The organism is Rhodococcus globerulus (genome assembly GCF_019334125.1).
Classification (GTDB): Bacteria; Actinomycetota; Actinomycetes; order Mycobacteriales; family Mycobacteriaceae; genus Rhodococcus_F; species Rhodococcus_F globerula.
Genome location: NZ_CP079698.1, coordinates 3,087,565 through 3,144,034 on the forward strand (window position 1 = coordinate 3,087,565; position 56,470 = coordinate 3,144,034).

Below are 56,470 nucleotides of genomic sequence, written 5' to 3' on the forward strand. Positions count from 1 at the left end.
CGGATCACCTTCGTCGAACTCGCTGATCGGGTCCGCCGGGCCGCTGGTGCTCTGGCCTCGATCGGCGTGGACAAGGGCGATCGAGTGGCGATCTGGGCGCCCAACTCCGCCGAATGGATCATCGCCGCATTCGGCATCTTGACCGCCGGCGGAGTGCTGGTTCCCGTCAACACGCGGTACAAGGCCGACGAGGCCGCCGACATCATCCGACGGAGCGGCGCCAAAGCCGTACTCGTCCAGAAGGGGTTCTTGGGCCTCGAGTACAGTGCACCCGATGACGTACCGGTGATCGACTTGAAGTCGGATTTCCTTTCCAGCGGTGCACCTTTCGAATGCGAGATCAGCGGCGACGACATCGCCGACATCATGTACACGTCGGGAACGACCGGCCGCCCCAAGGGCGTCATGATGAACCATCACCAGACACTGCGAATGTTCTCGGAGTGGTGCGATCTCGCAGACCTGAGGGAAGGCGATCGCTACCTGGTCGTCAACCCGTTCTTCCACATGTTCGGCTACAAAGCAGGCGTTGTCGCGTCGTTGATTCGCGGCGCCACCATCCTGCCCGTAGCCGTTCTCGACGTGGATCAGGTACTGGAACTGGTCGAGACCGAGAAGATCACCATGCTCCCGGGACCGCCGACGCTCTACCAGTCACTGCTGTCCGCTCCCAACACCCGAGATCTGTCGTCACTACGTGCTGCGGTCACCGGATCGGCGGACATTCCGGTAGAACTCATCCGCCGGGTCGCAAAGGAACTTCCGTTCCAGACCATCATGACGGGTTACGGCTTGAGCGAAGGGGGAACGGCAACCGCGTCGCGCCCCGGCGACTCGTTCGAGCAGATAGCAACTACCGTCGGTACACCATGTGACGGAATCGAATTGCGAATCGCAGATGATTCCGAGGTACTGATTCGCGGATACAACGTCATGCAGGGATACCTTGACGATCCGCAGGCAACCGCCGAAGCGATCGACACGGACGGTTGGCTGCACACCGGCGATCTCGGAAAGCTTGACGACGAGGGACGGCTCAGTATCGTCGGCCGCAAGAAGGACATGTTCATCGTCGGCGGGTTCAACGCATATCCAGCCGAGATCGAAGGTTTCCTCCTCGAACACCCGGCAGTCGATCAGGTTGCCGTGATCGGCGTTCCCGACGAACGAATGGGGCAGGTCGGCAAAGCGTTTGTGGTCACCAAACATACAGTGACAGAACAAGACCTACTGTCCTGGAGCCGCGAGCGGATGGCCGGGTTCAAAGCTCCTCGCACTGTCGAGTTCCTCGACGCACTGCCACTCAATGCGACTGGCAAAGTCATGAAAGACCAATTGAGATAACCGAACTCACGTTTGAATTGAGGAGGCGTGTAATGAACGACCATGATGCGATATTGACGTTCGCCCTGAAGTGGCGACATTGGAACGGCGGACCCGCCGAAGACATTTTTGTCCAATTCGGGATCACGCCTGATCAATTCTTCCGTCGCCTCCACAGCATCCTGGAGGTCGGAGAGCAGAGCGACCTCTCACCCGAGATCGCGGCAGAACTCGCGTACATCTGCGATCTGCGACTGAACCCCGTTGAACTCAGGCTGGCCGGTTGAGCACCCAGAGTGGTTTGGACCAGACTGATTTCACCACCTTCGACGATATCCGAGCCGCTGTCGGGACAACGATCGGCACCAGTGATTGGATCACGATCGATCAGAAACGGATCGATCTCTTCGCGGCAGCCACCGACGACGACCAGTGGATACATGTTGATACGGACCGTGCTGCAGACGGACCGTACGGCGCCACCATCGCACATGGATTCCTGACACTGTCGTTGCTGGCACCGATAGTTCAGCAAGTCATGGCAGTCAGCTGTGCGCGCATGGCACTCAACTACGGACTGGGGAAAGTGCGGTTCATCAGCCCGGTCTTGGTGGACAGCCGGGTGCGGGGAACAGTGGAGGTCACATCCGTCACCGACATCGACGGCGGAATCCAGGTGGAGCGCACCGTCACGATCACCGCCGAAGGCTCCGAGCGGCCCGCCTCTGTCGCACAAAATCTGGTTCGATACTTGAGCTGACATCTGTCGGTGTGCACGTACATCATGCGACGTCGACGCCGGTGCTACCGGCGTCGACGTCGCATCGTTGTGCGCGATCAGCAACCGGGAACCGGCGCCCCGCCGCCCTGAATCGCCAACAACGTGCAGAACGTCGCGGCCGACACCTTCCACACACCGGCCTGCTCTAGCGCTTCACCGGACTGGTCCGGCAGAACCGGAGCCCCGTTCATCAGAAGCGTCCACTTGACGGCAGCGTTCGTGCCGGTGGCCTCGACACCTTGCACCGTTGCCGTGGTTGCCGTGGCCTGCGGATTGGCCGTCAGCGCTTCGAGAGTCGGCAGGAACACGTCACCGTTTTCGACCAGAGCGGCACGATCCGCGGGCGGAGTAGTTCCGTTGAAGAAGGTGACAAAGACGTCCGTGATCTCCTTTGTCGTCGCGTCGTCGGCCGCAGCTGCCGCGGTGGTCCCCGCAGACGATGTGCTCGAAGCCTTCGACGCCGCTGCCGAAGTTGTTGTGGTGTCAGCGGTGTCGCTGTCGGAATCACTGCTGCAGCCTGTGACGGTGGCGGCCACGACGGCAACAAAACCGGCGGCGGCCACGACTCGACGAATTACCGAATTGCGCATGACGGATCCTCTCCGATGGGCGGACGGGTTCCACCCACCATGGGCTTTCCACCACGATGTTTCGGAACACCGTGGTTGCAAAAAACTTTCACCAGCACACGGACGCACCCGTCCGCAGGCGAACTACCGCGAGGAGCAACGGCAGCTACTGCTGTCAGGGTTGAATATCGCGCTCGGAGAGTCGATCTCCCACCAGGCTCAGGTCGTAGGACTGCCTGGCCATCCAGAACCTGAGGAATCCGGTAATGGAATAGCGGATGTACAGTGCCGACCCGCTCACGCCGAGTGAAATCCCGACGAGGGCAAGAATGATCGCGTCGCGCTGCACCAAGGGATCGGAAGTATTGTGCGAGAGAAAGTACGACGCGATACCCAAGGCCGGACCGATCACCATCAGCGCCAGTCCCAACCTGAGCCAAAGGGCGGATCGGCCGGCGGAGGGATCGGGAATCTTCTGTTCGGCCAACTCGCGAGTGAAGCGGTCGGCGCGGGTTTCAGTCGCGGTCATGTGACACTCCCAAGGTAGAGGGCAGCTAATTCGGAACGCAGTGCGCCATCGGGGCTGCCCTGCTTCTGGATCCGGCCACGCACCAGAACCGCTGCGTGATCGGCAAATTCGAGCAGGGTGTTCGCGAACTGCTCGACCACCAGTACGGCGACACCCGCTCTGGCAATCAGGGCGACCTGCTCGTAGAGTTGGCCGACGATCAACGGCGCGAGCCCCATCGACAACTCGTCGAGGAGAAGTACGGCAGGGTCCGTCGCGAGTCCGCGGGCCAGCGCGAGCATCTGCTGCTCACCGCCCGACAATGTGCCTGCCGTCTGCGATGCGCGCTGGGCGAGGATCGGAAACCGAGCAAACGCGATCTCCTCGATTTCCTCGCGCGTGCGACCCGTGAACGTCATCATGAGCAAGTTGTCCCGAACGCTCAGGTTGGGAAACACACCACGGCCTTCCGGGATCAGACAGACACCGGATCTGGCCAGATCCCGAGGACGAATCCCACTGACATCGCGTCCGCCAACCATCAGTTGCCCCGAGGCGATCGGATGAACTCCGGCAGCGACTCGAAGAGTCGTCGTCTTCCCGGCACCGTTGGGCCCTAGCAAGGCAGTTATCTGACCAGGCGCCACACTGAGGTCGATCCCGTGCAGAACCGTGATCTCGTCGTAACGCGCTCGCACACCGCGCAATTCGAGGATCGGATTCATGATCCCCCCAGATACGCTGCCAGAACCGCGTCGTCGCGCCGGATCAGCTCAGGCGCGCCGACGGAGATGATCTTCCCAAGATCGAGCACGTACACCTGGTCGCACACGTTCATCACCAATTCCATGTCATGTTCGACAAGCAGGACAGCCATCCCCTCCTCCGCCAGAGAGCGCAGAATCACCGAGAACCGCTCTGTTTCTTCGCGGTCCTGACCGGCGGCGGGCTCGTCGAGCAGAAGGATGGTCGGATTCACAGCCATCGCTCTGGCCACCTCGACGAGGCGACCCATGCCGGTGGACAAAGCGTCCGCAGTGGTCGTAGCAACCCGATCCAATCCGAGTCGATCGATGATGTCGTCGGCGACGGATCCAGCCTTACGTCGCTGCGGTCCCAGTTCCGCGGCAACCAGGAGGTTGTCACGGACGCTGAGTCGGCCGAAGAGTTCCAGTCGTTGAAACGTCCGCGCCAGACCGTGTTTCGCACGCCGGGACGGCCCGGCTCCGGTCACGTCGCGGCCACCGAGAAACACCTTTCCCGTGGCCGGCTTGCGGAGCCCGGAAATGACGTCGAACAGCGTGCTCTTGCCTGCCCCGTTCGGTCCGATCAGTCCGGTCACGTGACCACGCTCCGCCTTCAGTGAGACCCCGGAGAGCGCGCGTTGACCACCGAACATCACCGTGATGTCCTCAACTTCGAGCTGCGACTTCACGACTGAGCACCTCCCCGTCTTCGGCGGTCCATGGGCGCGATATGCCCCACAACTCCACCGGAATTTCCGGCTCCGCCGGAACCTGACGATGCCGCGCTTCGGCCCAACTGCGGGCGGCCAATGCCCCGATCACTACGCCCACCACGAGTACGTACCCGTTGACGACGTCACTGACACGCAAAACCCACAGCGCTGCAATCCAACCCAGCAAGACCGCCATCACAAGGCGGTCCCGGAGAGCCGATTCCCAGCGCCGGCGCAAGCTCGGCACAACTCCGTCGTCGACCGCTCCGGAACTGTAAGCGAGGCCGGCAGCAGCGGGCAGCGTCTGCACGAGGTTGGCGGCCGCCGGCCACAATGCCACGATCGCGTTCAACGGGCCGGCAATCATCGTGCCCGTGAAGAGCCCGTTACCCACAACTCCCAGGCCACCCACGACAGCGATCAGGAAAATACCCAGCCCGGCAACAAAACTGAACTGTTCGGCGGTGACCGACATCAGTTGCATTCCGTACAGCGCCCCACCAAGACCCGCAATACCAGCGGCAAGCGCAAACACCAGCATCTTGGTCAACAGCAGACTGCCCCCGAGGGTCGCGAAGGCAGCCTCACTGTCGCGCAGCGCAATCAACCGGCGGCCGAGTCGCCCGCGGCGCAACGCGGCCACGGCGATCGTGACGAGGGCAAGACAGATCGCGGAGAACACCGTCAGTTCTGCCGGAGTATTCACGTCTAATCCGAACAGTCGTGGGCCGACCAAATCCACTGAGCCCTGGTCGAACAGCACGATCTCGACTCCGAACACCTCGAAGGACGGGATCGTGAATATCCACCGGTCGAAGACGGCCGCAATGGCCGCCGTCCCGAGTGCCAGGTAGACACCATTGAGCCGGAGCGCGGGGATCGCGATGACCGCTCCGACAATGCCCGCGATGACCATCACCGCCAAAAGTGCCCACCACTGCCCATTTCCGCCCAAGCGTGCACAGACAATTGCACCCACCCCCGCCATGGTCAACTGCGCAAGTGATATCTGACCGGCGTAACCGACAAGTGGAACGAAGGACAACGCGATCACGCCGAACGCGAAGATCTGTCCGTAGGTGATCAGATCACCTTCACCCAGCACTGTGGCCAAGACGAGACCGAACGCGACGATCACCCCGGCAAAGGCAAACGTCCCCCGAACGCTCGGTAGCGGAACCGCACTGAGGTTACGGTCGCGTCCCCGAAGTCGCCCGTGTGGAAAGAGCAGCAGCGCGAGCAACAGCAATATCGCCGGCGCCGCCAGCCGCAGACCTGGGAGGTACGGATTCTGCGGGAGGTAGCCGGTGAGATATGCCTCCATGCAGCCCACGACAATTGCACCGACAAATGTCATGGGCAGGCTCTTCAACCGACCGAATATCGCTGCGGCATAAGCACTGACGATGACCAGCGACAGTTGGGTCGCGTCGAGCGCAACCATCGGAGCGATGAGGATACCGCCGATTGCGGCCAACACGGTTCCCAGAATCCAGGCAACCCGGTTGGCCCGTACCGGATCTGCCCCGGTAAGTCCCACCAAGGCACGGTCATCGACGGTCGCTCGCATTTCCGTTCCGGTTCGGGTGCGCAGCATCAGTATTCGCAGAGACACCGCAACGGCGATCGCCACCACCAGTGTCAAGGCTTGATGCCAACTGATTGTTGCTGACCCGATGTGAAAAGAGTTCTGCTCGGCAAAGAACCTGGGAAGCGAGCGAGCTTTGTTCGGATTCCAGACCCATCGGGCGAGCGCAATCAGACCGCTCAGCAACGCGATCGTCATCACCAGCTTCTCAGCCTCGCCGAGAGCCTGAACCGGCCGCACCAACAGTTCGACGAGAAGCCCGAAAGCCGGTGCAAGAACCAGAAGTACGGTGGCTACCGACAACCACACCGGCAAGCCCCACCCGACACTGAGCTGCCAGTAGGAGAATGCCGCCATCATGCCGGTCGCGCCGTGTGCGAAGTTGAACACTCCAGTGGTGGTGTAGGTGACCACTAAGCCGCTGCCGATGATCGCGTAGATCGCGGCCGTGCTCAGACCGACGATCCCGAAGGTGACGAATTGTTCCATTACTCGAAATCGCCCATGCTCATACCGACGTCTGCCAGTGTCATCGGCGTGCCGAAGTCGGCGACCAACTTGCGAGCCGGGATATCGCAGCGGTAGAGACCGTTGTCGGGATTGAAGTCTGCTGCCTGCCAACCGTCCGACGTGGCCTGTTCGACATTGAAGCACGGCTGCGGTGGAATCGGATTCGCCAAATCGTTTGCAGCATGCAAACCGCCTCCGGTCCAAGCAGTCTCGGCCGTCGCTGCCTTGTAGAGGCAAGCACGGGTAAGTTCGTCGCCACAACTGGCAGCCGACTTCGCGAACAGCAGCCACGATGACATCGCCCGCATCGCCGGGAGTGTGATCTGCGCATTCGGTGCGTACTTCTCGTACAGAGCCTCGAGCTCCGCCACCGCAGGCTCGTCACTTTCCAACGGCGCCACACCACTGAGATCTACGAGGTTGTTCTGGAAGTCAGCGGACTTCCCCAGCAGTTCGATGAACGACGCGTTGTAGGCGTTATTGTTGGCATCGATCCAGTCGAGCTTGTAGTCCATGTTGGTGAGGACCTCTTCGAGCTTGGCCAACTGACCGAACTCACCCATGAAGATCAACCCTTTGACGCCCTTGCTCTTGATTGCTTGCGCGTACGGAGTCCAGTCCGACACACCCATCGCCGGATACAGCTCGTTGTAGACCAGCGTGGCACCGGCGGCCTCGAGGGTCTCAGCGGTAACGCCCGCAATCGCTTTGGTGACAGCGGAATCGCCGTTGATCATCCCCACCGCACCCTTCGAATCCGGATACGCCTCGTTCACCACCCAGGTTCGGAAACCGTTGTAATTGTCATAGCCCGGGATCTTTGCGGGAGATGCACTGACTTCGAGATCAGCTCCGGCAGAACGCTCTTGGACGGCCTGAGCTGGGAAACTCGGCAACATACACGTCAGCCGGTCCTTGACGCCGAGAGCATCCAAGGCGGCGCCACCACCGACGAGCGCAAAGTCGTCACGACAGGCTTCGACCATTCGCTGACGAACCTCCATCAGCTTCGCATCGCGGGTGGTAGCGACCACTTTACGACCGTTGATACCTCCGGCGTCGTTACACCAGGATGTGAAAACTGTTGCGGCTTCCTCGAATTCGGCATTCTTGGTGAATCCCATATCCGAGAAAACTCCAATATCGATCTCGTCGGCAGTGACACCTTGAGCAGTGCTGCCTTGGGCATCCCCAGACTGACAGACGTCCTGGAGATCACCGAAGTCGCCAGATGCAGACTGTGCGGTAGCCCCCTCACCACCGCCTTCGATGTTCTCGCTGCCGCCGCTCTCGCGGCCACTACATCCGCTGACAAGAAGTGCTGTCGCCGCGACGGCAACAAGTATTCGCTGTAGTTTCAACCGTTCCTCCTCGTTACTTGGCCCCACGGGCCGACCGATACAGGCTGAAGAGACCGGCGGACGCCGGCGGCGTGAGTGCCAAGGCCACGGGTGGGAGAGGCAGCGCGCCTAAATGGATTCGGACCGAACCCCGTGGCCGGTGGATCACCGACGAGCGAGGGTCGAGTAAGTCGAAATCTGAACGGAATCGTACTGTGCCACTGGAAAAGAAACCAGGAAACGGACAATTTACATATACCAACCTCCGTTGACACCGATGAGCTGTCCCGTGATGAAGCCCGCGTTGTCTGTACAGAGGAACGCACACGCCGCAGCCACATCACTGGGCAATCCGGCACGACGGACCGGCGTCATACTCGCGATAACGTCGACGCCGGGAAAATCTCCGTCCGCTTCGGACTTACGAGCCATCGGGGTATCGATGATCGACGGCGGGATCGAGTTGACGGTAATCCCCTGCGGCGCAAGCTCGAAGGACAGTGCCTTAGTAAGTGCGATGACCCCACCTTTGGACGCTACGTAGTGGGCCATGTTCGGCGCGCCCGACTGAGCGCTCGACGACGAGATGGTGACGATTCGACCCCACCCGGCTTCGATCATGTCGGGAACAACTGCCTGAATGGAGGTGAAGGTTCCGGTGAGGTTGACCGCGACGATATGGTCCCACTCCTCCGCACTGATCTCGGTTACCGGTGTGAACGTCTCGACACCCGCGCTGGTGACGATGATCGAGATCGGGCCGAGTTCACCGCGTACCGCGTCCATGGCAGCCCTGACACCAACACGATCGGTGACATCCACTTGGTATGCCATGGCCTCGGTGCCGTCCGCACTCAACTTCTCGGCAACACGTTGCGCTTCGTCGATATTTCTGTCCAACAATGCAACTCGGTGACCCTGCTCCGAAAGAGCCTGAGCCACAGACAGCCCGATACCCGATCCAGCGCCGGTCACGACCGCTACACGGTCGTTCGCGGAGGTCCCCTGCGTGGATGAAGTCATGTTGTTCTCCTTGTTCGTCAACGAGTTTCAGTCAACGGGTGCTAGTTAGTGGGTGCTAGTCAGTGGGTGCTAGTCAGTGGGTTTCAGTCATCACGGATTCCGCCGACGAGGATTCCGTCGCGGGGGTGTAGTCGAGATGCAGCGCCTTGAGGCCCCGCAGAATGTATGTCGGTTCGTATTCGTACGTCCGCGAGTCAGCTGGTCCGTGCTCGGCCTCGGAAATCCGAATGTCCTTCAGTCGATCCAGAAGTCGAGTGATGCTGACACGTGATTCGACGCGGGCCAGCGGACCACCCGGGCACGCGTGGATTCCTCGACCGAAAGCTATGTGCTCGCGCGCATTCTGCCGTTCGATGTCGAACGTGTCGGGATCTTCGAACCTTTCCGGATCACGGTTCACCGCACTGTTCAAGATCATGACGATGGTCCCGGCCGGAACATCCATGTCGCCAACAGTTGTCGGGTTCTTCGCAAGCCTGAAGTCGCTCTTGACCGGACCCTCCATCCGAAGTGTCTCCTCGACGAAATTGGGTATACGTTCCGGTTCGTCGCGAAGCAGTTGCTGCAGTTCGGGATTCTCGGCGATGAATCGGAAGGACGCGGTCAACAACCGCGCCGTCGTGTCCTGGCCGGCAGCGAACAAGAAGCACGCGACGTGCACGAGATCGACGACCTCCGGAGTCGAGCCGTCGGGATACTTGGCTGTGGCGATGGCCGTCAGAACATCGTCGCGCGGTTCCCGTCGACGGTCCTCGATGTACGACGTGAATCGCTCTGCCAGGAACTCGAGCGGATTGCTCGTGAAGGCCTCGGACTCGTCGATCGAGCCCGCCTGTTGCGCGCCGAGCGTCACGCGAAATACCTGATGGTCCTCTTCCGGTACACCGAGCAGATCAGCAATGACAAGCAGCGCAAACGGTTGCGCATAGTCGCTCATGAGGTTGCACGAGCCCCGGGCGATGAACTCGTCGATCTGGCGATCCGCGAGCCGCCACATGAACTCTTCGTTCTCCGCCAAACGCCTGGGCGTCAGCAGTCGCTTCAACAACGACCGGTGCGCCGCGTGCTGCGGCATGTCCATGGTCACCAGATGCTCGTGCAGCGGGAAATGATCGCGGTACTGCTCGATCAGAGCGCCGAGGTCGTCACCCTCGGGTTCGAACGGCAACCCGGGGAAGGGGCCCGTTGCCGAAACACACGACGAGAACACCTCGGAGTCGCGGTACACAGCAGTCGCCGCGTCGTACCCCGTCACGGCAACAACACCGTGGTGTGGCTCTCTCACGACGGGACACTGCGCGCGTAGGGATTCGAAGTACGGGTACGGATCATCCACGATCGACGGATCGGTGAAGAAGTCGACCTGATCGATTTCAGTCATTACGGGTCTCCTGTGTCGGAAAGCAGGGCATTGACGTCTTTGGGGCTAGGCACGTGTGTCGGAAGGCAGCGCACCCTCGGGACGGGCGGGGTCGACGGGCATCTAGGCGAGCCGAATTGTCGACGTCGCCTGGCAAATGCTGATCAGTCGATCAACATATTGCTGAGCATATGCGTAGCTTAGGGTGTAGGCAATGGTCTAGCGGAGTTTTCTTCGCATTAGGCTGTAGCGAGAACCGTTCACATGACCAGCCTTTGACGCTTAGGGAGCCACGGATGACTTCGCCACGCAGAATCGGCGCACCTGATGCAAAAAATCGAGCACTCCTCCTCGACGCCGCAGAACAAGTCATGCTGGAAGAGGGGTATGCGGCGGTCAGCTCTCGCCGCATCGCAAAGAAGGCCGGGCTGAAGCCGCCGCTCGTGTACTACTACTTCCGCACGATGGACGATCTGTTTCTCGAACTGTTTCGTCGCCGCGCGGTAGAAGGTCTCGAGCGTCAGGCCGAACTACTGAAATCGCCACAACCCCTGAGAGCACTGTGGGAGTTCAGCATCGCAGCGGAGGGCACCGCCTTCACTATGGAGTTTGTCGCCCTCGCCAATCATCGGAAAGTCATCCGGGCGGAAATCGCCGACTACTCCGAGCGATTCCGCGCAGCTCAACTCGAAATAATGGGAAATGTGTTGCAGGAGTATGGTATCGATCCGAAAACATGCCCGCCTGCCGCAGCGCTGGTATTGATCACAAGCTTGTCACGCGTACTCGTGATGGAAGAGTCACTCGGCGTTTTCGGTGGGCACGCGGAGACCTTCGCCTTGGTCGAGGAGTATTTGGTTCGACTCGAAGGCGAACGACTCGAAGACACGAATTAGACACAGCCCTAACCCTTTTGGGGCTTGCAATCTCTTCTGCGAAGGTACAGTATCCAAGGTGGTGGATGACTTTACATTCACGCGGGTATGCGTTCCGATCCGCTGGAACCAATTTCGTTCGCGCACTCAGTGCAACACGGCATGGATTCGAGCCGTGAACTTGATCAGGGAGGACTCCGAATGCGCGTCGTCGTCGACAAGAATCTGTGTGAGGCAAATGCACTCTGCGTGGAAAACGCGCCGGAAGTATTTGCCCTCGACATCAACGAGGAATTGGAAGTAACTGCCGGCCAGGTACCGCACGACGCCGAAGACCGAGTTCGCACGTCGATTGCACAATGTCCCAGAGCGGCTCTCTCCGAACGTGAATGAGTGCGGAGCGGGGCCGTCCAAGTGGCATCCCCGCTCCCCGCTCGCGGTGTCACGGTAGATCCACCTTGCCGGCGAGCCAGCGACCGTCCACCAGGTTCATCGTCATCACGACTCGACTGCGGTCGATCCGCGGATCAGGTGCGACGGTATTGCTGACGGTCTGGTCGATGAACAACAGGACCTCGACTTCCGTAGCGGTCGCCGATTTGATCCCGGCATCGATCACAACTCCCTGAGCTGCGGCCTTGTTGTCGACCAGCAGTTGCTTCAACTGTTCACTGGACTGGGAATACATGTCCTTGAATTCCCCGGTGGCTCCGTCGAGTACGGCCGCAAAGTTCTGATCGAGCGAATCCGAACTCACACTTGTCAGAGTCACCGCGTACTGGCGCGCCGCATCGAGTGCGGCGGCCGCTGCCGAGTCGACAGCGCGCGCTTCGTGTAGCTTCCAACCGAAAACTGCTGCCATGGACAGTGATATGGCCACCACGGCTGCAATCACAGAGATTCCGACTACTCTCCCCCATCGGCGAACGCGAACCTCCGGCTCCGTGTCGCTCGACCCCACATCACTCATGCCATCCGCTGCGGATTCGTCTACTTCCGGGTCCAGATCTGCAGCCTTGTCGATTGTTGTCGTCGAACCGCGTTCGCTCATTTTTCCTTCTCCTCTGCTGCGATGTTCCTGTTTCAACTGCTCTTCCGCGTTCACCCCGGTGGACTCTGTTCGAGATCAGGACCTCCATAGGGAAGTGGAATCGATTGAGGCCCAATCGGTGTCGGCGACGCTCGTGTGTCGGGTGCAACACCGGCAGGCGGGCCGGCGGTGTCGTCACCTGGTTGACGTGGCGCATTCCGAGCGCCGCGGACAAGCACCGACGGGTCCTCGTTGTCGCAATACGTGTACAGGTACGGTTCCGGGAAATCCGGAACCGTCGCCGGTAGACGTGGCAAGTCGTAGTCACACGAATAGCGCGGGTAGATGTTGACAAACGCCCAGATTCCCCCGTCGTGAAAAACAGATGTGAGTGCTTCGAGTGTGGAGCCTTGACGGTATGTCGGGACGAAGAACTCTTGCAGCGCAGGTACGTTCAAGTAGGCCATCTGGGCTACCGTCGTCAGATTGCCGAGGAGCTGAACCATTGTCGGCGAGTTGTCGGCGATGAGCGCGTCAATCGACTTCAGAGTCGACGGCGTACCGTCGAGGAACTCACGAAGCCCCGTGTCCTTCGCTTCGACGCCGAGCAGAAGTTCCGACAGATTGCTCGCAGTACTGCGCAGCCCAGGGCCGCTGTCACCAAGTGTGCCGAGCAAAACCTTGCTGCTGCGCAGAAGGGTTGCCGTCTGCGGTAATACCGAATCGAGCGTCGAGACGAGGAAGGCGCCGCCGTCGAGTATCGCCGACAGTTTCTTCGGCCCTTCCGGTCCGACGCCGAGTTCCGCGACGATCATCTCGAGTTCGGCAGGATCGATTTGGGCCAGCATGCCGTCAAGGTTTCCCAACATGGACGCCAGCGGCACCGGGGTCGACGTTTCGTCGGAAGAGATTTCCGATCCGTCGACAAGATACGGACCACTGTCGGTGGTAGGCCTGAAGTCCAGATACTGTTCGCCTGCCATCGACAGTCCCGCCACACGCACTTCACCGCCCAGTGGAATCTCGACACCCCCGTCGATCTCCGCGACGGCAACTACACCACTGTCGGTCAACTCGACCGAATTCACCTTTCCCACAGGAACTCCGCGGAGCATCACCTCCTGCTGCGGCAGCAGCCCGCCGGATATCGAAAAATGCACGCGCACGGTAATCTTCGAGCTGATCGGGCTCAGGTGAAAGACCCCGAAGGTCAGGTACACCACGCCGACAACCAGGGTTGCGGCGAGTGCAACCACCGACATTGTGAGTCGGTGAGCGCTACTGAAGCGGACGGCGCTGACGAGAGCTGCCGCGGGGACTTCCGACAGCCGCGCAACCGGGCCCATCTCACCCTCACCGTCAGGGATCTGCTTGTTCATCGGCCGGTCCCCAGCACTCTGCCCTGCAACCGCATCAGCGTGTAGGTAATCGTTCCCACCAGCGCATCCCAGTCGCTCGAATCCGGAAGTCGGCTGCCAGGGTCAGCGGGATGGTTCGGATCCGCAATCGCCCCGATAGCGAGCTGTTCCAGGTCGGCATTGACATGGGCGGACGTCGAGTTGGTGATCTTGAGGAGTGGCGGCAAAAGCCTGTTGACGGCTGCGAGGCTCGCGTTGGGATCGGTTGCCGCGTCGTTGAGTTCTGCAGCGATTGTGTTGATGTCGGCGACCATCCCGCCTGCGCCGGTACCGCTCACCGACGGGAACTTTCCCACTTGACTACTTACCTGCGCCACCTGTGCGAGCAGATCAAGCATTTGCGCAGTGTTGGCGTTCAGAGTGCCGAGCGCGGGACCGGCTGCCGAAATCGCGTCGTCGATCGACGATTGCTGCTCCGACACCGTCACGAGAAGCTGATTGGTCGACGCAAGCGTCTCACGAATCTCGTTGCTCCGGCTCGACAGTGTCCCGATCAGAGCGGTCGATTCACCGATCAGGTCCGCCATTTCCTCACCTCGTCCGCCGACAGCTTCTCCGAGCCCGTTGACAACCTTCGTCAGGTTGCGCAGGACGCCTCCGTTGATCAAGAACGACGATGTGGTGAGGAGTTCTTCGATCGTCGCCGCAGACGAAGTCGACGCAATCGGGATGCTGTCTCCGTCGGACAGAAGAGCACCGTTCGACGCAGGTCCAGGCGGGGGTTCCACTGCGACAAACACGTCTCCCAGCGGTGTCGCCGACCGCAATTCCGCGCCCGCCCCGACCGGCAGGCTGATTCCATCCTTGATCCGCATCGTGACTATCGCTTCGTAGTTCTGCACTCTCATCGCTTCGACCTCGCCGATGTCTGCACCTTGGAGTTTCACCTTCGCTTGGGCGGGCAGATTGAGTGCATTGTCGAAGACCGCGTACAGCGTGTAGTAGTCCCCGGAAACTCCAGGTGCCGGCAACGGGAGACTCTCGAGCCCCACACCACACGCTGCCGTGGACAGCATCAGACCGGCGCATGCCCCGGCGGAAACAACCCGCCACCCTCCGGGCGTCATCGCGGCAACCCCGCCAAGCCCTCGAGCATCCCGGAGATCCCGAAGTCCGGGCCGAAATCTTCGAGTGTTCCCGTACTGCAGCCAAGCTGACGCAGACCGAGGACATTGCAGATCTCCTTGACCAACTGCCCGTCGAGAAAGACCTTTTCCAGCTGAGCGTGCACCCTCGCACCGCCGTTCTCCTGATCGATTGCGTTGTAAGCGTTGTCCATCAAAAGTGGGGTGACAGTAAGAAATTCAGAAAGTTCACGCCGATAGTCGGCCAATGCGGTCACCACGGTGTTTGCGTTGGTCACTGTCGATTGCAGAGTTCCCTGGTTGGCCGCGAGAAGTTTATCTGCCTCGACAAGGATTTCGTTGAGCTTGGTACCGGTGTCCCCCGAGCCCAAGTCCGCCTCACCGAGCAGATCACTCACTTGCGCCAGGGCTGAACCGAATTCACGAATGTCCTGATCATTGTTCGCGGCAACGGAAGTCAAGACTGCAAGATTGTCCACAACAGTCGTGATGGCATTCTGTGTTTGCGCGCCGCCGTCGCTACCCAGTTGCAGCGCCGACGCCAACTGGCTCAGTGACGACTTGATGGCTTGCCCGTTCCCGTCGACCATCGCGCTGCCGATCCCGAGTAGGTCAGCGACCGGGCCGGAACCCTCTCCATCGCCCTGCAACTCGATCGCCATCTTGTCCGCCATGGCGATCAGTCGATCGAATTCGACGGGAGTCTTTGTTCGGTCCATCGGGATGATGTCGCCGTCCGTCATCACCGGGCCGTCCCGGTATGGCGGAGTGATTTCGACATGACGGTCGGTCAACACCGACGTCGACACAGTTACTGCCTGCGCAGTTTCCGGGATCTTGACTCCGCTGTCGAGGCTCATCGTTACTTCCACCACGGTGCCGCGGGGGACGATGCTGGTCACCGAACCGATCGGAACGCCGAGAACCGAGACGGAGTTCCCTTCGTACAGTCCTGCGCCACTGTCGAATTGCGCCGTGACGGTGATCGTATTGTCCATCGAGGTTGCGCTGCGAATACCCGAACAACCGGCAGTAGCGAGAACAACTACCAACGCGACCTTCGCTATCGATACGAGAGATCTCATTTGCAGTCCTTCAGATAGGGCGGCAAGTTCATCTCGTTTGCATGGCCGCTGACAGCGCACATCCACGAGTCGATGAAAGGCCCAGCGGGGGCCGTGAAATCGACTTCGTTGGCGGTCCCGGAGGTATTGGCGAAGTTGCGCAACGGAACCGGCAGGATCTCCAATGTGTTGCGCAGCAGATCGTCATTGTTGCTCAGGCTTTGGAGCAGGCCATTCAGATTGTTGATCAGTTCGTCGATTGCCGGACTGTCATTGACAACGACGTTGTGCAGTTGGTCTACGAGTGCGGTGGTCGATACGAGTAGTTGGTCGACCACTTCCCGTCTGGCATTGATTTCCGCCAACACGTCACGGCCGTTGCGCACCAACTCACCCAGACTGTTCTGCTGCCCGCGGATTACAGTTGTCACCTCACTTGTACTGGTCAGCAGCGAACCGATCTGTCCGCGCCGTTCGGCCAGCACCGAAGACAAGTTCTCGATATTCGCGAGTACCTGCGGTACGAGCGCAGGTGTGCCCTCCAGTTGATCGGACAACGTGGTAAGTGTTTGCCCGATCTTCTCCGCGTCAACCTGCTCGAATGTGGTGGTCGCATTATCCAGTGTCTGCTGCAGATCGTAGGGAACTTCGGTGTTGGCCAACCCGATCCGATGATCGGCAATGTCACCGTCACCGCCGGGACGGATCTCGACGTATCGCGATCCCAACAACGTCGTCAACTTGATGGAAGCTGCGGTACCGGCTCCCAGTGAGACACCCTCGTCGATCTGCATGGTCACGACAACGTGATCTCCTGCGAGTCGAACACCATCGACGGTTCCCACTGGAACACCCGCGATGGTGACCGCGTCCCCCGCGCTGACTCCGGCGGCCTGAGTGAATTCGGCGTCGTAGCTGACCTTGCCGATTCCCGCGGATGTAACCCAGAGGGCAACGACCATCGCGATGGCAAGACCTGCCACCGTCAAGACCCCGATCCCCAGTGCACTGCGATCCTCGAGGGGCTTACGCAGTCTCCGAGCGTAATTCGATGTGGCTTCTCTGATCATCTTTCGCTTACCTGCAAATCTTCGACTGGGTAATCTGACCACCGGGCGTCGACTGCGCAACGATCGCGGGGATCACGGCACTGATCGCCGGGACGAGGGTGACATTGAGATTGCACAGGTACGTGTTGATGTAACTTCCGTCCTGGCTCGCTCGCGCAAGCCCTTTCAACATCGGCGGTAAGTTGAAACCGAAGTATCCGAAGGTGTCCTTGTTGTCCAGGAAGTGCTGGGCGAAACCCGGTTCTCGAGTGAGGAACTCACTCAGGTCTGGGGCGACGTCGCTCGACAGTGTCGCTACTTGATCGGCAACGAGCGCGATCGAATCCAACGAGTCGACCATTTCGCCGCGCCTGGCTGCCAGCTGTTCGAAGATCGTCCGTGCCTGCGTGATCATCGTGTCGACGTTGGTGCTCTGCAGTGCGAGGCTGTGAACGATGCCGTCCAGATTGACGATGATGTCGCCCAGAATCTTGTCCGGGCCGGCAAACGACTCGGCAAGGGTCGACGTCTCGGATACCAATGTGGTGATCGATCCGGAATCACCTTGCAGTGCACTGACAATCGCGGTTGTGACATTGTCGATCTGCTGCGGATCGAGCACGCTGAACAGCGGTTCGAAACCATTGAGAAGAATCGAGATGTCGAAGGATGGTTCCGTGTTCTCCACCGGAATCTCGTCCCCACTCACCAAAACTCGAGGTTCCCCCTGCTCACCGAGGGACAACCCGAGATAGCGCTGCCCGATGATGTTCTGATACGTGATCGCGGCTTTGGTGTTGCCGTACAGCGCTTGGTCCGATTCGATCCGAAAAGCCACCCGCGCGAGCGTTCCGTCGAGACTGACCGAATCGACGCGCCCCACCCGAACCCCAGCCATCCGCACGTCGTCGCCGGCGCGTAATCCCGATACGTCGGTGAAGACCGCGGTAAAGGATTTAGTCTCGCCCTGAACACCGCGCTGCAGTGTGACGAACACCGTCCATGTGAGGCCACAGGAGATCAGCAGGAACACGGCGATTCCGATCAAGGGTTTTCGATAGCTCATCGGATCCCCTGCTCGAGTTCGAGTGGCACGTCGGGTTCGGGTGTCACCTGCACGGTGTTGCCCCGGGCCAACGGTCCGAGGATGAACTCGTCGGCAGGGGTCGATTCGCCTCCCAGAAGATCGCCCAGAAGTTCCTTCTCCTGGGCACTTCCGACCGGACCGACATTCCCTCCGGACGTCGGGGCAAAGTCGAATTGACGGGCAACGCCGTCAGCTACCACAGGTGGCGCGGCGGTCTCCGGCGCAGTCGCGCAACTCGGACCGGCCAACTCACCGTAGCGGGGACAATCGGCGCGGGTGTACATCTTGTGCGGTGTGAATTGGAACAGGAATTTTCCCGTCGCGTTCTGCTGACCCACCGGCCAGAACTCGCTGAACCACTTGTCGGATATGACTTTCATCCGCGTGACGATGGGCGCGAATTCCGTACTGCCGTCGGCAACTACGCTGAGAACCGGTGAAAGTTGTGTGGTGATAGCGACGATCTTGTCCGTGTTGTTGTCGAGAACGGAACCGACTTCCGACAGTGTTGTCGAACCGGCAGTCAGCAGCGCGGTCAACGCGGCATCCTTCTGCGCCAAGGTCCGCATGGGTACGACGGAATGGTGTACGGCATCAAGAAGGTCGGGTGCAGCTTCTTGGAGACCGCGGATGGCAGAGGACAACGCACCCAAGCTGGAAGGTTCACCGTTCGGTGTGGTCAACTCACCGAGTTCGGCGGCAATTCGGCGGAGTTGCTCACCCGCAGTGACGATATCGGCGCCCCGACGGTCTGTTGCCGCCGCAACGGCCGCGAGCATTCCGAGTGTGCGATCCGTCCCGATACGTGCTGTAGCAGAGACGATTTCACGGAGTTTTGTCAACGCGGTCTGCAACTGTACCGTCGACAGACTTTCGTCTTGCGGGATTTCCGCGCCGGGCGACAGCGGGGGGCCGCTCCCGTTGTCGACCAACTGAACGGACGACACGGCAAAGACGTTGCTGGGCACAACACGAGCCGTCACGGTTGCCGGAATCCCGGCCGCGTACTCCGGTTTCAGAGCGATGTCGACATACTTCGACTCGCCGCCGCTCGATGTATCCACACTGTTCACCACTCCGACCAGCACGCCCCGAAATTTCACATCCGAACGCGCAGGCAATCCGTCACCGACATCGGCAAGAACCGCTGTAACCTCGAATGCCTTGTCGAAGACGCCGTTCATTTTCGCGATCAGCCCGGTGATCAGCAGCGCCACGACCATCAGCGCGCCAACACCGTGCAGGAGAAGTGTTGTCGCAGAGGGGCCTCGGCCGTCGGCTTCGAACAGTATCGGCATCAGCTACCCACCGAGCCTTGCCCCGGACCCGATGCCCCAGAACGCTACTGTCAGTAGCAGATTGACGACAATCATCGCGGAGATGCTGGCGCGCATCGCTCGGCCGGCGGCAGTCCCTACCCCTTGTGGGCCACCGGACGCGAAGAAACCGTAGTAGCACTGAATGGTAGAGGTAATAATCACGAAGACAACAGCTTTCACCAACGAGTAACCGATGTCCGTCGCGCTGAGAACCAGGCGGAAGTAGTGCTCGTAGGTACCTGTCGACACCCCACCCGACAGCCCGATGACTACCTTCACCGCAACGTAGTTCAAGGCGAGGCAGAGTAGATACAGCGGCACCACCGCAACCACGGATGCCATTAGCCTCGTTGTCACGAGATACGGGATAGGACGGATCGCCAGCGCTTCCATCGCGTCGATCTCCTCCGAGATCCGCATCGCACCCAGTTGCGCTGTGAAGCGGCATCCTGCTTGCGCGGCAAAAGCCAACGACGCCATGATGGGTGCCAGTTCCCTCGTTGTTGCGGTCGACGCGATCATCCCGGTCGCCGGCTCCAAACCGAGCAGATGCAACGCGTTGTAGCCTTCGATTCCCACGATCGCCCCCGCCGCGGCACCCAGAACGATGATCACACCCGCCGTTCCGCCGCCAACTACGATCGAACCGTTGCCCCATGTGACATCGGCAAGAATCCGCAGAAATTCCTTCCGGTAATGCCTCAAGGTCCAGGGAACTGCGGCCAGTGCCCGGCCCAGAAAGGTGACCATGTGACCCAGACGCATGACAACTGTTGCCTGCGCCGAGACCACCTTGACCGCTGACCTCATACCCGGCGGGTAATACCGCGATGCCATCTAGAAACCCGTCCGCGGGAACATCAACACGTACAACTGTGTCAGGACCACGTTCACGACCATGAGGAGCAAGATCGAAGCCACCACTGTGGCATTGACCGAGTTGGCAACGCCGGCGGGTCCACCGCGAGTGGTAAGTCCCTTGTGGCAGGCGACGATTGCCACGATCGCGCCGTAGAGCACTGCCTTGATCATCGTCAGGAAGAAATCACCGACGGTGGCAAAGGATGCAAATGTCGACACGAAACTGCCGGGAGTGCCGTTCTGGACAAAGGTGTTGAACAGGTAGCCGGAAAAGAATCCCACAAAACAGACGAGCCCCGTCAGTGCAACACCAACCGTAATCGCCGCTACAAGCCTGGGCACCACAAGCCTGCGGATCACCGAAATCCCCATGACCTCCAACGCATCGATCTCGTCGCGGATCTTGCGAGATCCGAGGTCAGCGCATATCGCCGATCCCGCTGCCGATGCCATGAGTAATGCAGCGACCATCGGAGCGCCCTGTCTGATCACCGCGAGGCCACTGGCAGCGCCCGCCAGGGATGTCGCACCGACCTGTCCGGCGAGCAAGCCGAATTGAATCGACAATGTCACGCCGATCGGTATAGCGACAAACAGAGTCGGAACGGCGGATGCCGACGCCATGAAGGCCGTCTGACGCACGAACTCCGCTACTGGAAAGCGGAATGTCGCGATGTCGATCACCAAGTACTGGATCGCACGAAGCCCGAGAACGCATTGTCCACCAACCGTTTCCAGTGCGGCAACGGGATGCCGTCGCGTATACCCGTGCATCCAACTCGTGATTTCACTTGATGCAGAACGCTTCTGGCCAAAACTTCGATCTGGGATCTCCATGGATCTTCCACTTTCCGTTCGCCCACAAGTTCAGTCCGCCGCCGCATACGAGAGTGGGCACGCATTGCGTCGAACCTGCCGTCACCGCTACCGAGTGATCTTCCACCTTCCGAACTGAGCATTGCCCCCGAAAGATGATGACCACCTGTGCGGATCTCAGCTTTCACACTAAAATGCTGAGCACCTTCTTAGCACGAGTTGCCGAATGAGGTCAAGATCACAGTGCGTACCGAACCTTCGTCGCCGAGTGCGCATTACAGTATTTCCCCCGTCGAACACACTGAAACACCGACTCTCACAAGGCGAATCGACACCAGGAGCGCGACCCCACCTCGATCACTGCAATGAATCAGTGTCTATTGCAAGGCAATCGGTAAAATCGGCGCCCGCCGCCGGCCCAGCAAAAATTCCGTCACGTCACCCACGGACACTGCTACCCCCTCGAGAAATGCGCGGAACGGAGATCAACCCACCCGGGCTCGGCTTGCAACGGCAAACCCTGCCGCAGTAAATCTGGCTGAGCGGCACCTGGCTGAGCGATCATAAAACTAGACACTATTGCGCAAAGTGTCAAGGAAAATGGTTCTGCGCAGGTCCGCACGTCGATGAATGCCCACGTCACCGGAATCGAGTACCCAGGAAGGAAGAAACACACAGACGATTATCGAGATCTTCGGCGCCACTGGTGAAAACGCCCGACACGGGCCACGACAACAAGACCAGCCGCCTGGCGTGTGAACACAGGCGGCTACGGCAAATCTCGAGCTATCGACACAGTCGATCAGCTTTCAGTTGCACTGCAAAAGAGCACCATTGACGACGCGCTCACACACCATGTCGGTGATTCGCGCGTCGCCTTCTGGGCAGCAGTGAGTGAGCGTCGCTCGACGCTCGCCCACTGCCTGAAGTTCTCGGTACTTATTACTGTCAGACGTTCGGCCCCTCCAAAATGGTCACTGCTGCAACGGCTGTCGGTCCACCGACGTTGTGTGCCAAACCGATCCGGGCACCGTCAACTTGATTGACGGCATCACCGCGTAGCTGTTCGAACAACTCGACGCACTGCGCGACACCCGTTGCTCCCGGCGGGTGCCCCTTGGCGATCAGACCTCCACTCGGATTCACCGGAATGGAGCCGCCGATTCCGGTAGCTCCCGATTCGATGAGTTTGAACCCCTCGAACCGGTCGGCGAAGCCGAGATCCTCGTAACTGATCAACTCGATGCCGGTGAAGAAGTCGTGTACCTCTGCGACATCCACGTCGGAAGGGGTCATGCCGGCCATCGAAAAGGCTTGCTTCGCAGCGCGAACCGTGGCGGGGAACGACGTCATGTCACGCTTGTGCTGGTGCATGACGGAATCCAGGCCCAAGCCGACGCCGCGGATCCAGACCGGACGATCGGTGTATCTCTCCACGACGTCTTCTGCCGCCAGCACCAACGCTGCCGCGCCGTCGCTCTGCGGTGCGCAATCGTAGGCACTGAACGGCGTCACGATGGTCGGTGCGTTCAGAGCTTCCTCGATGGTGATCTCGAACCGCTTGCAGGCCTTCGGGTTATTGACGCCGTGAAGATGATTCTTGACGGCCACCATGGCCATATGCTCCCGGGTGGCAGGAGATTCGTGCAGGTAGCGACGCACGTGCAAGGCGAAGCCGGCCGGAGCCACCAGACCGAGCGGGTAATCCCACGCCATGTCGCGGGCCATAGCTTCCCACTCCCACAGCATGTCTTTGGACGCACTCTCGCGGAGTTTGTCCGCTCCTACGACCACTGCGACGTCGAAGGCACCGGACGCGATTCCGAACAGCGCGTTGCGCACGGCATCATGGCCTGTTGCACAGGAGTTTTCGATGCGTGTTACGGGGATGTCGGCCAGGCCGAGAGTGTCCGCGAGAATGCCGGACGGAAAGCCGTCTGGAGTTCCCATCGCACCGAACCAGGCCGCCTGCAGATCGGACTTGTCCAAGCCCTTGTCGATACTGGCGGCGCATTCGGAGAACGCCATGGGCAACAGGTCTTTGATACCCAGGGTGAAATGCTCGGCAAAGGGTGTCATCCCCGCGCCGACTATCGCCACGTTTCTCATACCGCCTCCTGCTCGATCAGAAATGCTGTTTCCGGTTCGAATGCGTATCCGTAGTCCGGCACCCCGGAGCGGATCGCCACCCGGCGTAGAACCATCCGGCCACGATCGCCGAGATCAACAGTTCCCGGTTCGACGCCGGTCACCTTTACGAGCGCTCGAACGTCGACGTCGTCGAGTTCCACGATCACCAAGGAGTAGGGAGTCTTCAGTCCGGGAACCGGAACATGCACGGTTACTTCGGTATACACCGACCCGGTACGTGGTAGTGGCACAAACGTGTAGTCCGTCTGCAGCGTGCCGTCGTTGTCGACCCGATAGCGAGGGGGAAAGTCCAGGTCGTCGCTGTCCTCGTATTTTCCCGCTTCCCACCGGACTTTTGCGTCGAAGGCACGCTCGTAGGCTGCCAGCGAAATCGGAATATCGGCGCCCGGCACGAACTGGCCTTCCACTTTGGGACGCGGCGCGGGCTCCCGGCGGTGTACCTCAGCAGTGCCGTCCGCGACCCGGACTCCCGAGAGGCTGGCCTGCTCGACACCGACGAGCGATCCGGTGCTTCCCGAATCGACCATGGCAGCAAGGGCAAACAGACCCGAACTCGCGCCGAGTGTCGGTAGCCGAACCGGCTCTGCCGCGCACAACGTCGTGGCCTGCTTGTGCTCGACACCGGCTACCGCAACCGGTGCATCCACCCACGCAGCTGACAGCGATGCCACAAATCCGCGTTCCTTGAGCAACCGCGGATCGCCGTAATCATGTACAACGCCAATGGAGTTACGAGTACGCACCGGAAGGCTGCGCGACACCCGAGCAGCGGTGCGGACTCGCAGTCCGTGGTCCGACGTCAGTACGGCGGCTGCCCCTGCCGGTTCAAGGTCGACGCCGATGATCAGTGTCCGCGGCCGAGCATTACTGACGGCATCGAGCGTTGCGGGTGCGCCGCCGAGGCGCTCGACCACCTCCAGCTCTGGATCGAGTCCGAGTCCGGCCAGCAGAACCGCGGCATTACTACTTTCCAGCAGCGGCAGATCCCGGCTCACCAGAATGACGTGTTCTACGGAGGTGCTGGTGCTACACGCCGCTCTGCCGGCCTCGACCGCGAGAGTAATCGCGTCCTCGTCGTCACCCGGCACGCGGGAATCCGACGTTCCCCAGCACGGTAGGTACGTCCCTATCGAAGCGATGTATGACATGCCAGTCTCCCCGTAATCGTGAAAATCGCTCAGAACTTCAAGCGAGAGCAGGTACGCGGTAAATCAGGAGGTCACTCCTGATATCCATCGAGTGCATCTCGCCTCCCTCTGATTTGAATACGTCATTCTCACAAATGAGAATACTGCATTCTCGCTCCGGGAATTGTAGCAATCAGACAGACTCTCGCATAGCCCCACAGGAACGAACCGCGTTCCCCGATCGCCGGACTTCCACCCGAGTGATCTGCCCTTCTTCGACTCTTGCGGGCATCATGAAGGCGAGAGTATGGTTCTCATAAATTGAAGGGAGATTCTTCTGATGGAGACTAAGGCGCTCAGCCCGGCATTGGGCGTAGAGGTCATCGGTATCGACAGCTTGGACGACGAGGCTGTAGTTGCGAGATGCCTGGAGGCATTGAAGTGGCGCGGGGTGCTGCTCATCCGCGGTTTGCACCTCGACGACGAGGCTCAGGTCGCATTCAGCCGCAAGCTCGGACCGGTATTGGCCCCCGCGGGCAAGGAAATTTTCAAGGTCACGCTCGACCCGGCCAAGAACCCGTCGGCCGAATACCTTCGGGGCACGTTCAATTGGCACATCGACGACACCACCAACGACGTGCCGGCCAAGGCGACAATGCTGACGGCACGGCACGTGGCCATGACTGGCGGTGGCACCGAATTCGCCAGCACCTACGCGGCTTACGAGAACCTGCCGGAGCAGGAACGTAAGCGTTACGACGATCTTCGCGTCGTACACAGCTTCGAAGCTGCGCAGCGACTTATCGAGCCGAACCCCACGGACGAGCAACTTGCATCCTGGCGCCGTCTGCCCACCCATGAATCATCCTTGGTCTGGGAACACCGCGACGGACGCAAGTCACTCGTCCTCGGCGCAACGGCTGACCACGTCGTCGGAATGCAGCCCGACGAAAGCCGGGCGCTCCTCGACGAACTGCTCGCATGGACCACTCAGGAGCGCTTCTCCTACAGCCATACGTGGGAAGTCGACGACGTAGTCATCTGGGACAACACCGGAATGCTGCACCGCGCACTTCCCTACGACCCCAAGTCGGAGCGAACGATGCACCGCACCACCATCCTCGGCAATGAGCCGTGGGCATGAGCGAATCCGCGAACGGAGAAAACGTGAGTACTCAGATCACGCGAACTGCAGTTGTCACCGGTGGCAGTTCGGGTATCGGCCGCGCTGTCGCAGAACGCCTGCGCGCCGACGGTTACAACGTTGCCACGATCGACCTCACACCCTCGGACGAAAAGTATTCGTACACAGCTAATGTCACGGACCGCGCGCGGTTGGACGAGGTTCTGGCGGAGATCCGCACCGAGTTGGGTCCCGTCACCATTCTGGTGAACGCAGCCGGCCTCGACGGATTCCAGCGATTCACGAAACTGTCGTTCGACGATTGGAAGCGCGTCCTCGACGTCAACCTCGACGGCGTATTCCACTGCTGCCAGGCGGCGCTCCCCGACATGCTCGAAGCCGGCTGGGGACGCATCGTCAATATTTCGTCGTCCAGCGCGCATTCCGGGCAGCCGTTCATGACTCACTACGTCGCATCCAAGTCCGCGGTCAACGGACTCACCAAGTCCTTGGCGCTGGAACTCGGTCCCGAAGGAATCACCGTCAACGCCGTGCCACCGGGATTCATCGACACCCCGATGCTGCGTACGGCCGAAGGCAAGCGTCTCCTGGGCGGCACCGTCGAAGACCACATTGCCAAGACACCGGTTCGGCGCGTCGGCCGACCGGAAGACATCGCCGCAGCCTGCGCGTTCCTCATCTCCGAAGAGGCCGGCTACATCACCGGTCAGATCCTCGGCGTCAACGGCGGCCGCAACACCTAAGTCCTTCCGCTGCACGCGTGGCAAATAACACTGTTGCGCAACCAGTTTGAACAACCCAACACATCAAACGAAGGGATTCACCATGGGACGCGTTGAAGGCAAGGTTGCGTTCATCACCGGCGCAGCACGAGGTCAGGGCCGAAGCCATGCGGTTCGTTTGGCCGAAGAGGGCGCCGACATCATCGCCGTCGACATCTGCGCCGACTTCGATTCCATCACCTACCCGATGGCCACTCCTGAGGATCTCGAGGAGACCGCTCGTCTCGTCGAGAAGCACGGTCGCCGCATCGTCACTGCCAAGGCCGACGTCCGTAAGGTCGACGAACTGCGTGCGGCACTAGAGCGCGGCGTTGCCGAGTTGGGTCACCTCGACATCGTTGTCGCGCAGGCAGGCGTCGCCGGAATGCGCGGCGAACCGGATATCGCGGCCTGGTCCGACACCGTCGACACCAACCTCGTCGGCACCATCAATGCCATCCAGGCAGCGCTGCCCTACCTGGGCAAGGGCGCCTCGATCATCGCCACCGGTTCGACGGCGTCCATGATCGACACCAGCAAGGTCGATGTACCAGGTAAGGACCTCGGCGGAGTTGCCTACGTGTTCTCCAAGCGTGCACTCTCCCACTACGTACACGAGCTGGCGACGCACCTCGCACCTCGCGGAATTCGCGCAAACGTTGTGCACCCCACCAACTGCAACACCGACATGCTGCACAACGAATCGATGTACAAGTCATTCCGCCCCGACCTCGAGAACCCGGGCCGTGAAGACGCTGTGCTGTCCTTTCCGGTTCAGCAGGCAATGCAGATCCCGTGGGTCGAGCCCGAGGACATCAGCGAAACCGTCCTCTTCCTCGCGTCGGAGCAAGCTCGTTACGTCACCGGCATGCAGATGCGCGTCGACGGCGGCGGCTACCTGAAGTCGTACGACTACCACATCTGATTCGAGACTTCGCCTTCACGAAACGCATTCGTGAAGGCGAAGTTTCAATGCTCACCCTGCTCGCTATTTTTCAGGACGGATACATGAGCACCACGAATACCGTAGTAGCCAGTTCGGCTGGCACGACCGCTTCAGGCCCCGTTCCCGTACACCGGATCGTCGATGTCGACGGTATTCCCATGTCCGCGTTGCTGATCGAGGTTCCAGAACCGCGCGCGGTCATTCTCGCTGTGCATGGCGGAGCAACAAACTCTGCGTACTTCGACTGCCCCGGGCACCCCCGCCTGTCGCTGTTGCACACCGCAGCAGCCCTCGGATTCACCGTGCTGGCGCTCGACCGGCCGGGTTACGGCAGCTCGAATCCCCATGCGACCGAATTGGTCGATCCCGATGTTCGCGTCGACGTAACGTATGCGGCGCTCGAGCGTCACCTCGAGGGAATCGACCGCGGCGCAGGAATATTCGTATTGGCTCACTCCATCGGCTGCGAATTGGCCACCAGGTTGGCCGCGGACGATCGCGGAGACGCCTTCCTCGGAATCGAACTCTCCGGCACCGGCCGAGAGCAACAGCCCCTTGCCCAGGAAATCCTGGGCGTCACCGCCCGCAACGCCGATCCGATCGCCGTGCGCGAGTTGCTGTGGCAGCCGAGTCGGCTGTACCCGGAAGAACTGTTCGGCGGTCTTCCGATCGCATCCCGGACACCGAAGTACGAAGGTGACGTGGTGCGAAGTTGGCCCTGCGAGAACTTTCCGAATCTTGCTGCACGCGTGAATATTCCCGTCCATTTCACTGCAGGCGAATACGAGCACGTGTGGCGTAACGATCCCGAGGCGTTGCTCACCGTCGCCGAGTTGTTCACCGCTGCGCCGAGAGTAGTCGTGGACAAGCAGTTCGACGGTGGACACAACCTCAGCCTTGGCTACACCGCGACTGCATATCACCTCCGCGCCTTGGCGTTTGTCGAGGAATGCATCGCCGGCCGATCCGAATTCGCAGACCTGACAACAGACGACAGCACGGCCGCGCACGCGAGCCACGGAAGGTGACCCCATGAATTCCGCAGATGTTGCACTTCTACTGATCCGATTGGCCGTGGGCTCGACCATGATTGCTCACGGAGTCAATCACTGGGTCGGCGGCGGAAAGATCGAGGGCACGGCTCGCTGGTTCAGCGGACTGGGACTACGCAACGGCACATTCCAGGCCTGGATGAGCGTGGTCACCGAAGTCGGTGCCGGTGTCTTGCTGATCGTCGGATTCCTGAATCCGTTTGCCTGTGCGGCCGTCATCTCGGTCATGCTGGTTGCCGGGATACTGGCACACCGCCCCAACGGATTCTTCATCTTTCGTGACGGCTACGAGTATGTGATGGTGCTCGCGCTTGTAGCGCTCGCCGCAGCCATGCTCGGGCCAGGCAGCATATCGCTCGACGGCGCACTGAACATCGAACTCTCCGGGTGGGCAGGTGGCGGTATCGCCCTCGGAGTGGGCGCGGTCGGCACCGCCGTACTTCTCGGCTTGTTCTGGCGGCCACAGCTACAGGAGGTTTCATGATCACTCTAGGAGGACCCGCGATGCACGTAGGATTCATCGGACTCGGTAGCCAAGGCGCGCCGATGGCACGGCGAATCGTCCACTCCGGCTACGAAACCACGCTGTGGGCACGACGTCCCGAAGCCCGCGTTCCCTTTGCCGACACCGCAGCCAAGTTCGCCGAATCTGCGGCGGAACTAGGCGCGGCAAGCGATCTCGTGTGCATCTGCGTCGGCAGCGACGCCGATGTTCTCGACGTTGTCACGGGTGAGGACGGCGTCCTCGCGGGCATGAAGCCAGGTGGAATCATTGCCGTGCACAGCACGGTTCACCCGGATACCTGTCGCGAACTCGGGGAAATAGCGGCTACTCGAGGAATCTCCGTCGTTGACGCTCCCGTCAGTGGCGGTGGCATCGCCGCAACCGAGGGCCGCCTTCTGGTGATGGTGGGCGGCAGCGACGAAGACTTCGAACGCGTCCGTCCCGTATTCTCGATGTACGCGAATCCTGTTGTTCACCTTGGACCTTTGGGGTCCGGTCAGATCACGAAGCTGCTCAACAATCTCCTCTTCACGGCAAATTTGGCTACAGCCGCGAACACGCTTGCGCTCGGCCAGTCGCTCGGTGTTGATCCCAACCGCCTCGGAGACGTGATCTCACACGGCACGGCAAACAGCTTCGCGCTGAGCCGGATCGTCTCTGCCGGTGGAACGCTCGAGCGTATCGCCCAGCACGCGGGCACATTGCTGCAGAAGGACGTCGGGCTGATTGCAGATCTCGCGACAACAGCCCAAGCACCCACCGGAGTCGTCCTGACCGCAGCTGACGCCACCCTCGAACTCATGGATCACCGCCGATGACACGCGTCGGGTTCATCGGCGCCGGGCGGATGGGCGGACCGATGGTCAGCCGTCTCGTCGAAGCCGGTCACGAGGTTCGCGGGCTTGCACGCTCCGCCGCAACAAAAACTGCGCTGGAAGCCTCCGGTGCGCAGGCCGTGTCCACCTTCGCAGAGGTCGGCGGCGATACCGACCTCGTGATCATCTGCGTTTTCACGGACGAGCAGGTTCGCGAGATATGTCTCGGCAGCGACTTGCTCGCGTCGATGCCTCGCGGATCCACCCTGGTGTTGCATACAACGGGAAGCCCGCGCACAGCTGAAGCCGTAACCGAGCACGCAGCACAGTTTGGTGTCGCAGTCGTGGACTCACCGGTCAGCGGTGGACCGCACGATATCGCCGCAGGTAGGTTGACCCTCTTTGTCGGCGGCGATGCCAACACCCTGGCACGCATCCAGCCGACCCTGGAAAGCTACGCAGATCCAGTTCTCTATGTCGGCCCCACTGGCAACGGACAGCGGGTCAAGCTAGTCAACAATGCTCTGTTCGCCGCTCAGATCGGCCTTCTCACCGAAGCTGTCGCACTGGGAACACAACTCGGCATCGACGAGGGCGATCTGCTCGCGGCCCTGCCATACGGCAGTTCCAACAGCCGTGCACTGACCAGTGTTTCAGCCAAGGGCTCAGTGTCCGCATTCGCAGATTCGGTCGGAGATTTCCTGAGCAAGGACGTGGGCGTCGTCCGAAAGATCGTCACCGAGCTGGACGGCAATCTCGGACTGCTCGACGACGCAGTCAACGCCGCTCTACCGAATCGCGTCTGACTCACGCCGGTTCTTCCGAATGGGATAGCGTTGCCGATGACACTATCGGCAGTCAATCGACCATGATCTGGGAGAACAAGATGGGCGGGTCAGTCCTGTCGGGCAGTACCGATCTACCGGGGTACCGGCGCCTGGCTCTGACGCTCGCCGAAGCGGTCGCTGCCGGCAGGTACGACAAGGACACTCCGCTGCCCACCGATACCGAACTGATGACCGAGTACAGCCTCGGACGACAAACGGTGCGGCGAGCGTTTCAGGAGCTTGTGGCGGACGGACTGGTATATCGCGTCCGCGGTCGGGGAACATTTCCGACGGATCAGCCCAGCACCGGCCGCTCCGTCCGCTCCACCGATTCGATCGAACAACTCGAGGAGTGGCCGGGCACCGAGATGGAAGTCATCTCGCCTCTCGAGCTCAAACGCGACCGTGTCCACGCCGAGAAGCTCGAACTCGACAGTCTTGTTGTGGCGCAGTTGAAGGTTCGGCGATGGATCGACAACCAGCCGTATGCGGTCAACACGATCATTCTTCCGCCCGACGTCGCCGAAACACTGATATCGGAGAACCTGATCCCGACAGTCCGTACTCCCGGGACCATCCTTGCCTCGGTCGGTAGCGTCGCGGGTCCTGTTGCCGGAGCTGAAGAAACTGTCACCGCGATTCTCGTATCCGACGACATCGCCGAAATTCTGCACACCCCGCCGGGCAGACCCGCCCTGCACATCGAGCGGGTCTACCGGAACGGCAATGGAGTTCCGGTCGAGATCTCGTTGACGGTGCATGCGTCGGAACGGTACGAGCATCGACTCTCGATTCAGCGCGCCGGTCGTCACGGCTCCTGAAACCACTTCGGCTTTGGTCAAAGATTCTGGCTACAAATATCATTCGGCCGAAATGTGCCCGAAATGTCTCTTGATTCGAATGTCTGTTCGACTATAATTGGGTCAGGGTGGGGAGGCCTTGATGACTACGGTGAGCGATTTTGTTTCGGTGGAGGATGTTGTAGCCGGTCCGGCTGCGGGTGTGCGCGGCAGGTTGTGGCGGCTACGACCGGCCGAGGTTCGAGACGTTGCAGTCTGTGTATCGGCGGAAATTCTTCGGTTGGAAGCGATTCGGGTTGCCGCAGTCGACGAGTTGTCACTCAATCCGGACGAGCAGGTGCTCTGCTACCGCGGTGTGGGGCGCTGGTTGGCGGCGAACACGATGCTGCAGAACGCGGCGGGTAACAAGATCGCCGCTCTCGGTGCCGCGCTGCGAGGGTTTCCGGACATTAATGCTCAATTCGAGGCGGGTGACCTCTCGTTCGATCATGCGGCGATAATCGTGGCATTCTGCGAATCGCCACCAAAAGGTATGCCTGAGAACGCGTTACCGTCCTGCATGGCAACCCTTCTCGCTGCCGCGTCGGGTGTCGAGGCGACCACCATCAAACTGCGGTATGCGATTGCGGTTCTCGAGCGGATATTCGAATCCGACGACACCCCACCCGGTGAGGACGACGACCTCAATGTCTTGCGGATTTCGCCGACGTTGAACGGTCGGGTCGCGATCAAGGGCGATTTCGACGCGTTGACCGGCGAAATGTTGTTGTCGGCTCTCTCGGGTCTGTCGATGCCGAAACCGGCTGCCGACGGAACCCCGGATCAGCGGTCGGCAGCCAAACGAACCGCCGACGCCTTCACCGAACTGATCCGTCGGTACCTCGACAATGCCATGACCGGTGTTGACGGTGGTCAGCGTCCGCACGTGAACGTGCACATCACCGCGAAAGACCTTGCCGAGCATCGGGAATGCGCCACCACGCGCAGCGATACCGCATCAGGTAGCGATGCCGAGTTCTACGGCAGTGCATTCGATGACGACGAGCCTGATTTCGAAGATCTTGACGTCGGATACATGCCCTGGATGGGACCACTCAGCGTTAGCCTCACCCGGATGCTCGCCTGCGATTGCATGCTCTCGACCGTGTCGATGGACGGCAATGGCGCACCGTTGGATGCGACTCCACATAAGCGTCTCGTCACAGCAGAACAACGAACGGCGCTGATCGCCCGGGACAAAGGTTGCGCCTTCCCGAACTGCGATGCGGTACCCGCCTGGTGCGACGCCCACCACATAAATCCGTGGTCAACCGGAGGCTTGACGGTGATGGACAACCTCGCCCTCCTCTGCCGGAATCATCACCGATTGATCCACAGCACCAGTGGGTTCCGCGGCATCTGGGAAATCAAAATGGGCGATGATCACAAACCATGGTTCATCCCACCAGTTGCGATCGACCCGAAACAACGACCCCGCCGCTCCACCACCCGCCAAGGACCAGTCCACCGAGACTGAACCCGACTCTGCCAGAACCATATACGGCGTGCAAGCTTCGCATCACCAGTCAAGACGATGCGAAGCCCACACGCATGTCATAGTCGCAAATAGTGTTCACGGACTCGGCCAATCCTCAACCACCACAGACCCTAACCACGACAGACAGATTCCTCCCCCGCCAAGGTCGTGCGGTGCATGAGACGCTGAGACGAGGGCTCGAACTCCGTCGCTCGATGCAGCATTCCGGTGTTGTCCCAGATGACCAGGTCACCTTTGCGCCACACCTGGCGCAATACGTATTCGGGGCGTGTGGACCACTCGAGCAGTCGATCCAACAACGCACGACTTCGCTCGATCGGCCAACCTACAACTTCGGACGCGGTAGCGCCCAGCAACAGCGACTTCCGTCCATTCTTTCTGGTCCATACCAACGGATGAACCTGCGCTGGTACCCGTGCCCAGGCTCGCCTGGTTGCTTCGTCGGGATCCGGGTTCGCCAGCGACTGTGCATGCCCAAACGTGTGCACAACCTCGAGAGACTCGAACTCGGCCTTCTCCTCGTCGCTCAAGCCGTCATAGGCCGCGTACGTACTGGCGAACTCGGTGTCGCCCCCGGCTGGATCGACCTCACGAGCGCTCAGGAGCGTCGCCTGCTGCGGAATGACTTGTGTGGCACCGTCGATGTGCCAGTGGAAGTTTCCCGCTCGATACGACGCGAGAATTGCATTCGTCTTGGACGGATCCATGGTGATGGTCTGAATCTCCGGGAGGCGGTGCTCGCCGGTGGATTGGACTACGACGGTGCCCAGTGCACGACTGAGAGCCAACAGGGCGTCGTCGTCGATGTTGATCTCGCGGTACACCAGGACCCCATGCCGGTCCAGGAGTTGCCGAATCTCTCGGGCAGAATCCGACTTCATGAGATCGTCGGCAGTCAGACCTGTGACCTCCAGTCCGACGGTCGACGTGATGGGACGTATGGAAGCAGACAAGAAGAACTCCTCGATCGGCACGTTTCTCGAAAAATACTGGGAAGAGGTACTTTTGGCGCTCGGTAAGCAGTCTGAGGTCAAGCGAGCTCGCGCACTACAGGACAGTACCGCACTTGCTATACAGTCGTACCAATTTTCGAAAAAAGCCGCGATCCGTTTCTTACGTCCGCGGTCGCTTGGTGCGCGCAGTCTGCGTGATGCGAGGCTCCACCGAATCGATGTAGCCCTCGAGTGCTTCCACCACTTCGGCATGCGCAGTGTCGACGCCGATACCCGATTCCAGATTGAGGAACTTGGGAATCCCGGTGATCAGCAACACCATTGCGCCGAGAGACAGCCGGCCGTCCGGTCGAGCACCCGGCCCGAACTTGCGAGCCACGGCCTCCATCTGCAGTTGCCGGACCCGTTCGGTGACTTCGGCGATTTCAGCACGGATTGACTCACGGTGATTGCCGAGAGCCATGAACTCCGTCATCAGAGCACTTGTGGCTTCATCCCAGCTGTACTCCCACAACACATGCAGCGGATCTTCGGCTCGTTTCTGCAGCGCAGATTGCAGTACCGCGAGGTTGCGTTCGGTGTACCTCGCAATTGCGGCGCGGAAGATGTCGTCAAGAGTGGGAAAGTAATACTGGACCAGGCTCGCGGTCACACCGGCCTCTGCTGCCAAAGATCGATAGGTCACGCTGGCGTAGCCGGTGTCCAGCATCATCTTCTCGACACTGTCCAGCAGAACATCTCGCGTCTTCGACTTCTCGGCACCCACGCGCCGCGGCGATGAAGCCATGACCACCTCACTCCGCTGAATTCGAAACCCCGTTGGATTCGAATCATCTTCGCATCCGACGGGGTGTCGTGGAATGAGGGGTACGCGCCTCGCATCACCTACACGGAGCTAATCGTGAAGCGACACCTGCGCAAGCTCCTCGAGGTATCGCACAACCTCGGTTTGGTCTGCTCCTGGAGCCAAGCCGTCGACAGCGGTTTCCCAGATCTTGCCGAGCGTGTCGCCGAGAACAGTGGATACGTCCTGAGAACGAGCCAAATCCAAAGCGATTCCGATGTCCTTGCGCATCAGAGTTGCGGCGAATCCTGAGTCGAATGTTCCTGACAGAACAAACTTTTCGTACTTCGTCTCCGTTGCCTGGTTCCGGCCGCTACTGGCATTGATCACCGAAAGGAGCGTCGCCGGATCGATACCGAATTTGCGGCCCACCAACATGGCCTCCGCTGCGGCGACAAGACCGTTGGCTGCAAGAAGGTTGTTGAGTGCCTTTGCAGCGTGCCCCGACCCAACCGGACCGACGTGGATGATTGCCGTTCCGGTGGCACGCAGGAGCGGCAGAACCTCTGCGACCACATCGGCGTCACCGCCCGCCATCACGGCAAGATCCGCCTTCAGTGCACGTCCGACTCCGCCACTGACCGGGGCGTCGACAACTCGAACACCCTGCTCGGCGGCTATTCCAGCCAACTTCTGAGTGCGGTCCGGAATGCTCGACCCCATGTCCACGATGGTGCTACCTGCCTGCAGTTGCGACAGTAGTCCCCCCTCACCGAGAACCACGGCATCGACGATGTCACTGGTCGGCAGGACCAGCACCACCACGTCGCACTTCGCGAAGTCCGCGAAATCCGTTGTGCCCACAGCGCTCGGATGACTGTCGAGAAACCGTTGCTGCGACGCGGCATCGGCGTCACGGACGATCAAAGGTTGGCCGGAATTGACGAAGTTGCGGGCTATCGGGCCGCCCATCGCACCCAGTCCGACAAGACCGACACTTTTACCCGGCAACGGAATCACGCTCATGCCGAGACCTCCGCGGTGAGGGGGCCCAGTTCGGCAGTCAGGGTTTCCTGAACCACACGCATCGCCGCCATACCCATGGGCACTCCCACATAGGCGGTGGCGTGGATAACGGCCTCGGTGATCTCTGTGCGAGTCAGGCCGTTGCTCAGACCCACGCGAACGTGGACGGACAACTCATGGGGCTGGCTGAGGGCGATCAGAATTCCGAGATTGATCAGCGAACGACTCCGACGGTCCAGGCCTGGCCTTGTCCAGGCACCGCCCCACACGAACTCGCTCACGAACTTCTGCAACTCTTCGCCGTCAGTCCCGGCATTCCGGGTCATTGCCGCATCGACGTATTCGGCACCGAGGACTTCCTTACGCACTGCCAAACCGGCCTCGAAGACGGTCTGGTGAGCCAGATCGAGCGGGCTATCTTGTGTCACTGTGAATCTCCCTCGAATTTGATGGTCACGCACTTGACCTGGCTGTAGTGATGGAGTGCCTCCACACCTTTTTCGCGCCCGTAACCGCTGTTCTTCCACCCGCCGAACGGAGTCTGCACGGATCCGGTTGACCAGGTGTTGACGAACACCTGACCAACTCGGATCCGCTCACTGACCCGCAATGCCCGCGACACATTGCTGGTCCAAACACCGGCTACCAGTCCGTAATCCGAGTCGTTGGCCAGTTCGATCGCCTCGTCTTCGGTATCGAACGCGAGCACGAGAACCACGGGTCCGAATATCTCTTCGCGCGCGATCCGGGCCGAGTTGTCGACTCCGATGTACACCGTGGGATCGATGTAGAAGCCGCCGGTCTCCTGTGCCACCACAGAGACTGTTCCTCCGGTTACAGCCTGTGCACCTTCGGATTCCGCGATCTTGAAGTATTCCTGCACTCGTTCGAACTGCGCCCTGGTAATCAGTGGACCGATATCGCGCCCGGGACGCACCGCTGCGGCACCCGCAGCCAATTTCTGTACGACCTCGTCGTGGATCGATCGATGAACCAGGAGCCTTGTGCCGGCGGAACACACCTGGCCGGCATTGGCCGTGAAAGCGAGGAGAGAACCTGCGACGGCCTTCTCCACATCGGCGTCGGCAAAGATGATGTTGGCGGACTTTCCACCCAATTCCAGTGTGACCGGGATGATTCGGTCTGCAGCAATATGCCCGATAGCACGGCCGGTTCCCACGGAACCCGTAAATGCCACCTTGGACACATCCGGATGGGCTACCAAAGCAGCACCCGCATCCTGACCCGTACCGAGAACCACGTTGAAGACTCCGGACGGAAAACCCACCTCGGTCGCGAGTTGAGCCAACCGAACCGTCGACGCCGACGTGCTCTCCGACGGCTTGACCACCACCGTGTTGCCGGCAGCCAAAGCTGGTGCGCACGCCCTCGCTGCCTGGTTCAGTGGCACATTCCACGGCGTGATGACTCCGATTACTCCGAAAGCCTCACGGCGGGTGTACACATGCTGATCCGGTGCCACGTCGAGAGTGTCACCGGCCGGCATGCCGATCAACCCGCCGTAGAAATCGAAGTACGTCGCGGAGTTCTCGACTTCAGCCAGTGCAACGGCCTCCGGCTTACCGGTTTCACTGATCTCCAACCGGGCCAACTCCGCAGAATCGGCGCGCATGGCCCGGGCGAGGTCACCGAACAACCGCGCCCGAGCAAGCGCCGGTATCTGCTTCCATGCCGTTTCGGCAGCAGATGCGGCCTGAACCGCCAGGTCGACGTCGTCAGCATTGCCGCACGCGAGTTGCCTTGCCTCACATCCGGTTGCCGGGTCTGTGACAGCCATGTAGTCGGCACTGGTCGGCATCACCGCACTACCGGCGATCCAATGATCGAGCTTGTCCAACGCACTTCCCATCTACAAGATGACGTAATAAGCCGACTCTAATGTCGAGAATCTAACAAAGTGCCGACCCTTTGTCGATGCTTTTCAGAAATTGAAGCTGCTACAACTCCTGCGGCTCCAACACCGCGCGCCGCTCGTTCAGGAAATCGTGCGGATAGCCGAGTCGCACCCGCGATGCTGCGTCGAGACGCTCCTGCTGCCCTTCCTCGAGCATCACCTGCAGAGCGCCGAGGTTGTCTCGAAGCTGTTCCACCGTGCGCGCGCCGATCGACGGCATGAGCCCCCGACGTATGACCCACGCCAAGGCAACCTGCGCGGGGCTGACTCCCAGTTCGGCTGCAATGTCTTGGGCAACGGTTCGGGCCTCCCGACCGGCAGGCGAGAGGCGTTCGGGGTCTCCCTTTCCGGCAAGTAGGCCGCGAGCCAAAGGACTCCAGGCACACACGGCTAAATCCAATTCGCTCGCCATCGGAAGAAGCTCACGGTCGGGACTTCGTGCCACCAAGGAGTATTCGACCTGCATGGCGCAGTAGGCGCTCCAACCGCGCAACTCGGCGATTGCGTTCGAGCGGGCAACCACCCAGGCCGGAGTATTGGTGATACCGATCGCCAAGACCTTGCCACTGCGGACCAGATCGTCGAGTCCGCGGAGCGTCTCCTCGGCCGGCGTCTGCCGATCCCACGCATGCACCCACAACAAGTCGATGTAGTCGGTGCCGAGGCGTCGCAGACTCTCTTCGACACTGCGACGCAAGCTTTTCCGATGATTTCCACCGGAATTGGGATCACCCGGATGTGTCGGCAGCGTGTACTTGGTACTCACGACAACATCGTCGCGCTCGGAAGCGATCAGCCGCCCGAGAATCGTCTCGCTCGCACCGTTGGTGTAATTGTTGGCTGTGTCGATGAAATTACCGCCGGCACTGCGGAACTCCTTGTAGATATCCTGACAAATGGACTCGTCGGCTCCGAAGCCCCAGTCCGTTCCGAACGTCATGGCGCCCAGACACATTTCACTGACTCGCAGTCCGGATCTGCCGAGCACTCGCAGCGGCATGCCTGCACCACTCACGGCTTCAGGCATCGTCGTCCACTACCCAGTTGACGAATCGATGCAACGGGTACATGCCGTCGTGCGGGCTGCCCATACTGCCGGTCAACGCGCTACCGAGCTTCACCACACGCTGAACTCCTGCTGTTGCCAGGCGATCTCGTACCTCGGCCTTGCGGTGTGTCGGGTAAACACCCACGGTCTGTGTTGCCACCGTCGCGAAATGCGCCGCGTCGGTCATCGATGCAATGGGGACGACGTTGACCGTCTTGTTGGTCGGGTGGAAGTCCACCGGTTCCGGTGAGCGGACAACAAGACCACTGCCGTCGTAGCTGCCCCAGATGCGGTAGTCGGGCTCGAGGAATCGCATGCCCTCGACTTCTTCGCGAATATCGCGCGGCGTCTTGGGACCAACGGCCTCGGCAAAGTCGCGGTCGACTCCCAGACGCTCACACAGCAACGCACAGAAGCGATCCACCTGCTCGATGTCACCCTCGACGGCAATGTGACGCGCCGCGAGGCAGGCGTCCTGGTTGAAGATCGTGGCGTCGGACGCTGCCAGCTCCGCGACCTCGCGGAGAGTCTCTTCGGACTCGAAGGCTTCACGTCCGATGACGGACATCGAGACCTTGGGGTCGAAGGAGATCAGCTGGAAGCCGGGACCGGCGTACTTCGCGGCGTTCTCGATGGCAGGGCCACCACCCCACGCCACAAGCTTGTCGAAGTACTGGGAGCGGTAGAGCACGCTCTCGACCTTCTCGTCACCGCCGCGCCAGTACACGGCGGACATCGAGCGCAGGATCGGATGATCGGGTTCGATGTCGGACATGGTGCGCAGTACCGCCACGGTGGTGAACGGGTCAGCCGATGGCATCTTGAAGACGTTGACTGCCTTGACAAGCGCCGCGTCTGCGATCGACGTCATGGCGGCGCTCGGCGAGTTTCCGGCAAGCATGTGCACGAGGCGGGGTGGGAATGCCCGGACCCGGCTCACACGACCGTTGGGGTCGGTGCGCTCCACCCATCCGTCGAGGAGGTTGCGATCACCGAAGGTGCGGTCAAGACGGTATTCCAGCGCCTCCCGCGTCAGGAACTGGCCCGGCCGCGCGAAGGTGTTCTCGATGATTCTCCTGGGCAGCGCACTGACCTGAAGGGTCATCTCGAGGGATTCCTGCAGATACTCGTTGGTCTCGAGAGTGAGATGCTTTGCCGTCTCGACCAGGAAGTCGATGATGTCCGTGACCGGCACGTCGAATGCCGGTCCGGGTTCGGTGCGTGGCACGAACAATCTGTTCAGTTCCAGAGCAGGCGTGACAAACGGAACCCCGAAGTCCCGCGACAGATACTCGGTGTCCTCACCCCAGACGAGCTTGCCTCGGATGAAGTGGGGTACCCGAATTTTGGACTTGCTCGGTGCGAGTGTTGATGACGTAGTCATGAATGTTTCTCTCAGTCCTCGAGGAATCCGCGGACGTACGCGTCCGTGGTGCCGGCACAGGTGATCTTGTCGTCGTCTGCCAAATCGGAGTAGCGGGTGATGTCTGCGTCAACCGTGGGGCCGGTTCGGCCACAGGAGCAGTCACCGAGTTCGACCGAGATCTTGTCTCCGGTGATCGTTCCGCCCCAACGTCCGTCGACGGTGGTGTCGAAGAACGCGGCGCGGCCTTCCACCTTGCCGTCCGACTCGGGTGCAAGCGATTCGCCGTTCTTGTCGAGAACGAACAGAACCAGCTCCGAAGGAACGTGGTACCGACCCGACGCGCATTTCGGCAAACGAATATTCAGCTCTTGCATCGAGTAGTAATGAAAGAACCGGCTCGGATCTATATTCAGCATCCGGAAAATCTGGTTCTGGTAATCGGCCGGCAGCGACATGCCCTTCAGCCCGCCGCCCGCCGTCATCGCATTCTCCCCCGTGATGTCGCCTTCCTTCATTCCGAGTTCTCGCAGAATCTCGGTGAGGCGGAACAGGTTCGGGAACTGAGAATTGAAGAAGATCTTCTCGGTGCGGTGTTCGATGATCTGCTCGGCCCAATGGCGCAGGCGGCGTTCGTTTTCCGCCTGGCGCGCGGCGGCTGACGCCTCATGGGTAGCTAGCTCGTCCGGTGCCGCGGTCCCGTCTGCCATTGCCTTACGCATGGCAGACAGACGCGCCATATACGCATAGTGACCGCTTGCCTCCGCGCCCGACGGCCGCTCGATTCCGTCCGGTCGGCCGTACTCCTTGTAGATGAGATCACGTAGGGCGTTGTGTCCACTCAGACCCGTTTCCGGCCCGACCGGGATAACGTGCCACGAGTTGTCGCGATGAATCCCCAAGTCCGTCAGGCAGTCCAGCATGTTCTGCATGGACACTTCGCGATCCTGTACGGACTTGTTGAGGAAGGAACTCTTCCCGCTGGTCCCACTCGAACTCGACACCAGGTGCCCGACAGCTTCGAGGGCATCGATATACCCGTCGACGTCGACGACGTCCGACACGTCCACTCCCTCGACGCGATGCGCCGAAAGCGAATCGAGCCACCGATTAAGCTGCGCCCATTGACCTTTAGCGATCAACGATTCCGGGTAGCTCTTGTACGTGGTATGCGGAAACAGCAGAGGAATCATGTCCTCACGCCGTGCGATTTCGGTGATCCCCTCGTCGTCCGCCCGCTGCTTCAGTACCGGTACCTGCTGACGCAGTTCCTGGAATCGCGCGTCGAGTCGCTCGACAATCTCATCTCGCTGTGTGGTCGTCCCTGACATTGTGCCTCCAGTCGATGTTGCCCCCCGGAATTAACTTTACCCATGGGTTTAGTTTTCTGTCTATAGCTGAGTTCGACTGGCACACTGATGTTCATGACGTCGCACAGGTCCGAACCGGGCGCAGCCGGAGCACGCCGAAGCCGCGGGGGGCGCCCCACTCTCGAGCAAGCCACCGCACTGGATCACGCCATACGTGAAGGCGCCCTCGCCATGTTCCTCGAGCATGGATACGAGGGGACGTCGATGAATGCCATCGCTGCCGCGGCCGGCACTACCAAACCGACGCTGTACACACGATTCCCCACCAAGGAAGCAGTCTTCCGCTCGGTTCTCGGCTGGGCCGTCCAACGCACGGATTGGCCTGTGCCAGAACCACCTGCACCTGATCTCGACAATCTGGAAGTCGCGTTGACCACCATCGCGAGGACGGCACTGAGCCGCGCCCTGAACCCGTCCATGATCAAACTCGAACAGATCGCGATCACCTACGCTGAGCGCTTTCCGGACATCGCTCGTCGAACTCACGGCACGGGATTCTGGCCGCGCAAACAGTTGGTCACAGATCTACTCGTGCGGCATGCCGAGGCCGGCGAGATCGTCGCCGAGGAACCGGACGTACTCGCCGAACTCTTTCTCGGCATGGCGTCCGGCGGTCCGGCCCGCCTGGCCTCGTTCGGAATTGTGCATGACCCCGCAGATCAAGAACGGCATGTTCAGTCCGCGGTAGCACTGTTTCTTCGAAGTCTCAGACCTGATTGAGATCGACTAGGCGGGCGTTATTGTGCGTAAACAGAATTCGGTGATCCGGTCGATATCCGAATCGGTAGGCTGAATCCGCTGCCAGAGGTAGTCGGAAAGCTTTCCGACTGTCGCGTGTGCCGCCAATGTGGCATCGAACTCCGGTGCTGCGCTGCCCAGTTCCGCAAGGGGACCACGCAGCAGGGTCGCCAGTGGACCGCTCGCCGACGGTGGCCCCGAAACTGCGCCGACGCCCGTCCCACCCGCGTTCCAGAGCACCGCTCGGGTGGTGGCCGCCGAATCTTCGTCGGCCTGGGACAGGACACCTTCGACCCACCGCCGAATCTTCCCCTCTGGGGTGTTCTCCTTGTCCATCTGATGCGCAACGTACGTTGCCAAACGCTCGGAACCATCCTCCAAGATCGCCGAAACCAGTGCATCTTTCGACTTGAAGTGCCGATAGAAGACATCGTTGGACAGTCCCGCTTGTGCCACGATATCCGCGACGCGAGGGCGGGAGTTCGTTCCCAGTGACCTGATGACCACCAGCGCGGCGTCAAGCAATCGACGAACCTCGCTGGCGTACACAGCGCCTCGATCTGCCAAGGCCCGCGCAGCAATTCGGGTTGCCAGATCTTGTGTCGGCTCGGTGGTCGAACCACTCATGTCCATCGGAAGAAGATACCCCGTCACGAACGAGCCGCACTCAGTCCACCGCTGGTATGCACCGCGGCGCAGATTCCACCGTCGACGAGAATATCTGTTCCGTTGAGGAAGCTGGCGTCATCCGAGAGCAGGAACGACACGACTGCTGCTACTTCGTCAGCAGTACCGGTCCGGGCAAGAGGCGTCTGTGTGACCAGCGCACTCAGATGCGCGTTGTTCTCGGCTTCTTGTCGGCCTTGAGGGGTGTCGATCAATCCGGGTGACAGCGAGCAGACGCGTGCGCCGACGGCTCCCAATCGCACGGCCTCGTGTTTCACGAAACGCTGAACACCGTATTTCGCCCATGCATACGCGGCGCCGGTGTGTTCGATCGCGGGTCCGACCGCTTCGTAGATCTCGTCCAGAAAGTTTTCTCGCAGAGGGTCTTCCAGCGCTGCAGCGGTGGCAGCGTCCGGCTCGAGCGACGCCAGTGTCGGCGCCATGGATGCAAAACACACCATTGCCGTGCCAGCCGTGGCGAGCGGGCGCAACGCTTGCGCGAGCAAGGCGGTACCCACAAGATCGACAGAAAAGATTCTGCGCCAGTCGGCCATGGTCGGCGAGATTCCGGCGACATGTGCGACCGACCGCAAGGTTCCGAGTTCACGCACTCGATCGACTAGACGCGCAAGGCCAGCAGGGTCCGTGACATCGAGAACAAACGGTTCTACGACGGCGCGGCCGGTCCCGGAAAGTTCAGCTGCTGCCGCCGCCACGGTTTCCGGATCCATGTCGACCAGCAACAAACGGTCCACCGAGTCGGTCAGACGCCGCGCGCAGGCAAAACCCATGCCGCGTCCCGCGCCGGTCACAATTCCGACAGTAGTCATGACTTCGCACCAACTTCCGCTTCCCGCGCGACCGGTGTCGCCCAACACTGTTCGAGGCCGGTCTTCGCGGTTCTGCTCACGAGTTCGATCCGAAATCCCCAAGGACTACGCTGGAACGAGAAGAACGGTATGCCATCAGACCCGAGACGTGTTGCCTCGGTGACGTATCCGTGACGCGCCAGCTCTGCAGAATCTGCCGCGACGTCGTCGGACCAGTACCCGACATGATGAATGCCTTGCCCTCTACTTGCATCCCACAGAGTCGACTGCGGAACGGCGCGAACGATTTCCACGCGCGGCGCGGTCACCGAATACGCACATCGCAGATCAACTGTGGCATCGCCGCTCGGCAATGTGACGTTGATCGGGCCACCGACCTCAGGGCCCCATTCGTACCCGAACAGCGACGACAGTTCGTCCCTGGTCTGCTCGAACGTTTCGGTGACGATCCCGAGATGGAAGAGATCCTCGGCCTTCATTCCTCGATCACCTCGATCCGCGGCGCCTGTGACACCCGTGCGCCCAAAACACCCAGAACAAGATTCTTTGGCATGAGAAGAATATTCTCACCCGGACGCGCGGAATGCAAGGAAATCTCGCGATCCCCGCAAAACAACACGCGACCAATGCTTTCCACAACAATGCTCCGCCTGTTGATACACGTTCACGCGTATCAACAGCCGGAGCATGTGGCTTCTCGATCCTTCCCGCACCGGACTGTGCGCGGGAAGTAGTTCACTAACCGACTGACACGAGGTTCACTCCGTCTGCCGGACACTTGCCGAACAGACTGACCCCACGAAACATTTCGGTCGCACCGACGGGATCGGGCGAGCTGGATGCGGCCGCAAGTGCGTGGGACTTGAAAACCATTGCAGCGCGGCTTAACTGGTGCGAGCTCGGCCCGAAGTGATGAGCAAGATCGCTCGGGACCGTGTCACCCCACAACGTGACGTCGATAATGCCGCGATCGAGGGTATCGAGCAATCCTTCACGCACCATCGCATTGGACTCGAACAGATCACCCGCCAGAGCAATCGCCTGCGGGCGCGGCCCGTTGGGCGCGGCCATCACGGACTCCAAATCCAACGTGGTTGCCCCGAGAATCTGCAACGGCCGAGTGTTCTCGTGCTTTTCGACGATAACCGTGACGTCCCAGCCAGCCATTACCTGGTCGAACATCCACCCGCCTGCATGGCGCACCACGTCGGCAACGCTGGGCGCGAGGACTGCCAGACGGTACCTCAGGCTGTGCCGGCGAGCGCGAGCTGTCGAGTCAGCGATTGCGTGTAGTCCTTGAAGATTTCGGTCAGTGGAATCGAACGATCGAGCAGCCATGAGGTCTCCATTCCGTTGAGAAACGCGACAATCTCTACGGCCTTGACGGCCGGGTCAATATCATTGCGGTATTTTCCTGCGCGTTGACCGCGCAGAATACCTGCGGCAATCGTGTCGATTGCCGCACGCTGCCGAGCGAGCAGGCGACCATGCAACGGGGCTTCCGGATCCAAACTCTCGATCAGAAGCACCGAGTACATCCCGATCAAGTGAGGCGAGCGTTCGAACCGCGCACCCACTTGCTCGAGCTGTTCTATGACATCGCCAGTTCGATCAGCATGAGCATCGTCATCTGCATCCCGCGCGTCGAGCACGGCATGCAGTAACTGTTCTTTGGACTCGAAGTGGTGCAAAAGTCCAGCCGACGTCACACCGGCTTCACCGGCGATCTGCGCGAGCGTCGTACTGCGCCACCCGTTTAGTGCAAGTAGTCGCTGAGCAGCGGAAAGGATGAGCTGTTTCCGGTCTTCGCCCTTTGCTAAGAGAGTGGCATACGGGCGCTGCGCGGTCATCGAACTCCTCTGCTCAAAGCAACCTACTGAACACACAGTAGGTTGTTTTAAGCTCTGTGACAAGCGTCTCATCAAAGATGAAGTTGTGCAACAGGACACAGCTAATGTGCCGCTTTTCGGTCGCCGCGCGCGCAAAGACCCCTAAATCGCTTACAACCCGAGGGACTTCGCGATTATCACCTTCATAACCTCGCTCGTACCTGCATAAATACGTGCCACCCGGGCATCTGTGTACAGCCTCGCGATCGGATACTCCATCATGTAGCCGTAACCACCGAAAAGCTGAAGGCATCGGTCGACCACGCGCGCTTGCATTTCGGTGCAGAACAACTTGACCCGTGCTGCATCAGCACCCGACAACTCGCCGTCGACCAGATCGAGAACCGCCCGATCGATCATCGTCTGACCGGCCTCGATCTCCGCCGACATAGCCGCCAATTCGAACTTCGTATTCTGGAACGACGCAACCGGTGTCCCGAAAGCCTTGCGCTCCTTGACGTACTCGATAGTTGCCGTCACCGCGGCCCGAGCCTGAGCCACCGAACCGACAGCAACAGTCATCCGCTCCTGCGGAAGATTGCGACCGAGGTAACCGAACGCGGCGCCTTCGTCGCCCAATCTGTTGGCAGCAGGCACTCGCACATTGTCGAACGACAACTCGACTGTGTCCTGAACCTTGCAGCCCATCTTGTCGAGAACACGCCCGCGAGTGAACCCGGGCATTCCATCCTCGACGACCAGCAGTGAAAGACCAGCGCGTCGATTCTCCGGATCCGTCGACGTGCGCGCGACAACGATCACGAGATCAGCGAGCAAGCCGCCGGTGATGAATGTCTTGGCACCGTTGATCACGTACTCGTCCCCGTCGCGCACCGCAGTGGTGCGTACGCCCGCAAGATCGGAACCGGTACCCGGTTCGGTCATCGCGATCGCCGAGAGAAGTGTTCCTGCCGCCAACCCGGGGAACCAACGTGATCGCTGTTCCTCGTTAGCGTAGGCAAGGAAATACGGAAGGATCACATCGAGTTGTGTGCGGACCGTGCTCAACGTGACCAGGGCGCGCGCCGACTCCTCTTGCAAAATGACGTTGTACCGATAGTCGGGCATTCCCGCTCCCCCGTACTCCTCGGGGATTGCGGTACCGAGCAGCCCCAACGAGCCGAGTTGTTCGAAAGTTGCCCGCGGCATCTGGCCGGCCTTTTCCCACGACGGGTACTCGGGGACAACGTGCTTCTCGATGAAATCGCGGGCGAGCTTACGGAATGACTCGTGATCGGGAGTGAACACTTCTCTGCGCATTTTGTATCTTCCTCACACAGCCAGTTCGACGAGCGTGGCGTTCGCGGTGCCGCCACCCTCACACATTGTTTGCAATCCGTACTGAATTCCGTTGTAGCGCATGTGATGAATCATTCGAGTCATCAGAACCGCTCCGGAACCACCGAGCGGATGTCCGAGCGCGATCGCGCCGCCGAGGGGGTTGACCAATGCCGGATCCGCACCGGTTTCCGCAAGCCACGCCAGTGGCACCGACGCGAAGGCTTCGTTGACCTCGAACACTCCGACCTCGTTCAGGTCGACTCGAGCCTTCTTCAAGACCTTGTCCGTCGCCGGAATCGGACCGGTGAGCATGAGCACCGGATCGGAACCGGTCACAGCGCCTGCGCAGTAGCGAACAATCGGCGTCAGTCCGAGCTGGCGTGCCCGCTCCGGCGTCGTCACCAACAGTGCTGCGGCGCCGTCGGAAATCTGCGACGAGTTGCCCGCGTGAATGACTCCGTCATCTGCGAATGCAGGCTTCAACTTCGCGAGAGTCTCCACCGAGGTTCCGCGGCGAATACCTTCGTCAGCCGAGACGACTCCGGAATCGGTTGTCACCGAGACGATCTGGCTCTCGAAAGCGCCGTCGTCCTGGGCCGCGGCGGCACGCTCGTGTGAGAGGGCGGAGAACTCGTCGAGATGTGTACGCGTGAGAGCCCACTTCTGTGCGATGGCCTCAGCCGACAATCCCTGATTGAACGAGAAATTGTCGTAGCGTTCGAAGACTTTGGGGCCATACGGCTGCCCGGACGCCTTGGCGGCGCCCAGCGGAACCCGACTCATGACTTCGACGCCGCCCGCGACAACAACATCCTGCTGACCCGACATGACGGCCTGCACCGCAAAATCGAGTGCCTGCTGGCTCGAACCGCACGCCCGGTTGACCGTCGTGCCCGGGATGGACTCGGGCCATCCGGCTGCGAGTACCGAGTAGCGGCCGATATTGCTCGACTGGTCACCGACCTGGGAGACGCAACCCCAGATCACGTCGTCGACGATCCCAGGATCAATTCCGGTGCGCTCGGCCAGGGCGGCGAGGACCACTGCGGACAAGTCCGCTGGATGTACGCTCGACAACCCGCCGTTGCGCTTCCCCACCGGAGTCCGAACTGCTTCGGCGATTACAACTTCACGCATGTCTCTCCACTCTCCGAACTGATTCTGTTCAACTACCGATTCGCGGCACGGCCCAGCGGCCGGCAAATCGTGGTTCACGTTTCTCCGCGAATGCGGCGTACGCCTCCGGTGCGTCGGAGGTACCGAAATTCATGGCCTGCGCGCGTGCCTCGTTGGCGAGCGCATCCCGCATCGTGCGGTCGGCGCCTTCGTTCAACAACGATTTACTCTGTGCCAGCGCGATAGGTGGTCCTGACGCCAATCGCTGTGCCAGGTCGCGGGCATATCCGTCGATCTCCGATTTCGGCACAACCCAGGTCACCAGGCCAAGAGCTTCGGCTTCCTCGGCGCCGATGGTCTCGGCGAGCAATACAAGGCGTTTGGCCTGTTGTAGACCGACAAGTTTTGGCAGCAGCCATGATCCGCCGAGGTCCAAGGACAACCCGCGCTTGGAGAAGATCTGCGAAAACGTCGATTCGGGTGTGGCCACCACCAGGTCGCACCCGAGCGCCAGATTCCACCCTGCACCGACGGCCACTCCGGACACCTTGGCGACGGTCGGTATCGGCAGTTCGTGGAGCAGCAGGGCAACATCGGTGAGGACACGCAACTTGTGCATCGGGTGGATATCGGCGATTTCCGACAGATCCGCACCCGAACAGAACGCGCCGTCTGCCCCCTCGATGACCAGCGCCCGAACATCGCGGTTGGTCTCGAGGGATACCAGCGAATCGCGCAGTGCTGCCCATAGTTCCGGATTGATCGCATTCTTACGGTGCGGGCGGTTGAGCGTCAGTGTCCGAACGCCGTCGCGGTCGTCGCTCAGCAGGACGGGGCCGGGCGCCACCGATGTGTTTTTCTCGTGCGCCATCAGCAGTACGCCGGTCCGATCGCGCCGTCGCCGCGCAACGCGGCGATGTCGTCTCCGGTGAAACCGAAGTCCGCGAGCACACGATCCGTGTGCTGCCCGAGTCCCGGTACCGCCCCCATCGGCGGCTCGAAGCCCGCAATGATCGGCGGTGGCAGCAGTGCCTCGATCGGGCCGGCAGATGTGTCGACCTGCCGCCAGCGGTCACGAGCACTCAATTGTGGGTGCTCGAGCACTTCGCTGGGGAGGTTGTAGCGAGAGTTTCCGATTCCGGCAGCGTCGGCAGTCTTCTGAATGTGCTCGAGATCGTGTCGACCACACCATGATTCGATGGCCTCGTCGAGAACCTCCCGATGACGAACCCTCCCGGAGTTGCCGGCAAACCGCGTGTCGTCCGCCAGGTCGGGACGCTCCAGTATCTCGCGGGCAAGTCGCTGCCATTCACGGTCGTTGGTCGTGCCGAGTACAACCGTCTGCCCGTCTCGGGTCCCGTACGAACCGTACGGTGATACTGCAGGCGAACTCATCCCCAATGGTTGCTGATCGATCCCCGAGTACTTCGTGTACGTGAGCGGGTAGCCCATCAACTCCGTCATGGTGTCGAACAGACTCACCGACACCGACGACAGTTCGCCGCCGTTTCCGCGCCCCTTACCGCACAGCAGCGCCAGGATCGACAGCGCCGCATACAGTCCCGAGGAGATATCGGCGACGGGCGGTCCGGGTTTTGCCGGCTCGCCCGGGCGTCCGGTGACGGCACATGCACCGGACTCTGCCTGGACGAGAAGGTCGTACGCCCGCTTGTGCGACAGCGGACCGCCGGCGCCGTAGCCGTCGATTTCCACCGTGATCAAATCCGGATGCCGTTCGGCCAGATCACTCGCCGACAGACGAAGTCGTGCCATCGCGCCCGGCGCCAAGTTCGACACCAACACGTGAGCCTTGTCCAACAGCCTGTGCATGGTTTCGATCCCGGCCTCGGACTTCAAGTTCAAGGTGACTGATTCCTTACCGCGATTGGCCCAGACAAAATGTGCGGCAAGACCATTCACGACATCGTCGTAGTCTCGCGCGAAATCGCCACCCTGCGGATTCTCGACCTTGATCACGCGGGCGCCGAAATCCGCCAACGTACGCGTACACATCGGAGCGGACACGGCTTGCTCCAACGTCACCACGGTAATTCCCGCGAGCGGCCCCCCTGATGTAGCAGAGGAGCCCGCGGCAGGCTCCGAACCCGACATCACATCACCATGCCACCATCCACCGGCAGCACCTGCCCGGTGACGAAGGAAGAGGCATTCGACGCCAGGAACACAAAGGCACCCGCGATTTCCTCGGGCTCCGCCCAGCGGCGCAACGGGATTCGCGTCATCATGTTCGCGGCGAACTTCTCGTCGGTGCGAATGGTCTCGGTCATCGGCGTTGCAGCCAATGGGGCAAGTGCGTTGACCAGGATGTTCTTACGCGCCAGTTCCCGAGCCAGAGACTTGGTCAGGCCGATGATCCCGGCCTTCGCGGCCGAGTAGTTCACCTGGCCGAGCGTTCCGGTGATTCCGGCCGAGGACGTCACGTTGATGATTCGCCCTGTCCCGTCGGTAGCCAGGAACGGCAAAGCTGCCTGCGAGCAATGGAATGCGCCGAGCAGGTGGATGTCGAGCATCCGCTGGAACGAATCCTGCGCAAGATCCTTGAACATCGCGGGCGCGGTCACCCCGGCATTGTTCACCAGGATGTGCAGCTTCCCCTCGGTGAAACCGGCAGCGCGTGCCACCGCGGCGTCGGCGGCTGCACGGTCCCTGACGTCGAGCGCAAAACTGTCCGCCTTGCCACCCGCCGCCGTAATACGTTCTGCAACAGCAGCTGCCGCGTCACCGTCGACGTCGGTGACCAGCACGGTCGCGCCAGCCGTCGCAAACGCCCGCGCAACGGCGGAGCCGATACCGCCGGCCGCGCCGGTGACCAGTGCTGATCGTCCCGTCAAGTCGAACATCGGATTGGTTGCGGTCATCAGTAGCTCCTCGGCATTCCCAAAGTATGTGATCCCAGATAGTTCAAAATCATTTCCTGACTGATGGGTGCAATCCGCATCAGTCGGGCCTCACGGAAGTAGCGGGCGACGTGGTATTCCTCGGAATAGCCCATCCCACCGTGAGTTTGCAGTGCTCGGTCCGCAGCGGCAAAACCTGCTTCGGCACACAGATACTTGGCCGTGTTGGCTTCGCGGCCACACTGATTGCCCTGGTCGTACAACCAGGTTGCCTTGCGCAGCACCAGCTCTGCGGCATCAAGATGGGCGAGCGCGTCCGCAAGCGGAAACTGAATGCCCTGATTCATGCCGATCGGCCGACCGAATACCTCACGCTCGTTGGCGTACTTCACTGCTTTCTCGAGTGCCACCCGGCCGATACCGAGCGCCTCGGACGCGATGAGCATGCGTTCCGGATTCAGGCCGTCGAGGAGATACGAGAACCCCTTACCTTCCTCACCAACCCTGTCCTCGACGGGAATCCGAAGATTGTCGATGAACAATTCGTTGGACGTGACAGCGTTTCGACCCATTTTCGCAATCGGCCGGATGTCGACACAACTGCGGTCCAGATCGGTCAGGAACAACGTCATTCCGTCGGTTTTCTTCTTGACGTCGTCATAACGCTCGGTACGGGTCAGAAGCAGAATCTTCTCGGATTCAAGTGCTTTCGAGATCCATACCTTACGCCCGTTGACCACATAGTGGTCTCCGTCGCGCTTGGCGAAGGTCGAGATTCGAGACGTGTCCAGACCGGCACCCGGTTCCGTCACTCCGAAGCAGACATGCAGGTCACCTGACGCAATACGCGGCAGTGTTCGCGCTTTGAGTTCATCGGACCCGTGGACCACCACCGGATGCATTCCGAAGATGGACAGGTGAATCGAACTGGCGGCGTTCATGCCGCCACCGGACCTGGCCACCTCTTCGAGAAGTATTGTGGCTTCGGTGATTCCGAGCCCGTGACCGCCGTATTCCTCGGGGATGGTCATTCCCAGCCAACCGCCCTCGGCGATGGCGTTGTAGAACTCGACGGGGAACTCGTGCGCCCGGTCCTTCTCCATCCAGTACTGATCGTCGAACTTCTTCACCAGTTCAGCGACCGACTTGCGGATCAATTCCTGATCCTCGGTCAGTTCGAAATTCATACCGCCGGACACAATCGACTCCTCTGCTGTGCATCACCTGAAGGCTCGTCGGTGCGGCGCCCGGTTACCCGAACTCCCGCACCGACTTTCGTTGCTGTCTACATGTTCAATCGGAGGCGGGGAGCGCGTTGGCAGCCTTGAGGGTCATGGCAACGCCGTCGCAGCTCAGTTCACCTACTCCGGACGACGTGCACAGCACTTCGAGGCTCTGATCGGCGTCTACATAGCGTTTCCCGATGAGCGTGACCGCGTCGGTGACTGTTGAGGCGGCCGCCTGCCCCGGCGCAGCGGGAACCATTGGGCTACCCCCACAGGCGATTACCGGGTTTCCGGCTGCAGGTGCGCGGACGACGATCACCCGCGTGGTGCACACGGAACTGGCGAGCTGGCCTCCCGGCCGCAAAGGTATTGGTGCGGTCATGGTGAACCTCCCCTTTCGATAGGTCGATCGCCGAGCAGGGCCGAACCTGTGGGCGTCAAGTGTCGACGCGAAGAAATCAGGCCGAGCCGACAGGTACTCGTCGGTGGATCGTCCAAATTGACGACTTCCTAGGAAATTATATTCTCCATACTAGAGAATCAAGCTCTCTTTGACTATTCGCAGGAGGAAAAATGTCAGGACAGCGTCGTGGAACCGCCATCGCCATGACAGAGGAGGAACGCCATACGTTCCTCTCCGCGCAGCCGATCTGCCGAGTGGCGACCGTCGGACAGAGCGGAAGACCGCACGTCAGCGCCCTGTGGTTCGTCTGGGACGGAACCTCGATCTGGCTCAATTCACTCACCCGGAGCAGACGGTGGACCGATCTCGAACTCGATCCCCGGGTAAGCGTCATCGTCGACGAGGGAGATACGGACTTCCTCGGCCTACGCGGCGTTGAGCTGGAGGGAAAGGTGCGACAAGTAGGCGAAATACCTCGCCACGGGGAACCGGACGACGCCTTGATCACCCCCGAGCGCCTGTTTGCCGACAAGTACATCGGCAAGGACGGGAACTTCAGTTACGACGGCCGGCACGGCTGGCTCCAACTCGTTCCGGAGAACATCGTGAGCTGGGATTTCTCCAAACTCCGGCGATAGCGGTTGACTACCGACATTCGCGTATGGCAGTCTGAATTTCGTTGTTGAGAATCGCATTCTCATTCGAGAGAGTGCATCCTTCAGAAATCTGTACCAGCCGAACCAGCCGCAGCGCACAGCCAAATCACGCTTCGGCATCGCGGCGGAACACGAACATGAGAACGAGAGGTAGACCGTGCCACACTTCGCCAAACCGGCCGCGGGAAGCTGGACCGAACAGTATCCCCACCTCGGCACCGCACCCGTCGACTACACCGACTCCATCGACCCCGAACACTACGAAGCCGAACGCGAAGCAATCTTCAAACGCACCTGGCTCAACGTCGGACGCGTCGAACGAGTCCCCCGCACCGGCAGCTACTTCACCAAAGAACTCGCCGCCGTCAACACCTCCCTGATCATCGTCAAAGGCGCCGACGGAACCATCCGCGCATTCCACAACGTCTGCCGCCACCGCGGAAACAAGCTGGTATGGAACGAAATCCCCGGCGACGAAACCTCAGGCACCTGCCGCCAGTTCACCTGCAAATACCACGCCTGGCGCTACGACCTCGACGGCAAACTCTCCTTCATCCAACAAGAAGGCGAATTCTTCGACGTCGACAAGCAGGACTACGGACTCGTCGAAGTCACCTGCGAAACCTGGCAAGGCTTCATCTTCGTCAACCTCAACCCCCAGCAAAGCCTCGAGGAATACCTCGGCCCCATGCTCAAGGGCGTCGAAGGCTACCCCTTCCACGAAATGACCGAGGTCTACAGCTACCGCGCCGAAATCGGCAGCAACTGGAAACTCTTCATCGACGCATTCGCCGAGTTCTACCACGCCCCATCCTGCACCAGAAGCAGGCAACCAAGGCCGAAGCAGACAAACTCGCCGCCACCGGCTTCGAAGCACTCCACTACGAACTCGACGGACCCCACTCCCTCATCTCCTCATGGGGCGGAATGGCACCGCCGAAAGACCTCAACATGGTCAAGCCCATCGAACGCGCACTGCGCAGCGGACTCTTCGGCCCCTGGGACCGCCCCGACATCGAAGGCCTCGACCCCCTACCCCCCACACTCAACCCCGCACGCCACGCAGCCTGGGGCGAAGACAGCTTCACCATCTTCCCCAACTTCATGCTCCTCATCTGGGCACCAGGCTGGTACCTCACCTACCACTACTGGCCCACCGCAGTCGACAAACACATCTTCGAAGCCAGCCTCTACTTCGTACCCCCAGAACACCCGCGAACGACTCGCACACGAACTGCCGCAGTCACCTTCAAGGAATACGCACTCCAAGACGCGAACACCCTCGAAGCCTCACAAACAATGATGGCCACCCGCACCGTCACCGAATTCCCCCTCTGCGACCAAGAACTCCTCATCCGCCACCTTCACCACACCGCACGAACACACGTCAAGGAGCACCGCGATGCCACTACCAACTGACTTCGCCGACCTCGAACGCTTCGCCGACTGGATCCTCCCCACCGAAGGCGAACGCTACGCAAAACGCCTCGCCTCCACCATGCCCGAAATGCAAGACTTCTACGACGCCGCCTTCAACCGACTCGAAGACGCCATCACCTACTGCGACAAATTCCCCCTCGACGACCTACCCGACGACGCACGAGCACTCGTACACCTCATGCAATCCTTCGTCATGGTCACCTTCCCCATCGAAGTCTGGAAACAACCCCGCGTCCCCGACAGCGGCGCAGCCTACGTAGCCGTCACCGTCGAACCCGTCGTCTGATCGTCTAGACACAGATTCGCGCGAAAGCTCTTGGGAAGCAAGCAAAACTGCACAGACCGTAGCGTCCGGCATGCACATCTTCACGCATGCCGGGCGTTGCGGTCTTTTCATTTTCGCCCGCACTGCCCGAGATATCGAAATATGTTGCACCACAATGCACAATTACGGACAAAGTCTTGGCATCACTGCCTAGGATACGAATACTCTTGTAACAGAATGCAATTCTTGACAATTGACGGCGCGCTGGGAAGCATCGGAAGCGCCGCCACTATAGAAGGACATCCGCATGGCACTCTTTCCCAAACCTGCCGAAGGAAGCTGGACCCAGCACTATCCGGACGTCGGAACCGGGCCGGTGTCCTATCAGGACTGCATTTCGCCCGAATTCTACGAAGCCGAACGCGAAGCAGTGTTCAAGCAGGCGTGGCTCAATGTCGGGCGCGTCGAGGACGTCGCCGACAAAGGTCGCTATTTCACCAAGGAAATCGAGGTCGCCAATACCTCGCTCATCATCGTGCGCGATCTGGAGGGGCAGGTTCGCGCCTTCCACAACATCTGCCGTCACCGCGGAAACAAGTTGGTGTGGAACGAGATTCCCAGTGCGGAGACCAGCGGCTCGTGCCGCGCCTTCACCTGCAAGTACCACGCGTGGCGTTACTCGCTCGACGGGTCGCTGACGTTTGTACAGCAGGAGGGCGAGTTCTTCGACTTGGACAAGGCCGATTACGGACTGGTCCCGGTGCATTGCGATGTCTGGGCCGGGTTCATCTTCGTCAATCTCGCCAAGGAACCTCCCACCACTCTTACCGAATTCCTCGGTTCGATGATCACCGATCTGGCGGGGTATCCGTTCGAGGAGATGCCCGAGCGCTACGATTTCAGCGCCGACATCGACTGCAACTGGAAAGTCTTCCTGGACGCATTCCAGGAGTACTACCACGTCCCGTCGCTGCATACCCAGGAAGCAACCCCCGACGCCAGGCCCCAGATGATGAAGGGATTCGAGGCGCCGCACTATCAACTCGACGGGCCCCATCGAATGGTGTCCACGTCCAGCGTTCCGCGTCGACTGTGGCCGGCCAATTTCCAGTATCCGATCGAAATGGAAACGCGCAGCGGCTTGTTCGGCCCGTGGAACGAACCCGATCTCGGGGGCGAGCTGTCCGGAACCAACCCTGGACGCATCAAGGCCTGGGCGGCCGACAACTTCCAGATCTTCCCCAACCTGGAGATCCTGATCTGGGCGAGCGGGTGGTACCTCGTCTACCGCTACTGGCCTACGTCGCACAACACGCACCGGTTCGAGGGCACACTCTTCTTCCCACCGGCCAAAAACGCCAGCGACCGCGCTGCACAGGAATGCGCCGTCGTCATGTTCAAGGAGTTCGCTCTGCAGGACGCCGGCACCCTCGTCGGAACTCAGCAGGGTCTCGACGCTTTGGGCAATTCGAGCGACTTCCCACTCAACGACCAGGAACTCCTCGTCCGGCATTTCCACAAGTCCGTTGCCGACTGGGTCGCGAACTACCAAGGCTCCGGGGTGAATGCATGACGAACATCAACCCTCTTCTCCCTCAGGAATTCTCGGAACTCGAGGGTTTTGCCGCCGTGTGGAGTCTCGAAACGGAGGCTGAACGCTGGAATATGCGGATGACGAGCAGCATGGCAACGATGCAGGCGTTCTACGACGCCGGTTTCCCCGTCCTTCAAGACGCTCTTGCCTACTGCGACAAGTTTCCGCTCGACGATCTCCCCGACGACGCGCGCAATCTGCTCCGCCTGGTGCACTCCGTCATCATGGTCGCGATGTGCGTCGAAATCTGGCATCAGCCCAAGGTCGTAGACGGCGGTGACGCGGTCCTGAACCGTCTCACCGAACCATCCTTCTGAAA

The 56,470-nt window shown here is 60.5% G+C and carries 58 protein-coding genes and 1 pseudogene (1 of these 59 cut by a window edge); 20 read left to right on the forward strand and 39 right to left on the reverse strand.

The window, feature by feature from the left end; genetic code table 11:
- The 3 genes in view from KYT97_RS13825 to KYT97_RS13835 are tightly spaced (at most 32 nt apart) and all read left to right on the forward strand, a layout consistent with a single transcriptional unit that may run on beyond the window.
- Window positions 1–1,344 carry the 3' portion of a FadD3 family acyl-CoA ligase gene (locus KYT97_RS13825; RefSeq protein WP_280639078.1) on the forward strand. 84 nt of this gene lie to the left of the window's left edge, so 1,344 of the gene's 1,428 nt are visible here — the last part of the coding sequence; its start codon lies beyond the left edge, outside the window; the stop codon is at window positions 1,342–1,344.
- A gap of 32 nt (window positions 1,345–1,376) precedes the next feature.
- Window positions 1,377–1,610, forward strand: coding sequence for a hypothetical protein (locus KYT97_RS13830; protein WP_033231759.1), 234 nt, complete (start codon window positions 1,377–1,379; stop codon window positions 1,608–1,610).
- The gene (locus KYT97_RS13835; protein WP_245006121.1) at window positions 1,607–2,083 is read left to right on the forward strand and encodes a MaoC family dehydratase; all 477 of its coding nucleotides are present in this window, start codon (window positions 1,607–1,609) and stop codon (window positions 2,081–2,083) included. The genes KYT97_RS13830 and KYT97_RS13835 overlap by 4 nt, the downstream gene beginning before the upstream one ends.
- Before the next feature lie 77 nt (window positions 2,084–2,160).
- Here KYT97_RS13835 and KYT97_RS13840 read toward each other — a convergent pair whose 3' ends face one another.
- The 8 genes from KYT97_RS13840 to KYT97_RS13875 form a co-directional block, all read right to left on the reverse strand.
- Window positions 2,161–2,694: an MTB12 C-terminal domain-containing protein gene (locus tag KYT97_RS13840; RefSeq protein WP_219112615.1), complete on the reverse strand. Its 534-nt coding sequence runs from the start codon at window positions 2,692–2,694 to the stop codon at window positions 2,161–2,163.
- Window positions 2,695–2,848: 154 nt separating this feature from the next.
- On the reverse strand, window positions 2,849–3,202 hold the full coding sequence (locus KYT97_RS13845) for a hypothetical protein (RefSeq protein ID WP_219112617.1): 354 nt from the start codon (window positions 3,200–3,202) through the stop codon (window positions 2,849–2,851).
- Entirely contained in the window at window positions 3,199–3,906 is a 708-nt protein-coding gene (locus KYT97_RS13850) for an ABC transporter ATP-binding protein (RefSeq protein WP_219112619.1), read from the reverse strand. The genes KYT97_RS13845 and KYT97_RS13850 overlap by 4 nt, the downstream gene beginning before the upstream one ends.
- Window positions 3,903–4,616, reverse strand: a complete 714-nt coding sequence (locus KYT97_RS13855) for an ABC transporter ATP-binding protein (RefSeq protein ID WP_245006122.1) — start codon at window positions 4,614–4,616, stop codon at window positions 3,903–3,905. Before KYT97_RS13855 ends, KYT97_RS13850 begins: the two co-directional genes overlap by 4 nt.
- Window positions 4,594–6,717: a branched-chain amino acid ABC transporter permease gene (locus KYT97_RS13860; RefSeq protein WP_219112620.1), complete on the reverse strand. Its 2,124-nt coding sequence runs from the start codon at window positions 6,715–6,717 to the stop codon at window positions 4,594–4,596. Before KYT97_RS13860 ends, KYT97_RS13855 begins: the two co-directional genes overlap by 23 nt.
- Window positions 6,717–8,099, reverse strand: coding sequence for an ABC transporter substrate-binding protein (locus KYT97_RS13865; protein WP_245006123.1), 1,383 nt, complete (start codon window positions 8,097–8,099; stop codon window positions 6,717–6,719). The genes KYT97_RS13860 and KYT97_RS13865 overlap by 1 nt, the downstream gene beginning before the upstream one ends.
- A 228-nt stretch (window positions 8,100–8,327) precedes the next feature.
- Window positions 8,328–9,101 carry an SDR family NAD(P)-dependent oxidoreductase gene (locus tag KYT97_RS13870; protein ID WP_033231765.1) on the reverse strand — a complete coding sequence of 258 codons (774 nt, stop codon included), beginning with the start codon at window positions 9,099–9,101 and terminating at the stop codon, window positions 8,328–8,330.
- A gap of 73 nt (window positions 9,102–9,174) precedes the next feature.
- Window positions 9,175–10,482 (reverse strand): cytochrome P450, encoded by a 1,308-nt coding sequence (locus KYT97_RS13875; protein WP_045064720.1) that lies wholly within the window; start codon window positions 10,480–10,482, stop codon window positions 9,175–9,177.
- A gap of 275 nt (window positions 10,483–10,757) precedes the next feature.
- Between KYT97_RS13875 and KYT97_RS13880 the strand changes: the two genes are divergently transcribed.
- A complete protein-coding gene (locus KYT97_RS13880; protein ID WP_095887043.1) occupies window positions 10,758–11,357 on the forward strand; it encodes a TetR/AcrR family transcriptional regulator in 600 nt (199 codons plus the stop codon).
- 180 nt (window positions 11,358–11,537) lie between these two features.
- Window positions 11,538–11,729 carry a ferredoxin gene (locus KYT97_RS13885; protein ID WP_092803436.1) on the forward strand — a complete coding sequence of 64 codons (192 nt, stop codon included), beginning with the start codon at window positions 11,538–11,540 and terminating at the stop codon, window positions 11,727–11,729.
- A 49-nt stretch (window positions 11,730–11,778) separates the two neighbouring features.
- Here KYT97_RS13885 and KYT97_RS13890 read toward each other — a convergent pair whose 3' ends face one another.
- From KYT97_RS13890 to KYT97_RS13940, 11 genes are all read right to left on the reverse strand, one after another.
- Window positions 11,779–12,387: a hypothetical protein gene (locus KYT97_RS13890; RefSeq protein WP_219112622.1), complete on the reverse strand. Its 609-nt coding sequence runs from the start codon at window positions 12,385–12,387 to the stop codon at window positions 11,779–11,781.
- 50 nt (window positions 12,388–12,437) lie between these two features.
- Window positions 12,438–13,745, reverse strand: coding sequence for an MlaD family protein (locus KYT97_RS13895; RefSeq protein ID WP_080711615.1), 1,308 nt, complete (start codon window positions 13,743–13,745; stop codon window positions 12,438–12,440).
- A complete protein-coding gene (locus KYT97_RS13900; protein WP_033231768.1) occupies window positions 13,742–14,851 on the reverse strand; it encodes an MlaD family protein in 1,110 nt (369 codons plus the stop codon). Before KYT97_RS13900 ends, KYT97_RS13895 begins: the two co-directional genes overlap by 4 nt.
- Window positions 14,848–15,954 carry an MCE family protein gene (locus tag KYT97_RS13905; protein ID WP_179300759.1) on the reverse strand — a complete coding sequence of 369 codons (1,107 nt, stop codon included), beginning with the start codon at window positions 15,952–15,954 and terminating at the stop codon, window positions 14,848–14,850. Before KYT97_RS13905 ends, KYT97_RS13900 begins: the two co-directional genes overlap by 4 nt.
- On the reverse strand, window positions 15,951–17,003 hold the full coding sequence (locus KYT97_RS13910; RefSeq protein ID WP_219112624.1) for an MCE family protein: 1,053 nt from the start codon (window positions 17,001–17,003) through the stop codon (window positions 15,951–15,953). The genes KYT97_RS13905 and KYT97_RS13910 overlap by 4 nt, the downstream gene beginning before the upstream one ends.
- Window positions 17,004–17,010: 7 nt before the next feature.
- Window positions 17,011–18,048, reverse strand: coding sequence for an MCE family protein (locus KYT97_RS13915; RefSeq protein ID WP_033231769.1), 1,038 nt, complete (start codon window positions 18,046–18,048; stop codon window positions 17,011–17,013).
- Window positions 18,045–19,367: an MlaD family protein gene (locus KYT97_RS13920; RefSeq protein ID WP_095887046.1), complete on the reverse strand. Its 1,323-nt coding sequence runs from the start codon at window positions 19,365–19,367 to the stop codon at window positions 18,045–18,047. The genes KYT97_RS13915 and KYT97_RS13920 overlap by 4 nt, the downstream gene beginning before the upstream one ends.
- 3 nt (window positions 19,368–19,370) lie before the next feature.
- Window positions 19,371–20,225, reverse strand: coding sequence for an ABC transporter permease (locus KYT97_RS13925; RefSeq protein ID WP_033231770.1), 855 nt, complete (start codon window positions 20,223–20,225; stop codon window positions 19,371–19,373).
- Entirely contained in the window at window positions 20,226–21,086 is an 861-nt protein-coding gene (locus KYT97_RS13930) for an MlaE family ABC transporter permease (RefSeq protein ID WP_033231771.1), read from the reverse strand.
- A 927-nt stretch (window positions 21,087–22,013) separates the two neighbouring features.
- On the reverse strand, window positions 22,014–23,174 hold the full coding sequence (locus KYT97_RS13935) for a thiolase C-terminal domain-containing protein (RefSeq protein ID WP_033231772.1): 1,161 nt from the start codon (window positions 23,172–23,174) through the stop codon (window positions 22,014–22,016).
- Window positions 23,171–24,364: an OB-fold domain-containing protein gene (locus KYT97_RS13940; RefSeq protein WP_033231773.1), complete on the reverse strand. Its 1,194-nt coding sequence runs from the start codon at window positions 24,362–24,364 to the stop codon at window positions 23,171–23,173. Before KYT97_RS13940 ends, KYT97_RS13935 begins: the two co-directional genes overlap by 4 nt.
- Before the next feature lie 319 nt (window positions 24,365–24,683).
- On the opposite strand from KYT97_RS13940, the gene KYT97_RS13945 reads away from it, so the two are divergent.
- The 9 genes from KYT97_RS13945 (at window position 24,684) to KYT97_RS13985 (ending at window position 32,709) form a co-directional block, all read left to right on the forward strand.
- Window positions 24,684–25,487: a TauD/TfdA dioxygenase family protein gene (locus tag KYT97_RS13945; RefSeq protein WP_080711616.1), complete on the forward strand. Its 804-nt coding sequence runs from the start codon at window positions 24,684–24,686 to the stop codon at window positions 25,485–25,487.
- Between the two features lie 23 nt (window positions 25,488–25,510).
- Window positions 25,511–26,230, forward strand: coding sequence for an SDR family NAD(P)-dependent oxidoreductase (locus tag KYT97_RS13950; RefSeq protein WP_230590010.1), 720 nt, complete (start codon window positions 25,511–25,513; stop codon window positions 26,228–26,230).
- 82 nt (window positions 26,231–26,312) lie between these two features.
- Window positions 26,313–27,173 carry a mycofactocin-coupled SDR family oxidoreductase gene (locus tag KYT97_RS13955; protein ID WP_033231775.1) on the forward strand — a complete coding sequence of 287 codons (861 nt, stop codon included), beginning with the start codon at window positions 26,313–26,315 and terminating at the stop codon, window positions 27,171–27,173.
- An 83-nt stretch (window positions 27,174–27,256) separates the two neighbouring features.
- Window positions 27,257–28,222, forward strand: coding sequence for an alpha/beta hydrolase (locus tag KYT97_RS13960; protein WP_219112626.1), 966 nt, complete (start codon window positions 27,257–27,259; stop codon window positions 28,220–28,222).
- Window positions 28,223–28,226: 4 nt separating this feature from the next.
- Complete coding sequence (locus KYT97_RS13965; RefSeq protein ID WP_033231776.1) at window positions 28,227–28,730, forward strand: DoxX family protein; 504 nt, start codon at window positions 28,227–28,229, stop codon at window positions 28,728–28,730.
- A 20-nt stretch (window positions 28,731–28,750) separates the two neighbouring features.
- Window positions 28,751–29,569 (forward strand): NAD(P)-dependent oxidoreductase, encoded by an 819-nt coding sequence (locus KYT97_RS13970; RefSeq protein ID WP_045064732.1) that lies wholly within the window; start codon window positions 28,751–28,753, stop codon window positions 29,567–29,569.
- Window positions 29,566–30,372: an NAD(P)-dependent oxidoreductase gene (locus tag KYT97_RS13975; RefSeq protein ID WP_033231778.1), complete on the forward strand. Its 807-nt coding sequence runs from the start codon at window positions 29,566–29,568 to the stop codon at window positions 30,370–30,372. The genes KYT97_RS13970 and KYT97_RS13975 overlap by 4 nt, the downstream gene beginning before the upstream one ends.
- A gap of 80 nt (window positions 30,373–30,452) precedes the next feature.
- On the forward strand, window positions 30,453–31,214 hold the full coding sequence (locus KYT97_RS13980; RefSeq protein ID WP_162487724.1) for a GntR family transcriptional regulator: 762 nt from the start codon (window positions 30,453–30,455) through the stop codon (window positions 31,212–31,214).
- 121 nt (window positions 31,215–31,335) lie between these two features.
- Window positions 31,336–32,709 (forward strand): HNH endonuclease signature motif containing protein, encoded by a 1,374-nt coding sequence (locus KYT97_RS13985; protein ID WP_219112628.1) that lies wholly within the window; start codon window positions 31,336–31,338, stop codon window positions 32,707–32,709.
- 131 nt (window positions 32,710–32,840) lie between these two features.
- On the opposite strand, the gene KYT97_RS13990 is transcribed toward KYT97_RS13985, so the two are convergent.
- From KYT97_RS13990 to KYT97_RS14025, 8 genes are all read right to left on the reverse strand, one after another.
- On the reverse strand, window positions 32,841–33,683 hold the full coding sequence (locus KYT97_RS13990) for a TauD/TfdA dioxygenase family protein (protein ID WP_245006124.1): 843 nt from the start codon (window positions 33,681–33,683) through the stop codon (window positions 32,841–32,843).
- Window positions 33,684–33,843: 160 nt separating this feature from the next.
- A complete protein-coding gene (locus KYT97_RS13995) occupies window positions 33,844–34,470 on the reverse strand; it encodes a TetR/AcrR family transcriptional regulator (protein ID WP_219112632.1) in 627 nt (208 codons plus the stop codon).
- 108 nt (window positions 34,471–34,578) lie between these two features.
- Window positions 34,579–35,493: an NAD(P)-dependent oxidoreductase gene (locus KYT97_RS14000; RefSeq protein WP_033231781.1), complete on the reverse strand. Its 915-nt coding sequence runs from the start codon at window positions 35,491–35,493 to the stop codon at window positions 34,579–34,581.
- Entirely contained in the window at window positions 35,490–35,921 is a 432-nt protein-coding gene (locus KYT97_RS14005) for a carboxymuconolactone decarboxylase family protein (RefSeq protein WP_245006125.1), read from the reverse strand. The genes KYT97_RS14000 and KYT97_RS14005 overlap by 4 nt, the downstream gene beginning before the upstream one ends.
- Entirely contained in the window at window positions 35,918–37,363 is a 1,446-nt protein-coding gene (locus KYT97_RS14010) for an aldehyde dehydrogenase family protein (protein ID WP_245006126.1), read from the reverse strand. Before KYT97_RS14010 ends, KYT97_RS14005 begins: the two co-directional genes overlap by 4 nt.
- A gap of 88 nt (window positions 37,364–37,451) precedes the next feature.
- A complete protein-coding gene (locus tag KYT97_RS14015) occupies window positions 37,452–38,435 on the reverse strand; it encodes an aldo/keto reductase (RefSeq protein WP_245006127.1) in 984 nt (327 codons plus the stop codon).
- Window positions 38,428–39,840: an acyl-CoA reductase gene (locus KYT97_RS14020; RefSeq protein WP_219112634.1), complete on the reverse strand. Its 1,413-nt coding sequence runs from the start codon at window positions 39,838–39,840 to the stop codon at window positions 38,428–38,430. The genes KYT97_RS14015 and KYT97_RS14020 overlap by 8 nt, the downstream gene beginning before the upstream one ends.
- An 11-nt stretch (window positions 39,841–39,851) precedes the next feature.
- Window positions 39,852–41,150, reverse strand: a complete 1,299-nt coding sequence (locus KYT97_RS14025) for a hypothetical protein (protein WP_116103648.1) — start codon at window positions 41,148–41,150, stop codon at window positions 39,852–39,854.
- A 93-nt stretch (window positions 41,151–41,243) separates the two neighbouring features.
- Between KYT97_RS14025 and KYT97_RS14030 the strand changes: the two genes are divergently transcribed.
- Window positions 41,244–41,909, forward strand: coding sequence for a TetR/AcrR family transcriptional regulator (locus tag KYT97_RS14030; RefSeq protein ID WP_033231872.1), 666 nt, complete (start codon window positions 41,244–41,246; stop codon window positions 41,907–41,909).
- Window positions 41,910–41,915: 6 nt separating this feature from the next.
- On the opposite strand, the gene KYT97_RS14035 is transcribed toward KYT97_RS14030, so the two are convergent.
- The 12 genes from KYT97_RS14035 to KYT97_RS14090 all read right to left on the reverse strand — a co-directional run bounded on the left by KYT97_RS14035 (window position 41,916) and on the right by KYT97_RS14090 (window position 52,175).
- Window positions 41,916–42,560 (reverse strand): TetR/AcrR family transcriptional regulator, encoded by a 645-nt coding sequence (locus KYT97_RS14035; protein ID WP_051730290.1) that lies wholly within the window; start codon window positions 42,558–42,560, stop codon window positions 41,916–41,918.
- A gap of 17 nt (window positions 42,561–42,577) precedes the next feature.
- The gene (locus KYT97_RS14040) at window positions 42,578–43,423 is read right to left on the reverse strand and encodes an SDR family oxidoreductase (protein ID WP_092803305.1); all 846 of its coding nucleotides are present in this window, start codon (window positions 43,421–43,423) and stop codon (window positions 42,578–42,580) included.
- Window positions 43,420–43,902 (reverse strand): VOC family protein, encoded by a 483-nt coding sequence (locus tag KYT97_RS14045; RefSeq protein ID WP_116103651.1) that lies wholly within the window; start codon window positions 43,900–43,902, stop codon window positions 43,420–43,422. Before KYT97_RS14045 ends, KYT97_RS14040 begins: the two co-directional genes overlap by 4 nt.
- A gap of 259 nt (window positions 43,903–44,161) precedes the next feature.
- Window positions 44,162–44,629, reverse strand: coding sequence for a hypothetical protein (locus tag KYT97_RS14050; protein WP_307718099.1), 468 nt, complete (start codon window positions 44,627–44,629; stop codon window positions 44,162–44,164).
- 38 nt (window positions 44,630–44,667) lie between these two features.
- On the reverse strand, window positions 44,668–45,273 hold the full coding sequence (locus KYT97_RS14055; RefSeq protein ID WP_033231786.1) for a TetR/AcrR family transcriptional regulator: 606 nt from the start codon (window positions 45,271–45,273) through the stop codon (window positions 44,668–44,670).
- Between the two features lie 150 nt (window positions 45,274–45,423).
- On the reverse strand, window positions 45,424–46,572 hold the full coding sequence (locus KYT97_RS14060; protein ID WP_045064746.1) for an acyl-CoA dehydrogenase family protein: 1,149 nt from the start codon (window positions 46,570–46,572) through the stop codon (window positions 45,424–45,426).
- A 12-nt stretch (window positions 46,573–46,584) separates the two neighbouring features.
- On the reverse strand, window positions 46,585–47,730 hold the full coding sequence (locus KYT97_RS14065) for a thiolase family protein (RefSeq protein WP_033231788.1): 1,146 nt from the start codon (window positions 47,728–47,730) through the stop codon (window positions 46,585–46,587).
- Between the two features lie 28 nt (window positions 47,731–47,758).
- Entirely contained in the window at window positions 47,759–48,580 is an 822-nt protein-coding gene (locus KYT97_RS14070; RefSeq protein ID WP_116103656.1) for an enoyl-CoA hydratase/isomerase family protein, read from the reverse strand.
- Window positions 48,580–49,821, reverse strand: coding sequence for a CaiB/BaiF CoA transferase family protein (locus KYT97_RS14075; RefSeq protein ID WP_045064751.1), 1,242 nt, complete (start codon window positions 49,819–49,821; stop codon window positions 48,580–48,582). Before KYT97_RS14075 ends, KYT97_RS14070 begins: the two co-directional genes overlap by 1 nt.
- Window positions 49,821–50,588, reverse strand: a complete 768-nt coding sequence (locus tag KYT97_RS14080) for an SDR family NAD(P)-dependent oxidoreductase (protein WP_033231789.1) — start codon at window positions 50,586–50,588, stop codon at window positions 49,821–49,823. The genes KYT97_RS14075 and KYT97_RS14080 overlap by 1 nt, the downstream gene beginning before the upstream one ends.
- Window positions 50,588–51,754, reverse strand: a complete 1,167-nt coding sequence (locus KYT97_RS14085; RefSeq protein ID WP_033231878.1) for an acyl-CoA dehydrogenase family protein — start codon at window positions 51,752–51,754, stop codon at window positions 50,588–50,590. Before KYT97_RS14085 ends, KYT97_RS14080 begins: the two co-directional genes overlap by 1 nt.
- A gap of 106 nt (window positions 51,755–51,860) precedes the next feature.
- Window positions 51,861–52,175, reverse strand: coding sequence for a hypothetical protein (locus KYT97_RS14090; protein WP_033231790.1), 315 nt, complete (start codon window positions 52,173–52,175; stop codon window positions 51,861–51,863).
- 191 nt (window positions 52,176–52,366) lie between these two features.
- On the opposite strand from KYT97_RS14090, the gene KYT97_RS14095 reads away from it, so the two are divergent.
- From KYT97_RS14095 to KYT97_RS14115, 5 genes and pseudogenes are all read left to right on the forward strand, one after another.
- Complete coding sequence (locus tag KYT97_RS14095) at window positions 52,367–52,834, forward strand: pyridoxamine 5'-phosphate oxidase family protein (protein WP_045064753.1); 468 nt, start codon at window positions 52,367–52,369, stop codon at window positions 52,832–52,834.
- Between the two features lie 175 nt (window positions 52,835–53,009).
- Window positions 53,010–54,271: pseudogene (locus KYT97_RS14100) on the forward strand (aromatic ring-hydroxylating oxygenase subunit alpha).
- A complete protein-coding gene (locus KYT97_RS14105; protein ID WP_033237421.1) occupies window positions 54,255–54,578 on the forward strand; it encodes a hypothetical protein in 324 nt (107 codons plus the stop codon). Before KYT97_RS14100 ends, KYT97_RS14105 begins: the two are co-directional and overlap by 17 nt.
- Before the next feature lie 286 nt (window positions 54,579–54,864).
- Entirely contained in the window at window positions 54,865–56,130 is a 1,266-nt protein-coding gene (locus tag KYT97_RS14110) for an aromatic ring-hydroxylating oxygenase subunit alpha (RefSeq protein ID WP_033237413.1), read from the forward strand.
- The gene (locus tag KYT97_RS14115) at window positions 56,127–56,468 is read left to right on the forward strand and encodes a hypothetical protein (protein ID WP_033237412.1); all 342 of its coding nucleotides are present in this window, start codon (window positions 56,127–56,129) and stop codon (window positions 56,466–56,468) included. The genes KYT97_RS14110 and KYT97_RS14115 overlap by 4 nt, the downstream gene beginning before the upstream one ends.
- Window positions 56,469–56,470: the final 2 nt, after the last annotated feature.

Coding starts and splice junctions, on each gene's coding strand:
- KYT97_RS13860 (WP_219112620.1), bottom strand. CDS start 6,717: ATGGAACAATTCGTCACCTTCGGGATCGTCGGTCTGAGCACGGCCGCG.
- KYT97_RS14080 (WP_033231789.1), bottom strand. CDS start 50,588: ATGACCGCAACCAATCCGATGTTCGACTTGACGGGACGATCAGCACTG.
- KYT97_RS13880 (WP_095887043.1), top strand. CDS start 10,758: ATGACTTCGCCACGCAGAATCGGCGCACCTGATGCAAAAAATCGAGCA.
- KYT97_RS14055 (WP_033231786.1), bottom strand. CDS start 45,273: ATGACCGCGCAGCGCCCGTATGCCACTCTCTTAGCAAAGGGCGAAGAC.
- KYT97_RS13925 (WP_033231770.1), bottom strand. CDS start 20,225: ATGGCATCGCGGTATTACCCGCCGGGTATGAGGTCAGCGGTCAAGGTG.
- KYT97_RS13910 (WP_219112624.1), bottom strand. CDS start 17,003: ATGATCAGAGAAGCCACATCGAATTACGCTCGGAGACTGCGTAAGCCC.
- KYT97_RS13885 (WP_092803436.1), top strand. CDS start 11,538: ATGCGCGTCGTCGTCGACAAGAATCTGTGTGAGGCAAATGCACTCTGC.
- KYT97_RS13875 (WP_045064720.1), bottom strand. CDS start 10,482: ATGACTGAAATCGATCAGGTCGACTTCTTCACCGATCCGTCGATCGTG.
- KYT97_RS14020 (WP_219112634.1), bottom strand. CDS start 39,840: ATGACTACGTCATCAACACTCGCACCGAGCAAGTCCAAAATTCGGGTA.
- KYT97_RS13980 (WP_162487724.1), top strand. CDS start 30,453: ATGGGCGGGTCAGTCCTGTCGGGCAGTACCGATCTACCGGGGTACCGG.
- KYT97_RS13955 (WP_033231775.1), top strand. CDS start 26,313: ATGGGACGCGTTGAAGGCAAGGTTGCGTTCATCACCGGCGCAGCACGA.
- KYT97_RS14090 (WP_033231790.1), bottom strand. CDS start 52,175: ATGACCGCACCAATACCTTTGCGGCCGGGAGGCCAGCTCGCCAGTTCC.
- KYT97_RS14065 (WP_033231788.1), bottom strand. CDS start 47,730: ATGCGTGAAGTTGTAATCGCCGAAGCAGTTCGGACTCCGGTGGGGAAG.
- KYT97_RS13900 (WP_033231768.1), bottom strand. CDS start 14,851: ATGACGCCCGGAGGGTGGCGGGTTGTTTCCGCCGGGGCATGCGCCGGT.
- KYT97_RS13895 (WP_080711615.1), bottom strand. CDS start 13,745: ATGAACAAGCAGATCCCTGACGGTGAGGGTGAGATGGGCCCGGTTGCG.
- KYT97_RS13975 (WP_033231778.1), top strand. CDS start 29,566: ATGACACGCGTCGGGTTCATCGGCGCCGGGCGGATGGGCGGACCGATG.
- KYT97_RS14025 (WP_116103648.1), bottom strand. CDS start 41,150: ATGTCAGGGACGACCACACAGCGAGATGAGATTGTCGAGCGACTCGAC.
- KYT97_RS14040 (WP_092803305.1), bottom strand. CDS start 43,423: ATGACTACTGTCGGAATTGTGACCGGCGCGGGACGCGGCATGGGTTTT.
- KYT97_RS13945 (WP_080711616.1), top strand. CDS start 24,684: ATGGAGACTAAGGCGCTCAGCCCGGCATTGGGCGTAGAGGTCATCGGT.
- KYT97_RS14035 (WP_051730290.1), bottom strand. CDS start 42,560: ATGGACATGAGTGGTTCGACCACCGAGCCGACACAAGATCTGGCAACC.
- KYT97_RS14110 (WP_033237413.1), top strand. CDS start 54,865: ATGGCACTCTTTCCCAAACCTGCCGAAGGAAGCTGGACCCAGCACTAT.
- KYT97_RS13965 (WP_033231776.1), top strand. CDS start 28,227: ATGAATTCCGCAGATGTTGCACTTCTACTGATCCGATTGGCCGTGGGC.
- KYT97_RS13970 (WP_045064732.1), top strand. CDS start 28,751: ATGCACGTAGGATTCATCGGACTCGGTAGCCAAGGCGCGCCGATGGCA.
- KYT97_RS14030 (WP_033231872.1), top strand. CDS start 41,244: ATGACGTCGCACAGGTCCGAACCGGGCGCAGCCGGAGCACGCCGAAGC.
- KYT97_RS13995 (WP_219112632.1), bottom strand. CDS start 34,470: ATGGCTTCATCGCCGCGGCGCGTGGGTGCCGAGAAGTCGAAGACGCGA.
- KYT97_RS14105 (WP_033237421.1), top strand. CDS start 54,255: ATGCCACTACCAACTGACTTCGCCGACCTCGAACGCTTCGCCGACTGG.
- KYT97_RS13985 (WP_219112628.1), top strand. CDS start 31,336: ATGACTACGGTGAGCGATTTTGTTTCGGTGGAGGATGTTGTAGCCGGT.
- KYT97_RS13940 (WP_033231773.1), bottom strand. CDS start 24,364: ATGTCATACATCGCTTCGATAGGGACGTACCTACCGTGCTGGGGAACG.
- KYT97_RS13890 (WP_219112622.1), bottom strand. CDS start 12,387: ATGAGCGAACGCGGTTCGACGACAACAATCGACAAGGCTGCAGATCTG.
- KYT97_RS13870 (WP_033231765.1), bottom strand. CDS start 9,101: ATGACTTCATCCACGCAGGGGACCTCCGCGAACGACCGTGTAGCGGTC.
- KYT97_RS14115 (WP_033237412.1), top strand. CDS start 56,127: ATGACGAACATCAACCCTCTTCTCCCTCAGGAATTCTCGGAACTCGAG.
- KYT97_RS14085 (WP_033231878.1), bottom strand. CDS start 51,754: ATGAATTTCGAACTGACCGAGGATCAGGAATTGATCCGCAAGTCGGTC.
- KYT97_RS13845 (WP_219112617.1), bottom strand. CDS start 3,202: ATGACCGCGACTGAAACCCGCGCCGACCGCTTCACTCGCGAGTTGGCC.
- KYT97_RS14045 (WP_116103651.1), bottom strand. CDS start 43,902: ATGAAGGCCGAGGATCTCTTCCATCTCGGGATCGTCACCGAAACGTTC.
- KYT97_RS13905 (WP_179300759.1), bottom strand. CDS start 15,954: ATGAGATCTCTCGTATCGATAGCGAAGGTCGCGTTGGTAGTTGTTCTC.
- KYT97_RS14015 (WP_245006127.1), bottom strand. CDS start 38,435: ATGCCTGAAGCCGTGAGTGGTGCAGGCATGCCGCTGCGAGTGCTCGGC.
- KYT97_RS14000 (WP_033231781.1), bottom strand. CDS start 35,493: ATGAGCGTGATTCCGTTGCCGGGTAAAAGTGTCGGTCTTGTCGGACTG.
- KYT97_RS14060 (WP_045064746.1), bottom strand. CDS start 46,572: ATGCGCAGAGAAGTGTTCACTCCCGATCACGAGTCATTCCGTAAGCTC.
- KYT97_RS13960 (WP_219112626.1), top strand. CDS start 27,257: ATGAGCACCACGAATACCGTAGTAGCCAGTTCGGCTGGCACGACCGCT.
- KYT97_RS14010 (WP_245006126.1), bottom strand. CDS start 37,363: ATGGGAAGTGCGTTGGACAAGCTCGATCATTGGATCGCCGGTAGTGCG.
- KYT97_RS13920 (WP_095887046.1), bottom strand. CDS start 19,367: ATGCCGATACTGTTCGAAGCCGACGGCCGAGGCCCCTCTGCGACAACA.
- KYT97_RS14095 (WP_045064753.1), top strand. CDS start 52,367: ATGTCAGGACAGCGTCGTGGAACCGCCATCGCCATGACAGAGGAGGAA.
- KYT97_RS13915 (WP_033231769.1), bottom strand. CDS start 18,048: ATGAGCTATCGAAAACCCTTGATCGGAATCGCCGTGTTCCTGCTGATC.
- KYT97_RS13840 (WP_219112615.1), bottom strand. CDS start 2,694: ATGCGCAATTCGGTAATTCGTCGAGTCGTGGCCGCCGCCGGTTTTGTT.
- KYT97_RS14070 (WP_116103656.1), bottom strand. CDS start 48,580: ATGGCGCACGAGAAAAACACATCGGTGGCGCCCGGCCCCGTCCTGCTG.
- KYT97_RS14075 (WP_045064751.1), bottom strand. CDS start 49,821: ATGTCGGGTTCGGAGCCTGCCGCGGGCTCCTCTGCTACATCAGGGGGG.
- KYT97_RS13930 (WP_033231771.1), bottom strand. CDS start 21,086: ATGGAGATCCCAGATCGAAGTTTTGGCCAGAAGCGTTCTGCATCAAGT.
- KYT97_RS13830 (WP_033231759.1), top strand. CDS start 1,377: ATGAACGACCATGATGCGATATTGACGTTCGCCCTGAAGTGGCGACAT.
- KYT97_RS13935 (WP_033231772.1), bottom strand. CDS start 23,174: ATGAGAAACGTGGCGATAGTCGGCGCGGGGATGACACCCTTTGCCGAG.
- KYT97_RS13850 (WP_219112619.1), bottom strand. CDS start 3,906: ATGAATCCGATCCTCGAATTGCGCGGTGTGCGAGCGCGTTACGACGAG.